Source organism: Neobacillus drentensis NBRC 102427 (assembly GCF_001591445.1).
Classification (GTDB): Bacteria; Bacillota; Bacilli; order Bacillales; family Cytobacillaceae; genus Neobacillus; species Neobacillus drentensis.
Genome location: NZ_BCUX01000036.1, coordinates 1 through 48,968, shown reverse-complemented (window position 1 = coordinate 48,968; position 48,968 = coordinate 1). Strand labels below are relative to the sequence as shown.

The window sequence follows — 48,968 nt, the reverse complement described above, 5'->3', positions numbered from 1 at the left end:
CTATTGACGTGCAAAAGGCAGGCACAGAATTAGTCATTTCTGCAACGGATAATTCTGGTAATGTAAGTGAACAAAATGCCGTAATGGTGAAAGATGCAACCTCCCCTACGAAACCAGTAGTTAGTACAGTAAGCGATAGAGATACTACCATTACAGGTGTAGCAGAACCTGGATCAAAAGTAGAAGTAAAGGCAAATGATTCATTAATCGGTACAGGGACAGCAGGGCAAGATGGCAAATATAAAGTGACGATTCGAGTTCAAAAAGCTGGAACAATATTAGCGATTATCGCAACAGATGCTGCTGGAAATGAAAGTGAAGCAGCCACAATAAAGGTTTTAGACAAAACAGAACCAGCAGTTTTAATAGTAAATACAGTTTCAGACAAGTCAAAGGAAGTAACCGGCAAGACTGAGGCGGGAGCGACTGTATCGATCATAATCGGCACAAAGATTTATGCAGCAAAAGCTGATACAAATGGGAACTTCAAAGTGATCATTCCAGCGCAAAAAGCAGGCACAAAGTTAATTGTAACGGCCAAGGATGCTGCTGGTAATAGTGTCGCAAAAAGTATCACAGTTCTTGATAAAACCGCACCAGTTGTTCCATCAGTTACAACTGTTACAGACCTAGTAAAAGTGGTAACTGGTAAAGCAGAAGCAGGAGCAATTGTTACTGTTACAATTGGAACGAAAAGGTATATTGCCAAAGCGGATTTGAAGGGTAACTTTAAGGTAACGATTCCTGTCCAAAAAGCAGGTACAAAGGTAGTTGTGACAGCGAAAGATGCAGCCGGAAATGTAAGTGTAGCTAAGAGCGTGACTGTCATTGACAAAACCGCCCCATTGGCACCAAAAGTTAAAACTGTAGTGAAAAGCACAACAAAAGAAGTTACAGGAACTGCCGAAGCCTACTCTACCATAACGATTAAAGTAGGTAAAAAAGTCATCGGCACAGCCAAAACAGATTCCAAAGGGAACTTCAAAGTGAAAATTAAATTCCAAAAGAAGAAAACGATTTTAAGCGTGACAGCAACCGATAAGGCAAAGAATGTTAGTAAGGCAGCGACAGTCAAAGTTAAATAATATTTTAAAAGGAAATCCTCTTCACTTTTTGTGAAGAGGATTTTTTATTGGAAGTTAATAACCTGACCCCAGCTAACGATACCGAATTTCAGTTTAATACCATTGCCTGTTACACATAAAAGTTATTCGAGGATTGATAGTCAGTTAAAATTGAAATATGGATTAACTCTGTGTTGGAATCCTTGGAGAACTTCCAGGACCGTTCCCGTGGAGTTTTCATCAAGCACTATTTAACAGCATCAAAGATCTAATATTGTAAAAATAGTTGTTTAATAAGGTGATAGTTATCAATTATAATAATATTGATATTTACGATTTCAGGAAAGGGGGTAAATTATTTACTCCTTCACCAGTGGGAGAAAAAACGATGAGACGAAGGAGCTTTTTGGTGTTTTTGACGGTTTTCTATGTTTTATTTACTAGCATAGGAGGGATTCAAGGTAATGCAAGTTCAGGGACAACTGTTCGTGGAATAATTAATCAGAATACAATATGGACTGTTGCAAGTTCTCCATATTCTCTATCAGGAGATATTCAAATAGCTAATGGTGTCAAATTAACGGTAGAACCTGGGGTAACTATTGAAGGTAATAATTTTCGTATTAGGGATTTCGGGGAATTTGAAGCAGTAGGTAATCCTGATTCAAAAATAATATTTAACAATGTAAATATCGAGCCAGGTGCGGGGGATTATAGTAAGCGGTTTCTAATCCATATTGAAAAAGCTGTCATTAATCAGGGGAGTTTGTATCGTCCTACTGGTGGTGCTATTTATGGAAGCTTAATATTAAAAGATACAAGGCTATCTAATTTATCTGATTTTTTATATCTTTGGTATCCGAAAAGTGATGTATATATTGAACAAAATGTATTTATTAATTCTGGTGGTATTAGTGTTGGTACAAGTGATAATGTTACGGTACATATTTTTAATAATGTATTCTACAATTATAAAAATTTTGCAATTGAAAATTGGGCAAGTTACGCACCTTCTGAAACAATTGTTTCATATAATTCGTTTATAAACCCTAAGGATAGTACAGGTTATGCTTTAGTTCTTCCTGCTAGTTACTCAAATTCTAAAATGACGGCTGCTAATAACTATTGGGGAACAACAGATGAAGCGTTAATAGAAAAAATGATATTTGATAAAAATGACGACCTTAGTTCTGGGGCATATGTCGGCTTTAAACCATTTTTACTAGACCCAGACCCAAATTCACCAGATATAACCGCACCAAACACACCAAGCGTAAATGAAGTAACGGATAAATCAACTAGTGTAACAGGAACAGCAGAAGCAGGTTCAACCATTACAGTAAAAGCAGGAACAAGTGTAGTAGGAACAGCAGTAACTCAGGATGATGGAATCTTCTCTGTCCCTATTGACTTACAAAAAGCAGAAACAACTTTATCGTTAACAGCAACAGATCATTCAGGAAATGTAAGTGAAGTGAAGGAAGTAACTGTAAATGATGCAACTGCGCCAACTGTGCAAACAGTCAATGAAGTGACGGACAAATCAACCCGTGTAACAGGAACAGCGGAAGCGGGTTCAACCATAACGGTTAAAGCAGGAACAAGTCTTGTAGGAACAGCAGTGACTCAGGATGATGGGACGTTCTCTATCCCTATTAACTTACAAAGAGCAGGAACAACTTTATCTGTAACAGCAAATGATCATGTTGGTAATGTCAGTGAAGCGAAGGAAGTCATCGTAAGGGATGTTACTCAACCTACCTTCCCTATAGTTAATAGTATTGATGAAAATTCAACTTATATCTACGGTTATGCAGAAGCAGGAGCTACGGTCACTGCTGTTGTGAATGGGGTGGAAATTGGATCAGCAGTTGTGAATTCGAATGGATTCTATCAATTTTACATTGACCAGCAGAATGCCTATACTGAAATACTCATTACTGCTGTTGATTTAAGCGGCAACGTAAGTGAACCTACCAGAGTCATAGTAAAAGATGTAACTGCCCCAGTGAAACCAGAAGTAAATGAAGTAACGGACAAAGAAACTTCAGTTACAGGACAAGCGGAAGCTGGATCAAAAGTAGAAGTGAAGGTAAATGATTCAGTAATCGGCTCTGGAACAGCAGGTGAAGATGGCCAATATAAAGTAACCATTTCCGCGCAAAAGGCAGGGACCGAGTTCGTTATTATTGCTACGGATAAGGCTGGTAATGTAAGTGAAATAACCACTACAGTGGTAAAAGATGTAACAGCCCCGGTGAAACCAAAAGTAAATGAAGTAACGGACAAAGATACTTCAGTTACAGGACAAGCAGAGGCTGGGTCAAAAGTAGAAGTGAAGGTAAATGATTCAGTAATCGGCTCTGGAACAGCAGGGGAAGATGGTCAATATAAAGTAACCATTTCCACGCAAAAGGCAGGCACGGAATTAGTCATTAATGCAACGGATAAGGCTGGTAATGTAAGTGATGCAGCGACAATAAAGGTTATAGACAAAACAGCTCCATCAGTTTTGACAGTAAATACAGTTTCAGATAAGACAAAGGAAGTAACCGGCAAGACGGAAGCGGGAGCGACTGTATCGATATTAACCGGCACAAAGATTTATGTAGCTATAGCTGATACAAATGGGAACTTCAAAGTGATTATTCCAGCACAAAAAGCAGGTACAAAGTTAATTGTATCTGCCAAGGATGCAGCGGGAAATGTGAGTATGGCGAAAAGTATCACAGTTATTGATAAAACGGCACCGGGGACTCCAACCGTATCCACTGTCTCAGACCTAAGAAAAGTAGTAGCTGGTAAAGCTGAAGTAGGAGCAATTGTTACGGTAACAATTGGAACGAAAAAGTACATCGCCAAAGCGGATTCTAGGGGCAACTATAAGGTAACGATTCCTGTCAAAAAAGCAGGTACAATGGTAATTGTGACAGCCAAAGATGCAGCAGGAAATGTAAGTGCAGCTAAGAGTGTGATTGTCATTGACAAGACTGCCCCATTGGCACCGAAAATCAAAACTACAGTGAAAAGCACCACAAAAGAAGTTACAGGAACTGCTGAAGCTTACGCTACCATAACAATTAAAGTCGGTAAAAAGGTTATCGGTACAGCTAAAACAGATTCCAAAGGGAAATTTAAAGTGAAAATTAAAGTCCAAAAGAAAAAAACAGTTTTAAGTGTGACAGCAACTGATAGGGGAAAGAATGTTAGTAAGGCAGCGACCGTCAAAGTGAAATAATTTAAAAAAAGATTAATCCCCTTCGCTCAATGTGAAGGGGATTTCTTTTGAGAAAGTCTCGAAATTAAAAAAGATTAATACCGGTGCCAGTGCGTTGGCTATGGTACCTGTCACCACCCGATATATGTCGAGATTTGTAGAATAAGAGACACCTTTAGGATCCTTGTTGCGTAATCGCGTGGTTTTATTTTACTGTTTTACCAAATAGCAAATATAGCCGTTTAAAAAAGCAAAGGGAAATGATACAATTTTACTAGAAAAATAACATTAATTGGGGGTTTTAAAAATGCAGTGGTATGTAAATGCAATGAAAAATTATGCTAAATTTGATGGAAGAGCCACTCGTCAAGAATACTGGATGTTCTATTTGTTTAATTTGCTATTTATGTTTGGAATTTTATTAATGGGAGGAATAACAGATTCTGATTTCTTTATGATTCTCTTAATTTTGTATTACTTGGCAATTATTATACCAACTATTTCCGTTACGGTTCGCAGATTGCACGACATTGGTAAGAGTGGAGCAGCCATATTCTATAACCTTATTCCTATAGCTGGTCCTATAATTCACCTAGTTCAAACGTGTACGGAAAGTCAGCAAGGCGATAACCAATATGGTCCAAACCCTAAAAGTTTGATTAGTAATAGTTCACAACCCCAATTCGCTGCCACAATAGAAACTATTTTTTGTGGTGATTGTGGACAGAAAACTCCTGTCGGAAATTTTTGTATGAAATGTGGAAAAGAGTTACATACTTGAATCTTGCATTTCTAACCCAGAATCCTAAAAAAGGGCATACTGGTAGTGTATTGGCTATGGTGCCTGTCACGCCCCGGATTTTGTCGAAGATTGATAGGTTTTTAGAATGGTGGAAAGTGATAGAATAGAGTTGCAGCTGAATATTGTTGGGGTGGTTGGTTGTTACGCTTCTTTCCGTTTCGGAAAGGAGGTGATCATCATGGAAACATTTCTTGAAATTCTACGAGAAGGTCTGAAGGGTATAATACGTGAAGTTAGCGCGTATTTCTTTTGGAAAAGTGTTCTAGAAAACAGGAAAACCACCCTACGCCGTTGCAAGCAAAAGGGTGGTTCACATAAAAAATATTCTGTAACAACCATCACCCAGACGGTAAAGGCTCTTCCCCCTATAGGAACATATTGATAATTAACACACCAGCAAGTCCGACAAGGGAGGCAATCGTTACCATTACTGACCATGTGCGAATGGTTTTACCTATGGTCAAGTTGAAGTATTCTTTATAAATCCAGAATCCGGCATCGTTCACGTGAGAGAAGGTCATACTTCCTGCACCGGTTGCTAGCACCATCAGTTCTGGGCTAACGTGTGCAGAGGCAACGAGTGGTGCGGCAATACCTGCTGCTGTTAATCCGGCAACGGTTGCTGAACCTAGGACTACCCGTAGGATCGCAGCGATTAACCAGGCGAGGATTAACGGCGACATGGTGGAACCTTCCATTAGATGGGCAACGTATTTATCAACATGACTGTCGATGAGTACTTGTTTGAATGCACCGCCAGCTCCAATGATTAAAAGAATCATGGCGATGCTGCTGATTGATTCTGTGATAGAGTTCATGATTTCTGGCATTTTTTTACCTCGATTTAAACCAAAGGTAAAGATTGCGACAATAACGGCGATTAATAGAGCAACACCAGGATTTCCTAAAAATTTAGCCGTTGGAATAAGCGATGATTCAGGCATCGTGATTTCCACAATGGCTTGGAAGGCAATTAGAATAACTGGAATAAGAGCAGTAAAGACACTAATACCAAATCCGGGCATTTCTTCTTCTGTAAACTGCTTAGGATTAAAAAGTCCTTTTGGAATTTTCACTTCCAACTCTTCTTTTTTAAACGTCTTTGTATATAATGGTCCACTGATAATGATCGCTGGAATGGCGATAAGAATTCCATATAATAATGTCTTACCTATATTGGCATCGTAAACACCGGCAACGGCTGTTGGTCCAGGGTGTGGAGGAACAAAGCCATGCATGGTGATCAATGCCGCAATAACTGGCATCCCAATATAAAGAATCGGTACACCTGCTGTTGCTGCGATCGTGAAGACTAACGGGATTAACACAACCACACCCGTTTCAAAGAATAGCGCAATCCCAACAATGAAGGCTGTTAGAACAGCCGCAAGCTGTACTCGTTTTTTTCCAAATGCGTTAACCAATGTGGTGGAGATTCGTTGGGCACCACCAGAATCGGCCATTAGTTTACCAAGCATACCCCCAAAACCAATAACCAGTACGAGATTGCCAAGGGTTCCGCCCAAACCGGTTGTGACGGATGTCATCGCTTCGATTGGGGTCATTCCCTCCAAAACTCCTACGATTAATCCAACAATAACCAGTGATATGAATGCGTTTACCTTGAAGACGACCATTAATAATAACAATAGGGCAACCCCTATACAAATATAAACGATTGGCATGTTTCTCCCTCTTTCCCCTTTGAACGTGTGGAATGCCAGAAAGGCATTCCAGTCTATCATATGGATTTATTTATTACTCAAAATTTCAACTACTGCTTTTAAATCACTTTTTGTTCCAACATTGCCTGGAAAAATAACATAGGACATGCCTGGATACTTACTTTCATCCCCGGTTCTCCAGACTGGAATTCCCGGTCTAATTTGTCCAGCAACGGTTGCTCTTCTTACCCTCAGTCCTTTTGTACCTACATCACTGGAGGTAATTCCACCTTTGGCGACAAGAAAATTTGGTTTTACCTGTAATCTCGTTACAATGCTTGTTACAGCATCCGAAATCGTAACGGACATTTTTAACTCTTCTTCTTTTTTATTCTCGCCAAGATCAAGCCGTTGTCTACTTGTATAAACGGCAACGGTTTTACCGGAGCGGATCAGTGATTCAGTTGTTTCTACCACGCGATCGCATTCTGCTTTGAATTGCTCTGGTTGTAAAACTAAATGACTATTAAACTCGATAAATTCAATGGAGGTTAATTCTTTTAATTTTTCCAGCTGTTCCGTCGTCTTTTTCACATGGGAGCCGATAATAACTAATCCGCCATTCCCTGTTTCTTCTATTATTAATTCTTCTCTTGTTAGCAGAGCTTTATCACTGACTCCGCCGATGACCTTTGGAAGGGCAGCTGCACTTCTAAAAAGGAAGTTCTTTCCGGCATTGATCGCTTGTACTAAGGCAGCCGTAAATACTTTAACATCGACTTCGTCGACTGCATTCACTACTACTTTATTAAAATCGTTTACCTGAAGAAGCTGTTCCGTGATGGCGCCAATCTCCATTGCCCGTAATTGTTCGAGCGTGATATATAATGTATTTTTAGCAAGAAATAAACCATTCGACTTTTCTTCAATCCATTCCCCTAAATGTGAACTAGAATAACCAAATGTCCGGTCTTTTGCAAATTCTGTTTCGCCTGCAGGCACAAGCTCATCACCAGTTTGAACATAGTGGATATTGTTAATGGTCAATCGACCGCCTTCTTTGAAAAAGGGCAAGATGACTTCACCATCTATTTTCGAATCAGAACCGGATTCGAGTGTATCCTTTAGAACGGTGGTTTCTAGTGGATAGTGTCCTCTAAGTGTGGAATCTCCACGGCTAATAATGAGGAATTCTCGATTTAATTTAGAAGCTACGGTTAAAATGTTAACGGCTATTTCGCGATGGGCCTTTTCCGTTTCTTCTGCTGTAAATCCTCGTGAATTCGTCAAGATAAAAAACATCGACTGTTCTTCAGTGAAGCCCTGCTCAATACTTTCGATAGACCAATCTGTGAAAACAGAAATATCATGGACGGTTTGGACACCTGTTGGGTCATCATCGAGAACGATTATTTTTTTGTTTAAACTCTTTAGTGCTTCTGTAACTAATTGATTGACTGCCTGATGGTCCACCTCAGGGATGGTTTCTAGGTAATCTGCGGATATTCTGTTTGTTTCAGTCATCATTTACGCCTTCTTTACTTCAACATTGGCAAGCTTTTCATAATAACGGACAATGCTGCCATGATCGTCTTTTATTTTTCCATCGACCTTTAATGCATGGAAAATTTCTAGCAACTGGCTTGATAGTGGAAGTGGTACGCCAATTTCATGGGCAGTGTCCATTACATTCGTAATATCCTTCATGTTTATGGCAATACTACCTCCAGCGACGAAGTTTCTGTCCAAAATCAATGGTACCTTAGCATCAAGTACAGCACTTCCGGCAAGTCCACCGCGGATCGCTTGGTACATTTTTTCAATATCAATCCCTGCTTTAGCTGCTAGAACCAGTGCCTCCGACATAGCAGCAATGTTAAGGTTTACAATAATTTGATTCGCAAGCTTGGCGGTAACGCCACAGCCATTGTCTCCAACTAAAGTAACGTCTTTACCCATGTCATAGAGTACTGATTTAACGCTTTCAAAAACTTCCTCCTTACCGCCAACCATAATCGCCAATGTGCCGTCTATTGCTTTCGGTTCTCCGCCGCTGACCGGTGCGTCTAACATGCCAACACCATTTTTAGCTGCTTCTGCTGCTAGTTCGCGAGAGACTTCAGGAGTGATCGAACTCATATCGATAATGACCGAACCTGCTTTGGCCCCTGCTAAGATTCCATTTTCACCTAATACGACTTCTTTCACATGTTTAGAGGCAGGTAACATGGTAATAATGACATCACTGTTTTCTGCTACTTCTTTGGCCGTATATGCAGCCACTGCTCCCGCTTCGATTACATGATTGACTGCTTCTTGATTAAGATCGGTGACCGTTAGTTTGTGGCCTGCTTTCATTAGGTTTAATACCATTGGTTTACCCATGATTCCTAGACCAATAAAGCCTACTTTCCGTTCCATATTAATTCCTCCTTGTTGTGTTGATCCCTATAAGTTAAGCGATGGAAAATGATGACTCATTCACCTGCAATCGCTTCCAAAATCTATTTACAAGATGATTGTACACAATTATGTAATATTTGTATACATTTTTTTAATTTATGTATACAAAAAATAAAAAGTACTGATGTCTTTTGTATTTTTTTAACATGAATTTTGGTAAGATAAGTGTAGGTTTGAAGAGATATTGAGGTGAACCATGTGTTAGAAAATAATCATTCTCGTCCTGCTTCCCATCAATCCTATGAAATCCTTCGTGATAGGATCTTGAATGGAGAACTTCCTGGTGGTTCAAAAATTGTTGAGGAAAAAATTGCTGCTGATTTAGGTGTCAGTAGAACACCGATCCGGGAGTCCATTCGAAAGTTGGAGCATGAGGGACTTATTGTAAATAAAAGAGTTGTGAAACCGTCCGAAAAGGACTTGCGAAATATGTTTCAAGTTCGAATGCTCCTTGAGGGCTATTCCGCTCAGTGTGCGGCGTCTTATTTAAAAGAGCATGATCTACAATCATTACATCAATGTGTAGAGATAGGAAGGACCGGAACGGTCGAGGAAATTATGGAAGCAAATGAGCGATTTCATGAAATTATTGTGCGAGCCAGTAATAACCCGGTCATGATTGATATTATTGATCGGATGTCATCGATTATTTTCCTGTTTCGAAAAACAGTAGTATTCTACAACCGTCCCCATCTAATCGACGAACACGAGCAAATATACCAAGCCATCAAAGCAAGAAATGGAGAAAAAGCAGATAGGCTAATGAAAACCCATCTACAAGCTGATTTGGAATTTTGCTTGCATTTGCTGGGCTGTTAAAAAAATTTTTGGGGGTCACTTTCGGTGCCTGTTACCGCCCATTATTGATTAATAATAAATAAATAAGTCAATAATCAGAAGGTGGAGCTCTCCCTAACTTAAGAGAAATATGTATTTGTATTTTTCGAATTGTCGGTGGTAGAGTCTTCATAAGAAAAAAGTATGTCCTTCCGTAGTTTGTTTGGTTTGGCGATTGAACAATACTACGATAGACATACTTTTTTATTTTTATTCATTTTAGGGATAGTGGAGTTTTGAATTTGCCAGAGATGGAATAGTGAGCGAACAGTGACTGATACTGTTCGCTTTTTCTTTTGTTTTCAGGTTATTTTAAGATAATTTTATTAGTTGTTTAAAAAAGGAAAAACATAATTCGAAAATAAAGGAATACAATGAAAACGATTGCAATAATAATTTTAATAGTTTAAATTGACTGAAAAATAAAATTATATTATTATTGTAATAACATTATATTTTCGAGTTACGAAAGATATATAAAATCATAGAAAGTGAAGGTAAATTTATGTCCCAAATGCTAGCTTTTGTTATTGTTGTTCTTATTTTATTAATCGGTGATTGGGTAGCTGTACGAACCAAAGCCTGGGTGCCGTCTATGTTTATCAGTGCGGTCCTTTTTCTGATAGGATATTGGACGTTTTTTCCAAAGGATATCGTTTCAATAGCAGGTGTTCCCCCGGTAGTCGCAACGATGTTGATGTACTTATTAATTACCAATATGGGAACATTGTTATCAATTAAGGAATTAAAGGCTCAATGGAAGACCATTCTCATTGCGATCTCTGGGATATTAGGGATAATTGTTTTATTGTTAGGGATTGGAACATTCATTTATGGTTTTGAAACCATGGTTGTCGCCATTCCTCCTTTAGTAGGTGGTGTTGTATCTGCCTTGATCATGTCAGAAGGTGCAAAGGAAGCCGGTTTAGCGACACTTTCCGTGTTTGCTATCGTTATCTATGTTATGCAGGGATTTGCAGGCTATCCGCTGACCTCAATCATGTTGAAAAAAGAAGGGAAGAGACTCCTTACTAAATATCGTAATGGAGAATTACAAGTAGAAGCGCAAGGAAATGCGGCTGCAGAAGTTGCTGCTTCAGTAGAAACAGCAGGGGTAGAGCTTAAATTATTTAAGAACATGCCTGAGAAATACAACACAGATTTCTTTAAGTTTTTTAGACTTGCTTTGGTAGCCCTTCTTGCCTACCTAGTATCAACCTTATTAGCACCAGTTGTTTCTGTTAGTCCATTTGTTCTTTGTTTATTGTTCGGGATTATCGCGAAAAGCATCGGTTTTCTGGAAAAGCAAGTATTACAAAAAGCAAATGGTTTCGGTTTTGCCATCATGGCTCTCATGCTGTTTATATTTGACGGGTTGAAACAAGCAACACCAAGTATGATGCTTGAAATCATTTATCCATTGATTGGTACAATTGTAATAGGTGTCATTGGGATGTACATCTTCTCCTTCATCGCAGGTAAAATCCTGAAAGTAAGTAAAGAAATGGCGTTTGCTGTTTCCTTAACAGCCTTATATGGATTCCCAGCAGACTACATCATCACGAACGAAGTAATTAAGTCGTTAACAAATGATGAAAAAGAAAAAGAAGTGCTAACAAGCCATATGCTGCCTCCTATGCTTGTTGGTGGTTTCATTACAGTTACGATCGTATCGGTTATTTTAGCAGGTATTTTTGTGAAATTCCTATAAAAAAGGGAGTTAATTTTTATGAACAGCCTTATCACACGAATTGAAGGACATATTGATACATTAAGTAAATTTACAGCCACACCTGGAAAAGGGACAACAAGACTTACTTATAGTAAAGAAGACAGATTGGCACGGGATTATATAAAAGAAAAAATGAAGGAATACGGATTACAGGTTCGTGAAGATGGTTTTGGCAATATCTTCGGCAAACTGGAAGGTACGTTAGAAGATGCCCCCAGCGTCCTGATAGGATCCCATTTTGATTCTGTCCCTAATGGAGGTTCCTATGACGGTCCTGCAGGTGTAATAGCAGGACTGGAGGTAGCTGCTCTTTTTGCCGAAAATCAATTAACACCCAAATATCCATTGGAAGTGATTGCGCTAATTGAAGAAGAGGGTGCAAGATTCAGCGGCGGGTTGATGGGCTCAAGAGGCATTACCGGTTTGCTAAGTGAGGAAGATTTCAAAAACCTAAGAGATAAAGATGGAATCTCCCCAGAAGAAGCGATGGTAAAAATAGGTTTGGATCCATCTCTCCCGAAAAAAAGAGATTTCCAAACCATAAAAGCATTTTTAGAATTGCATATTGAACAAGGACCTATTCTGGAAGAAAAAAATATTCCGCTTGGCGTGGTCGAAGCCATCGTTGGTTTAACTCAATTTGAAATAACAGTAGAAGGGCAGGCAGGACATGCTGGGACAACGCCGATGGAGCGACGCTCAGATGCATTAGTGACCGCTGCAAAAATGATTGCTCAATTTCCTACCCTCGCAATCGAGGAAGGGGACGGAACGGTAATGACAACGGGCCAATTACATGTATATCCAAACGGTGCCAATGTCATCCCGAAAACAACAGTCTTTACGGTTGATATCCGATCGAGCAAGGAAGAACATATCCAGACTGTAATTCGAAAAATGAAAGATTTAATAGAGTCATATAATGGAGACGGTATTCATATATCAGCTCGGCAGCAATTGTATATGCGGCCAAAAACGATGAATCAAGATATTCTAACTCTTTTGAAGCAAACAAGCAGTGCATTAGACCTACCATATTGCTCCATTAACAGTGGTGCAGGCCACGATGCCATGGTCTTATCCGATTTTACAGAGGTGGGGATGTTATTCATCCCAAGTAAAGATGGGCTTAGCCATTGTCCGGAAGAATGGTCAGATTCACGTCATCTAGCAAATGCCGTACAAGTTTTCTATGAAACGGCTAAGAAATTAACGGAGGCAGAAGAGAAATGATTAATGAAAAAATTAAAGCAGCGATTCAGAAATATAGCGAGGAATTAACGGCTATACGTAGAAAGCTTCATAGTGAGCCTGAACTATCCTGGGAGGAAGAAAACACCACTGTTTTCGTCTGTGAGTATCTCGAAAATTTAGGAATTCCGTATCGAAGAACAGTCCCTACTGGTGTTATTGCTACGATTGAAGGAGGGAAGCCAGGCAAAACGGTCGCTTTAAGAGGGGACATGGATGCCTTATCAGTAGAAGAACTAAATAAAGATCTGCCATATGCATCCAAAGAAGAAGGGAAAATGCATGCGTGTGGCCATGATTCTCACACGGCAATGCTGCTGATTGCAGCCAAGGCTTTAAATGAAAGTAAAGCCGATTTGCCTGGTAATGTTCGGTTATTGTTCCAGCCTGCTGAGGAAGTTGCAGAAGGTGCCAAAGCGATGGTGAAACAAGGGGCTGTTGACGGGGTTGATAATGTCTTCGGTATTCATATTTGGTCACAAATGCCAACGAATAAGGTTTCTTGTCCTGTAGGGCCATCTTTCGCATCAGCCGATTTATTTACCGTGACGTTCAAAGGAAGAGGCGGTCATGGTGCCATGCCTCATGATTGCATCGATACAGCGATTGTAGCCTCTTCTTTTGTTATGAATGTGCAAACAATCGTCTCAAGAACGGTTGATACTCAAAAACCTGCCGTTCTTACAGTGGGAAAAATGGTTGTCGGCACTCGTTTCAATATTATTGCGGAAAATGCCTTGATCGAAGGCACAGTCCGCTGCTTTGATCCTGAAACAAGGGACCATATTGAAACACAACTCCAGCATTATGCTGAACAAGTCGCAGCTATGTACGGTGCAACGGCAAAAGTGGAATACACTCGTGGCACCCAAGCCGTGAATAATGAGGAGTACAGTGCCAAACTAGTTCAAAAGGTTGCAGCTGAAGCATTTGGTGAAGAGGCTGTTTATTTTGAAAAGCCGACAATGGGCGGCGAGGATTTCAGTGAATATATGGCCGTCGTTCCTGGCAGTTTCGCGTTGGTGGGCAGCGGGAATCCCGAAAAAGATACTGAGTGGGCGCACCATCATGGCAAATTCAATATTGATGAGGACGCATTGGTTACTGGAGCTGAATTATATGCTCAATATGCTTGGGCCTATCTAAATGACTAGTGAAAGAGCTTTTAATTTACCTAGGGTAAAATAAACACAAAAGGATCATCCATGATGATCCTTTTTGTGTAAAAAAATGTAATTAAACCGGATAGACCGTTTTAAGATCAGCAAAAATGAGTAATTTACCTTCGTTCTCTAAGTAATCTACATTTCCCTCTGAAGAATAAAACCAAGTCTTTTGATTCGCTTCAGCATCAAATATATTTAGTTCATCGTGAAATTTTAATAAGATAGCAGCTGCGACCATGGGGACGGTTCTGGCGGTACTAACCTAATGAAGTATCATGAGAAGAACCGTCCTAGGGGCATAACTCTATAATTTGTTATTGAACCGATCATGAGTGATTCAATCCCAGACTAAACACCATGTCTATATTTTTCGAATGATACTTCTCAGAGAGTGCTTCGTCATAAAGTATGAAAAACTTATTCTCTAAAATTCCATAAAAATAGGCGAATGGATTTTTGATATGACGGTTAAATTTTCAAGTTATTTTAGTGAGAAAGTAGGGTTAAAAGACAAATCTCTCTCAACCTATGCAGAGGATTTTATGGATTTCGCTACTACCATAAATATTATTAATTCACCTATTAAATATTCTTATTCAATATAGCAAATAACTAATGGTAATAAAGTAAATTCAAAATAAGGGGAATAACACCGTGAAACGTTTGTTTAAGTTGAGTTCTACTTGGTTTCCTATTTGGTGTATTTTATTACTCATGTTGATTATGGTTGGTGTTTATATACCTGTCTTTGGTGGTACGAATCAAAATTTATCAGATGTTCCTTTAATTATTGTGAACGAAGATAAGGGCAAGGCGGGAGATGCTATTTTATTAAATCTGATTAAAACGCAAAATGGGAATTCCTTTAAATGGGATGTAGTGAAAACGAAGGAAAAAGCATTGAGTGATTTGAAAAATAATAAAGCATATGGTGCATTGGTGATTCCTGCTGACTATTCAAAACAGCTTTCCCAAGTACACGATTTACTTATATCCGGAAATGGAGTTGGAAAACCCGCAACATTAGACATTTTATTGAATGAAGGGGTCGGTCAATCAGCTTCACTGATTGCAAGCAATACATTACAAACGGTTGTTTCAGCCACTTCGATTGGGGTTAGTAGTCACTTTAAAAGTGAATTAAACCAAAAAGGGATTACGTTATCCCCTATGAATGCATTTTTATTAGATCGACCTGTACAATTCACCACGAAAAACGTACTGGGGCTGCCGGTCAAGTTAAATAAAGGTATGACTCCCTTCGTGATGAGCATCATTGCTTCTATAGCAGGGTTGGTGGGAGCCAATATGATTCGCGGGTACCTTATGAAGAGCAATGGGATTCTTAGAGAGAAAGGCTCCCCTTTACCTGAGTCGCAAATTCTTAAAGCCGCCTTGTTATTGGCGATCTTATTAGCGTTTTGTGGCTCCGTTATTTTGCAATTGTCGGTATTTGGATTTTTTGGCAGTGCACATGCTTCTAGCATTTGGTATATTTTCCTGTTTTCCTTTTTCTGTTGCTTAACCATGCTCTTCTTATTTAAAGCTGTTGCTTTATTATTTGGCGGCTGGGGAATCTTGGTGATGTTCCCAATTAATTTTATGGGGATTTTTTCAAGCGGCGGAGCCTTTCCGCTCTCGACCTTGCCACCGGTTCATCGCCTATTTAGTTTCATTTTACCTACTAGATATATGGTAGATGGTATGAGGGCGCTGCTATATTATCAAGGAAGAATGGAAGCAGGGCTAAGGGAAGCATTATGGGCCTTATCTATTTACTTTGTTATCTCATTGGCTATAATTATTGCCTTCATAAGCATTGAGCAAAAAAGAGAGAAGCAACATGTAGCTGCTAAAAAAGCGGAGAAAGTTGGACTAGTGGATAATGAACTTCATTATATGCAGCCTGCGGAACAGGGGAAACTTCATCCTTCGCATCAGGTAAAACAGGCTCCGAAGAACACTGCGAAAAATGATGAATATTTCAGGCAAGCATTAGGTAAGTTGGAAGAAGGCAGAGAAGAGGACTCTAAATATCTGAAGAAAATATATGAAATGATGAATGATGAAGACTTTCGGAATGCATTAAAATCATTGCGTGATAAAGATAATGATTTTTGAAGCCGATTTATGCAATTTCAGCTAGTTTTGATAATTTGGATTTTTAACCCCGAAAGGGGTGTTAGTACCTGATTTTGATAACCTTCTATATTCATTCTGTTAACTAGGTTTATTAGATGATACTCAAGTAAAAGGCCCCATATTAAATGGGGGGAAAATCTAATTCAGCTGCCTGCCTGGGTACCTTTTAAAAAAAGCATGGTTGGAGACAGCTATCGACATTCTTTTCAGGTATTTGAAGCGATAAATCCAGTCATAGGAGGTACTGAGGCGAGTTTTAATCAATCGTTTGTGTAGTGTGGAAATGTTGGAGAATTTAGCAAATGAAGGAGGTTCATAAGAAACCAGGGACTTTTTGTAGAAAAGTGGGGAATTTCCTGGAAAATATTCTTGCCGACCTCGACAATTTTCGTACTCAGTTTGTACGGGGAAAGCTTATAAATCAGTACTAGTAGCTGTTTTAACCAAACGTTTGAATAGTATAGCCTATATGGAATTTAGTCGAACGGCTGACGATTCGTGACAAAAGTGGCTTGGATGGTTTATTTCTCCTATTTTCATATCATTTTTCAACAATTTATTTATGTCTTAGGGAGTAAAGATTCATATTTATCAAGGAGTGCAGCCTTTCTAATCAAACGTTTGTTTAAAAGGGAAACATGAAGAAAATGGGCGAGGTTTGTCATTTCATCAATGATCAACGGGTCATGCTGGAGATTAAAATAGTCATATTAGTGAATTTGAAGTAGGTGTTCAATTTACTAGAGGGGCCGAAAATACAGGAAAAACCGCCCTATGCCGTCGCAAGCAAAAGGGTGGTTCACATAGAAAGTAAACTTTATTTTAATAGTAATTATTTTTTGATTGCATGATTAAACTTTTCCAATTGTTCCTGTAGGACTAAAATGTAATTCATCATTGCCATTCTTACTATAGAAGGGTAGTAACGGCTGTTAAGTTCTTGCTCACATTCTTCTAAATCCATCTTTTTAACTGCAATAATTTTATTCAATTCTTCTATGCTCATTGAAAATCACCCCTATTTATCAAATAAGTTATTATCAGGTTCGCCACTCTCCTAACCTATTTCTATATGATAAGGATGGACAAAATTTTAATAGTTTATACAACAATTCCATAACTATAATCTATCCATTTTAACCGTCTTCTCGGCGGTTTTTTGTGAACTATGCATCCATTCAGATTGAACAAGCTTACTCTATCATTCTGACGTTAAGATCAGTTTAAGATGACACAAAGAGATGCTCCTGCTGACCCGAGCAATACCATAGATTACTTCATAAAGTACTTCAAAGATTACTTCAGAGAAAAAAATAGTGGGTCATTTATTTAAATTGGGGGATCAGGTTAATCACCCAATCTGATTGATGGGGGAACAGGTTAAGCACCCGATCTGATAAATAGACGGAACAATTCCGCTTAAATAGTAAATAACATTAAAAACACTCCTTATAGGCGGAGAGATTCCGCCTATTGACTCAAAAAATGGAAAATTAGAGGATTTTGCGTTGCATAAGCGGAAAACCTCCGCTTATATCCCCTAAAATGAGCTTCATTCTATACTTAACCGGAAAATCTCCGCTTATTTTACTTTTCCTGGTTCCTCAATTGAGTTTTTGGTCGAAAACCTAGTCCATGATAAAGTTTAATTCTTCACGATCCAATTGCAGGTCCGCAACCGATGCGACGAAGACATCTTTCAATTTCTCATAGGTAGCAATTGCATCATCTTCGATTACTTTGTCTAGTACTGACTTTGAAACTTTTCCGCCAATCCAGCCACCCACTATTCCTCCAACAAGAGTACCCACGCTCCTCGACAATCATCGTATTTGTTGGTACGGTGGGTCCTTATATATCAGTACTTGTAGCTGTTTTAACCAAAGGTTTGAAAATCGTAATATATTACTATCATTTGCCAAAAGCATTCAAACTCATTTTTAGCATTTACAACATGTAAACCTATTTAAGGACAATCTATGAACATCCTTGTAATCTATAAGGGAAAACAGAAAATAGAGGACACGTGTCCTTTGGGCATACTAATTCTGGAGATATAATTTGATCAAGGAAAGGAGATGAAATATGGTGGATTTGATCGCAGCAATTGATACGGCGCCGCAGCCTCAAAAGGCATATTTGCAGCAATTGTTTCAACACATCCCCGTATCGAGTCGTTCCTGTCGTATGGTTGAAATGCAAGCGGATACAAAATTTATCGCTGCAAACGAACCGTGTAATGCTGTTTGGATTTTAATCGAAGGGCATGTGAGAGCAAGGGAAGAGCAAATTTCTGGTGATGTCTATGTGTTCACTGAATTCCAAGCGCCAGAGTTGTTTGGCGAAATGGAGGGATTAGCAGGAATCTCTTATTACAAAGTAACGTTAGTAACTGCTACAGACTGTAAATTCATCGTCATGCCGATGATTAGCTACTTAAATTGGATCCGGAATGATTCAGAGGCGCTGTTTTCACGAGTACATGCGATTATGAACTTCACTCTGAAGGAGTCGAAAAACGATCGTACCTATTTGTTTCTTGACGGGATCAATCGCCTCATGCTTAATCTGACACAGTATTATCAAAAGCATGCAAGAAGCAAAACATGCGTGATGCAAATCAAACGGCAACAAATTGCCGATGAAACGGGCTTTAGCACAAAAACAGTGAACCGCTCAATTAGAAAGCTTTCAGACAACGGGTTGGTTACACTAGATGGAAGGAAAATCATCATTTCCGAAAGTCAATACGAACAACTTTTAGCACTGATTGATAAAAAGATAAGTAATTAATCGCCAAAAAGGGAGTGGAAAGTATGAATCCAGTATTAGACATAATCACATCCAGAAAACTAACTTATGAACAAAAGATCATGTCACTTGCCCATACGGCAGAAGATACGGTGTCCGTTTTACCTATTCCAGAAAAAACGAAATACTATTTTGATAGTAACGCCATCGATGATCTTTATGAGGGTCATGCGCCTTATCGTCCACGGTACATTATGCCCGACTATGAGAAGTTTGTCAAAAATGGCAGTGAGTTTTTAAAGATTGAACCACCGCAGGATTTGGATGAATTATTGAATTCCTTGATGATTCTTTATAAGCATGTTCCGTCAATTACAGGGTTCCCCGTTTATCTCGGCAACATTGATAAACTCATTGAACCATTTTTGGATGTCCTTAGTGATGCGGAGGCAAAGAAAAAGCTTCGTCTATTTTTAAACTTCCTTGACCGCACGATTACCGACTCTTTCTGCCATGCGAATATCGGCCCGGAGCCCACGCGCGCAGGGAAATTGATTTTGGAGCTAGAAAAAGAACTACAGAATGCCGTTCCGAACTTTACATTGAAATATGATCCGGATATTACCCCTGACGAATTTGCGGAACTAGGAATTTACACGAGCTTATTCTGTGCCAATCCAGCACTATGCAATCATAAGGTGCACGCGGAAACCTATTCAACTGATTACGGGATTTCAAGCTGTTACAATATTTTACCGATTGGCGGCGGTGCGTATACACTTTCCCGTTTAACGCTGCCTGGACTTGCAAACGTTGCCACGTCAACCGAACAGTTCTTACATCAACTACTTCCTGATTGTCTCGAGGCATTAGGAAAATATATGAATGAACGCGTGAGTTTCTTGGTAGAACAATCTGGTTTCTTTGAAACGTCTTTCCTTGTGAAGGAAGGGCTGATTCATCCGGACAACTTTGTTGGGATGCTCGGAATTACTGGTTTGGCCGAGTGTACCAACATCCTAATGAGCGATCACGGAAAACGCTATGGACACGATATCGAGGCTGACGATCTAGCGGATGAAATTATGACGATTATTTCCGATTTTGCTTCACAGTTCCCTGCCAAGTATTCGAAAATCGCAAATGGGCGTTTTATGCTCCATGCGCAGGTCGGGATGGATTACGATCTAGGCATTACTTCAGGTGTGCGGATTCCTGTAGGGGATGAGCTGGAGAATATATACGACCACCTAAGACACAGCGCCCGATTCCATCGGGAAATTACTACTGGCTGCGGCGACATTTTTCCATTTGAAACCACTGGCCAGAATAATCCTAGTGCGATACTTGATATTGTAAAAGGCGCCTTTACATTAGGTTCAAAATATATTAGTTTTTACGAGCAGAATAGCGACTTGGTGCGGATTACCGGATATTTAGTAAAACGCAGTGAGATGGAAAAATACAGAAATGAACAGGTCGTTCTGCAAGGTACGACACACTTAGGTGCGCCAAACTACGACCATAACCGCCTTCAAAATCGAAAGGTGCGGGGGGTATGACAAGAGCTCCTATAAATAAGATTATCCCGTTAAGCCTTGTAGATGGGCCGGGGAATCGAACTTCGATCTTTTTGCAAGGCTGTAACCTGGCCTGTGCCTATTGCCATAACCCAGAGACTCAAGCTGTTTGCAATCATTGTGGTATTTGTGTAAGCGGTTGTCCTGCGGGGGCATTGTCGATTGTTGGCAACCGTGTAACCTGGGATTCCACAGCATGTATCCAGTGCGATCAATGTATTAATGTTTGTCCGACTTCGGCGTCACCTCGGGTGAGAAATATGACTCCAGAAGCAGTCTTTCAGGAGGTTCAAAAGAATATTCCCTTTATCCGAGGGATTACGGTATCGGGTGGTGAGTGCACCCTTTACCCTAATTTTATCAAGGAACTATTTGCTATTGCGAATGAACATGGACTCACATGCTTAATTGACAGCAATGGTACTACAGATTTCAGTCGTTTTCCCGAATTGATGGCGCTTAGCCAGGGTGTCATGCTGGATGTGAAAGCTTGGGATGAACAAACGTATCAAAAACTGACCAAGGGGCCAACAAATTCTGTCGTGAAGAAGAATCTTCAATTTCTTTCGGATTGTAATAAATTAGAAGAATGTCGAATTGTTTGCGTGCCGGGTGAGGTGGACGCAGAAGATGTCATCAGTGGCATTTCACAGATCATTGGTGAAAAAGTTAGGAAAGTGAAATTAAAGCTGATTAAGTTTAGGCGTTTCGGGGTAAAGGGGCGGCTGCAAAATACTCCCTCTCCAGATGACGCTTATATGCAGGAACTTTTGCAGTTAGCCATGGATTTAGGATTCGAACAGGCAGTCATCGTTTAATCAAATAAATGCCCCATGTTGATGGGGACTGCTGTTTATATCCCTATCAACGTTACGGAAATCAACGCAAAATTATTTTCATAATATTCTGTCATATTTATTTTTAAAAAATTGTTCATAAAAAATAGCATCAGCGCAGACCGCGCAGTGGGAGGAAGAAATGACTGTAAAATCAAGACTTAAAATCATGATGTTTCTTCAGTTTTTTATTTGGGGATGCTGGCTCGTTACGTTTGGCTCCTATATGATTAATACGTTGCAGTTTACCGGCACACAAGTTGGAGTCGTTTATGGCTCAGCAGGGATCGCTTCTCTTTTTATGCCAAGCCTTATTGGGATTATTGCGGATCGCTGGGTGAAGGCAAATAGATTATACGGAATTTGCCATTTCCTCGGTGCAATCGCTTTATTTGCAGCCGCACGAATTTCAGATCCTGGCCTTATGTTTTGGGTAATGCTTGTAAATTCAATGGTTTACATGCCGACGATTGCTTTATCTAATACTATTTCCTATTCATGCCTGGAAAGAGAAGGACTTGATACAACGAAGGACTTCCCATCGGTTCGTGTTTTTGGAACCATTAGTTTTATTCTGGCGATGTGGACCATTAGTTCCGGAGGACTTGAATTAAGTAACATGCAGCTATACATTGCTGCCGGGGCTGCGATCCTACTAGCACTTTATTCATTGTTTCTGCCCGACTGTCCAACTGCGAAGGTCCAAAAAGACAAGTCGCTTGTCAGTCTCTTGGGCCTAGATGCTTTCGTACTATTTAAACAAAAAAGAATGGTGATCTTTTTCATCTTTGCGATGTTATTAGGTGCCGCCCTGCAGATCAATATTTTATTTGGCGACCCATTTCTACATGACTTTGCGTTAAACCCTAGCTATAAGGATAGCCTGGTTGTTAAATTCCCAGCTATATTATTATCCATGGGACAAATTTCAGAAGTATTCTTTATTCTGGCCATTCCCTTTTTCTTACGTAAACTCGGGATTAAGAAGGTCATGCTGTTGAGTATGGCAGCATGGACATTGCGCTTCGGTCTCTTCGCTTTTGGAAACCCATCCAGCGGCGGTTTTATTTTACTGCTATTGTCCATGATTGTGTATGGTGCGGCATTTGACTTCTTTAATATTTCCGGATCAATTTTTGTCGAAAAAGAAGTCGACAGTCGTATTCGTGCCAGCGCACAAGGCTTATTCATGACAATGGTCAACGGAGTCGGTACCTATTTAGGAGCTGTGATTAGCGGAAAAATAGTCGATTTCTTCACGGTTGACGGCATAAAAGACTGGCAAAATATTTGGTTAGTGTTTGCTGCCTATACAGTCGTTCTCGGCATTATTTTTGCCGTAAGCTTCTCATACAAAATTGACCGTGATAAAATGGAAAATCTTAAAATAAGTGCATGATATCCAATCCCTTTTCCAGGCTAATTGCCTGGCTTTTTTTGCTTAAAACTTAAAGGAAGAGGATTGGTTGATATATTTGGGCTGTTTTCGTCAAAATGGTTAATCCCGGTGCCAGTGCGTTGCGATCTCAAAAGTAGATAAAATAAATTCGGATTTCAAGAAAGGAATCAGTAACTATCGTTCAGATAAGCTCCGATCTGATAAATAGACGGAACAATTCCGCTTAAATAGTAAATAACATTAAAAACACTCCTAATAGGCGGAGAGATTCCGCCTATTGACTCAAAAAAAGGAAAATTAGAGGATTTTGCCTTGCATAAGCGGAAAACCTCCCCCTATTTACCCCTAAACGAGCTTCATTCTGTATTTAACCGGAAAGTCTCCGCTTATTTACCTTTCGTTGGTTACTCCATTGAGGACAAGACTTCTTATTTAAAAGAAAGCAATGGGGACGGGACTGAACCTTTTTATCCGTACTCACCAAAAATACCCCCTGTCCTTTTTACATTCTTGTTTCTATATAAGAGGTAGAAGGAACGTTAGCCCATCGGAGGGCTGAAATCGTCTTAAGAGCGAATCAAGGTTCCTTTTCATAAAAGCTTAAAGGAGAGGTTCAGATGAGTAGGCTGTTGATTAAGGAAAATCCAGTCATGATTATTCCGAGTTTGGCGGTGAAGATTGGTTTGAATGAGGCTGTGGTGCTGCAGCAAATTCATTATTGGCTTGGAATTAGTAAGCATCAAATTGAGGGGAGAACCTGGGTGTATAACACGTATGAGGAGTGGCGGAAGCAGCTTCCCTTTTGGTCGGTCAGTACCATTAAGCGGACGATTCATTCATTAGAGATGAAGGGGTTGCTTCTGTCTGCTAATTTTAATCAGATGAAAATGGACAAGACGAAGTGGTACAGCATTGACTATGAAAAGCTGCAAGAGCATGAAGACAGCACCATTGAACGTCCTGCTAGTCCTACTCCGGACGCTGCAACGGGGGAAGTGGCGGAGGATACGAAGGAAATGGATGTCAGTCTATCCGTGAAAAAGATCATCCCATTTGATCAAATTATCCAATATTTAAATGAGAAGACTAGAAAGAACTTTAGATCCGGCTCGATTAAAACTAGGGAATTGATCCAGGCTAGATATAGAGAAGGATTTACGCTTGAGGATTTTAAAAGAGTCATTGATTTAAAGTCAGTAGAATGGCAGTCTGATCCGAATTGGAATAAGTTCCTGCGTCCGGAGACGCTATTTGGGACAAAATTTGAAGCCTATCTCAATCAGCAAGAAGGAAAGAAGAAACTGTCTGAGGAGGATTTTGATCTTGATGACTAAAAAAGAGATTTTCTCCCTAATGCAATTAATCGAGGTCTATTATGAACAGTTTAAGGTCACCCAAGAGAAATTAGATGGTTGGCATTCGGTGTTAAGTAAATATTCGTATGAAAAACTGTACGGGAATCTAATGGAGTTTGTCGTCCATTCACAACACCCTAGATAGAAGTATTTGATATAATAGAGATATGAAAAGTCTAATTCAATATAAAAGTAATAATAATATAGTATATTCATGCTTAAATGAATGGGGTCTGCCCCATATAATAATCGATAGATTGGAGTGATCGTAGTGGAAAAATCCAAACTTTGTTTTATCGGTGCAGGAGTTCATGCATCAGCAAACATTTACCCTTCTGCGATTGAAGCGGGAGCAACTATACAAGCAATTTCAACACGTAATATGGACCGTTCTAGGGCCGCCCTTCAACGGTTCGGGAGCAGTGGTACCCCTTACGATGATTATAAAAGGATGGTCAAAAATGAAGAATGTGATGGAGTTGTTGTGGTTGCGCAACCCGAAGACCATCCTTCCCTCGTCCTAGATTGTATCAAGGCTGGAAAAAATGTCTTTGTGGATAAGCCTCTTGGGATGAGTGCTGAGGAAGCAGCAGAAATCGCCGATGTTGCTGAAGAAGCGGGTGTAACAGTAATGGTTGGATTTATGAAGCGCTACGCTCCTTGTTATTCAAAATTAAAAGAGTTAATTTCAGGCGGTAAACTAGGTTCTGTGCGATCGTTTCAAGGGAAATTCGCAGTGGACAGCACGTCGTTTTGCAAAAATGAAGAACAATTTATGAAGTTAGTAGCCATCCATTTTATTGATCTTGTACGCTACTTATTTGGAGAAGTTGTCCTAGTAACAGGCTTTAAAAATAGTGACAATGAGTCTATTTCTCATAGTATTTCGTTAAAGTTTGAAAATGGCGTTGTCGGCAGCCTTTATTTGGCAGGGATGACAGCCTGGTCACGTGAAGGTGAAAATATGCTTGTCACGTTTGATCACGGATTTGCCATTGCTGATGAAGTAAATTCGCTTACCGTCCATGAATCTCAAACTTTCGCTGATCTGCCATGGAAATCTCTTAATGAGTCTGACACTGTGTATACACCTTCTGCCACGCCGATGTCTGGAACCCATAGAGATCTTTATTTACGAGGGTTCGTTGGGGAAATAAGTCATTTTATAGACTGTTGTAAAACTGGGGTAATCCCAACGTCAAATGCTCGTGATAATGTAAAAACAATGGCTCTTTGCGGCCAAATACTGTCTAATTTGTTGTAGAAACTCTTTGTGGAAAAGTCCAGGAGAGACGGTCATCACCCGGAATTTTGAGGGCAGTCCAGAGTTCATCTCCCGATCTGCCCTCAAAATTGCTGTTGCACCTCTATATTATCATTTATTTCCAATCTAACAACCTATCAATCTTCGACAAATTTCGGGTGGTGACAGGCACTATTAATCGTTCTTTGTCGTAAAATTAGGTACGAGCCAATGGATTAGCAATCCAGCAATGGTGGCGTAGGCGATACCATTATGAGCGTATCCAATTCCGATGATGAAGATGATTGCAACGATGACCAAATTTTTCATATTAGCCAGACTCACTTTTTCTTCAATGAGGTGACGAATCCCCATTGCGGCGATCATACCAAACAACAGGATACATATGCCGCCCATCACTGCAACTGGAATGGATTGGATAACAGCTCCAACTTTACCGAACAAGCCAAGAAGAATCGCAAGAACAGCTGCTCCTTGAATGATTCTACTGGAAAATTGGCGTGTGATGGCTAGAACCCCGAGGTTTTCAGCGTAAGTTGTTTGTGCAGGTCCGCCGATGAAGCCGGAGATTAAGGTTGCAATGCCATTCCCCCATAGGATTCTTGAAAATCCAGGATTTTTTGTCACCTCTTTTCCTGTAATCTCATTTAGTACAAACATATGTCCAAGGTCTTCGATGATGGTAACCAGAGCAATCGGCGCCATTCCGAGGATCACGACCCACGTGAATTCAGGCATGACGACATGTGGAAGAGCAAAAGTTGGTGCACTGACGATTGCTTCAAAATCAACAAATCCACGCACAGCGGCATAAGCATACCCTATTGCCAGACCAATTATGAGCGGCAAGAGGCGGATCACCTTTGTACCTGCAAGCGTAGCGAGGACGGCTGCAAGAAGGCTGACGATAGCGACATCCCAATGGGTCGAAGCCATGTTGGTCACCGCCGTGGTTGCCAGCGATAGACCGATTATACTTACAACCGGTCCTACGACAACTGCAGGAATTACTTTTCTGACTTTTTCAAAGCCGACAAACGAAATGATAATAGATACAATGGCATAAACAATGGAAACGCTGATAAGACCTGCAACCGCTTGACCTGGTGAATGTAACTTCCCCACATACAATGCTAGCGGAGCAATAAAGGCAAAGGATGAACCTAGATACGTAGGAACCTTTCCGCGTGTAATAAGATGGAAAATCAAGGTTCCTAAACCACTGGCAATAAGTGCACTTCCTGGATCAAGACCGGTTAGTGCTGGCACCAAAACTGTTGCACCAAACATTGCAAACAAATGCTGTAATGATAATGGTATCGCGCTTAAAAATTTTTTCAAACGTGTCCCCCCTTTAAATAGTTCCTACTTATGATATATTTCTACTATTTAATTTTAGAATAAAAATTCATTAGAATTAAATCCTGGTGCCTGTCACCACCCATTTTTTGTCGGTAACTACGACATTTATTGGGGAGTGACAGGCACTTTGCTTTTTGGATGATTCAATATTTGATAAGATTGAATTGGTTCTTATTACCTATTTTTATTAGATGGAATACCTATAATTTATCAATAGATAAGGAGGTTAGTAGTAATACGAGTTCAATAGTAGCAGTAATTTAGATCAATAATACATAATTTTATATCAATTAAAAAGGAGTAGGGAATTTGAAAATCGCAAAAAAATTAATGGTGGTAGTAATAGCTTTTTTATTGGTCTTTAATACAAGTAATTTAAACGGTACCTATAAAGCAGTATCAGCCGCAATCAATAATGACACTGAACCTGCTAATCTACAACAAAGTGAAAATCTATTTACTGCCGGAAGTCCTCTTATCTTTGAAGAAGGGAAAAGTTATGCTATAAAAAATCAAAGTTCACATATTGTTTATGTTGAATTTGAATCTTGGCAAATGAAATATGATTTTGTCAAATATAGCTCTGATGAGAAAATAATCCAATTTGAAAAAGATTATTCAGGGAATATTGGTTTAGGTGTTGGCGAATCGATTAGAATTACACCAAAAAATAACTTAAAAGGGTCTATTCCAAATTCTACTGAAAATGAAGTTTTTGTAAGTGAAGCTGAACCTGCACTTTATTTGTTTTCAATTGAGAAAAATAAACATTACGCTCTTACTAATATCGGTACTAAACCAGTACGTATAAAAAATGTTTTATCATGGGGTAAACCAGGAAATGTAGTTCAATATGATTCTGAGGGTAAAGTAAAGTGGTTTGATCGAGACTGGTCAGGAGATTTTGTCCTCGAACAAAACGAAAAAATTCAAATGAGTTCAAATAAAAATGAAGATTCTATCGGTTTTATTCCATATGAATATAAAGATTCGATTCAAATACAAGAATCGAATCCAGCTCTATATGAATTTACAATTGAGAAAAATAGACATTATGAGCTCACGAATAATGGAGAGGACCGCATTTTAATCAAGAATTTATTTTCATGGGGATTTGAAGGAGAAATCGTCGGATATGATTCTGAAGGTGGAATTAAATATTTTCAAAACAATAAAAGTGGTGAACTTTGGCTAGAAAAGGGTGATCGAGTTCGTATTAGTGGAAATATCGAACAAGACTCTCAACCCTTTATCCCTTTTGACCAAATGGATGATCTCTCCATTAAAGATTCAGACCAGGCATTGTATTATTACACAATTGAAAAAGGTAAAAACTATGAATTGAAAAATTCTAGCGAGACACCTATCCTAATAAAAAATACCTCCTCATGGGAAAATCGTGTGGAAATTATTGCCTATGATACAGAAGGAAAAGTGAAATTTCTTAATAATAACTGGTATGGCGAGTATTCGTTAAAAGCTGGGGAAAAAGTACGTATAAGTGCAAATCCAAATAGAAATATACAAGTTTACATTCCATTTAGTCAAAAAGATTTACTTCTCATACAAGAATCGGAGCCTGCACTTTACCATTTCACATTAGAAAAAAATAAGCATTATGAGATTAAAAATACAAGTAATTCTTCTATTCAAATTAAAAACTTATCTATTTGGGAAAAAAAGGGGGAGTTAGTTGAATATGATGCAGAAGGAAAAGTGAAATCCTTTCAAAAGTCATGGTGGGGTGATTTATCGTTAAATGTAGGGGAGAAAGTTCGAATCAGTGTAAATCCAGAACAAGCTCAAGAAGCATATATACCATATGAACAAAAAGAAATGTTTACACTAAATGAATCGGAGCCTGCACTTTACAATTTCACAATAGAAAAAAACAAGCAATATCAAATAAGAAATACAAGTAATTCATATATTCAAATTAAAAACGTCGCTACTTGGGATAAAAAGGGAGAAATAGTTGGATATGACCGAGAAGGCAAAGTGAGTTTCTTTGATAATGGGTGGTGGGGTGATTTATGGTTAAATGTCGGGGAGAAAGTTCGACTTAGTACAAATCCAGAACAAACCCAAGACGCATATTTACCATATGATCAGAAGGATTTCATTGAAATCACTGAATCAGACCCTGCACTCTACCATTTCACATTAGAAAAAAATAAGAATTACGAGATTAGAAATACAAGTAATTCCTCTATTCAAATGAAAAACGTAGCTACTTGGGACAAAAAGGGTGAGATCGTTGGATATGACCCAGAAGGCAAAGTGAGTTACTTTGATAAGGGATGGTGGGGCAATTTATGGTTAAATGGAGGGGAAAAAGTTCGACTCAGTGTAAATCCAGACCAGTCTCAAGATGCATATATTCCATATGAGCAAAAAGATCTGTTTACGCTGAAAGAATCAGACCCAGCCTTATATAAATATCCTCTTGAATCAGATGAAAATTATAAAATCATGAACTATTCTGGAGATGAAGTACGTATACGTACGAACAGTGATTATAACTTCAGATTCGATGTATTAAAATATGATGCGAATTCAAATTATCAATTGTGGGAAGACCACTATGGAGATGTCACTTTAAGAGACAAAGAGTACTTTTTTGCATCCTATCTTCCACAAGATCAAAACAAACTCGTTTTTTATTACCCATATGACCAGTTTCACAATGGAGTGATCATTCGAGAAAGTGATTCGGAGTTTGAAGATTATTTTGATATTTTACCCAAAATAAAAATGAATGTTTCTAAGATTCTATCGAAAACGGATAGTGAAATGGAAACGACAAAAATAGATGATTCACTTAAAAATTACAATTTTACGATAAAGAATAAAACAAAAAATACTCAAATCAATGACTTTTTCATCAAAGATAACTATATTGTCTTTGCCAAAAACAGTGTAGATGCATTTGATGAACTGAATATTAAGGTAGAAAGCAAAAATAATGATACGGAAAGTAAAGAATTTAACCTAACATTGGATGAATCTAGTAAAGGTGAGTCGAATCTATCGATTTTGCAGTTAGGCAAAATAAGAGTCAGTGAAATCAATCCCCAAAAGAACGTTCCAATGATTCGAACCCTTATTTTCAATGAACAGGGTAAAGTGATCGAAACAAAGTCTTCTAGTTCAGGAGAAACCATCCAATCGACGCCGTTACAAGAAGGTACATATACAGTTGTCCTATTAAAAGCCAATGGTGAATTGTGGCGGATGGATCAACTGAGCGAGTTTAAAGATCGTGAATTAGTGGAGGGGACGGACTATCTAATATCTCAAATTCAAGTGACCAATGGAAAAATTAGTACGATCAATCTGAATTCCATCCCAATATTAGATGAAGATCGAATTAGTTTTTTTGATCGAAAAAATACGATTTTTACGACAAATACTGAATCTGTTGTTCAAGGCGGCTTATTAGAAGTTCGTCTCCAGTACCGTTTCAAAAATAATTATAATGAAAAGAATATTAATTCGCTCTCATTAAAGGTTACCATCCCTAATGAATTAAATTTTATTGATAATAGTGTGATGGTAGATGGCGTAAAAGCGAATTATTCAGTCAGTCGTGGTCAAGATGAGATCACCGTACCGACTAAAAAAATGAGTGGGATACTCAAATTTTATGTCAGACCAACTGAAAGTAAAGCCGTCCAATTAAGAGCAATGGCTAATTTTGCATTCCAAAATAAAGATATTAGTGAGGTACTTGGTACGACTAATGTCAATGTAAATTATGTCACGATTAATGGACCAAAAGAAACAAATAGTAAGGAAATTACTGTTACTGGAATTGCTCCACCTAAAACAAAGCTCAGCATTTATGATGAAACGACGAAAATTGGCGAGACAATCGTTCCGGCTAGTGGAAAATGGTCAAAACAAGTGACATTAGCCAATGCTTACCTAGGTACGATACATTCTTTATTCGCTAAAACAACGGACCAAAATCCGGAGAAACAATCCAATCAAATTGAAGTCATCTATTTATACAAAGCACCAGCACTTAAATCCGCAACATTAATTCATAATGGAGCATCAAAAGATATTTCGAACGCTTTCTTAAAGGGTGAAAAACCAGTTGTTACGTTGAATCCTTCCAAACCATTTACGTTTAAGATCGTTATGTTAAATGGTGAAGCGATTGATAAAATGTATCTTTCAAGTAGTCGTAATCAAGAAAAGAAATTGTTGGAAGCCATTTATGATAAAACAACAGGCTCTTGGATCGCAGCTGGCTACTTTGATCCATCTAATTTAGGGTATGTTCCTGGTGCGTTAAATATCGAATATACCACCAAGAAAGAGAAAGTGGATTTAAATGGAACGATTGATTTTTCAAAAGAAGAATATGTAAATGCATTGCCTGATCCGTTCAAAAACGCGAAAGTTGAAGTAATTGAAAAAACAGATACGGTATCAAGGACAGTTATTGAGCTAGCCGATTCAGAAAAAACAAAAATTGAAACGGTTAATACTCAGACAGTCATACCAAATAACGTAACTAGGACCACGTTAATTAATGAAGGTTATACGAAAATTAATGAGGATACCTTTGCTTCTTTTAAAGTTTCGAATGATAAAATAATCGAAGATGTTTATGATTTTAAGAAGAATTTACGTAAAGAAATGTACATGAAAATGGCTGATAATTTTCCTTTAGCCAAACCAATTGCCACTTATTTTGGAATTGGTGAGAATTATTTTAATATTGGTGGAACGGTTATTGATAATGTTTTACTTAGAAATAAAATTTTAAACTCTAATTTATCAGCAGCAGAAAAAAAGGAACAGCTAACTCAATTAGATGCATTATCTACAATAAACGTGGCGTATAATAGTTTTCGAATTGTTGCAACCGTTCTGGAAGTTGCAGGATTAGCTAGTCCTCCAGGAATTTTAGTAGGAGTTGCTTTGTTTGCAGCGGATCAATTAATGGAAATCTTTTATAAAAATAGTATGAAGAGCTTAGAAGAAAATGGCTCGATGTTCGCATGGTTAATTGACCCAAGTGGTTTTGTGTATGAAGCATTACCTGAAAACCGTTTAAAAGGTGTTAGAGTAACCGTGTTTTATAAGGACCCTAAAACGGGTCAAGTGTTAAAATGGAATGCGGAAGAATTTGAACAGATGAATCCACTCATTACCAATGATCATGGTGAATATGCTTGGGATGTTCCGGAAGGTTTATGGCAAGTGAAATACGAACTTGAAAGATATGAAACAACGGTTAGTGAGTGGTTACCAGTTCCTCCACCTCAAACAACAGTAAATATTGGAATGGTCTCAAAAAAGAAGCCAGAAGTAAAAGTATTAAATATCTTTAAAGATAAAGCGGAAGTTGTTTTTGAAAAGTATATGGAAGTTGATTCAGTGAATCAGTCATCGATTGGTTTAAAGGATTCAAAGGGGATAAATATCATCTCTACAGTAGAAGCAGTAGACTCAAGAAAATCTGATTCAGGTAAGATGGTTGCGAAAAAGTTTATTATTCACTATATACCAAATACAACATTCGCTTTTAATGCTGAGTTCCAGTTAGAAGTGAAAAATTCGGTAAAAACATATGCGCAAGTTTCACCAGATCAGATGATCGTCGTTAAAACGAAATATACTGCATTACCACAGGATATCATTGCACAAGAAAATGTAGATATTACCTATGGTCAAACAACTAGGATACCCATTCATGTTTCTGATGTGACAAATGCATCCGGTTTAAAAATTCAGGTTGAATCAAAAATGAATGAACTTGTTGAACCTGTAGAAAGCACGGTTGAATTAGATTCAAAAGGTGAATCATTTGTTTCAGTAAAAGGGAATTTACCTGGGCAAACAAGATTACTATTAACTATCATTGGAACAGATGTGACAAAAGAAATAAATGTTAATGTGCTATCAGTCGGAACGGATGCACCGAATCATAAACCAACCATTTCAGCTTCAGATGTCATGATCAATGTAGGGGATCAACCTAATTGGCTGAAAGGTGTAACAGCTGATGACCAAGAAGATGGTAACCTTACTAGTAAAATAAAAATCACGCAAAACACTGTCAATACTGCCAAGCCAGGAATTTACAAAATTAGTTACTCTGTCAGTGATTTGAACGGCCTTACAGGCACAAAAGAGATAAAAGTGACTGTAAAGGAAGTACCAAATCACAAACCAACCATAACGGCCAAAGATCTAACCATATTTGTTGGGGACAAACCAAATTGGATGAAAAACGTTACAGCTTATGACCAAGAAGATGGAAGTCTAACTAGTAAAATAAAAATTACGCAAAACACTGTAAATACTAGCAAACCAGGAGTTTACAAAATTATTTACGCAATTAGTGATAAAAAGGGTCTAACCTCTACAAAAGAGATAAAAGTAACGGTTAAAAAAATTATTTATCCAAAGCTAATCGTAACCCCACTGGATGATAATGATCGTATAATCAATGGCCAAACGGATATAGGGGTTAAATTAAGTGCTCAAGTAGGAAAGAAAACGTTTTTCGCAACGATTGATAAAGCAGGGAAGTTTAAAATTGTAAATATTCCATTGCAAAAGGCTAATACAGTGGTTGTGATTACAGCAGTCGATAAGTTTAGCCACAAAACGATTAAAAAAATAAAAGTATTAGATAAAACACCACCTAAACTCCCAACACTTAATGGAGTCAGTACAAAAACGACTTTATTAAAAGGGAGAACTGAAGCTTATGGTAAAGTTTATCTAATGATTGGAAAACAAAAAATGACGCTAACTGCTAATTCAAAAGGCAATTTTAGCAAAAAAATTAGTAAACTTAAAAAAGGAACAAAGATAAGAATTTATGTGGTAGATCGTGCAGGAAACAAAAGTAAAGATTTATCTGTAAAAGTAAAATAAGACCATGGGGACGGTTCTGGTGGCACACAATCATCACAATAAGTCATGAGAAACGTCCCTGTAGCATTTGGTTTATCAATCGAGAAGGATAGATGGACAAAGAATGATTATTGCTATCAACATGATTTTCTTTGAAAAAACTGATGGACCATGGCATCTCTCGACATTCTTCTCGGGTATTTAGAAGGATAAATCTTGGAATGGACCGTGCTGAGGCAACTTTTAATCAAACGTTTAGTTAGTGGCGAAAATGTAAGTGAATGATAGAATTATGTAATTTCGAAAGAAACCCATCTGATATTGTAAAAGGATGGGTTATTTCCTGCGGAATTTTGTAGCGCAACTCGACAATTTTCATACTTGAACTACAAGGAAAGTTCATACATAGCAGAATCTACAGCTGTTTCAATCAAACGGTTGAATAGTATAGCCTTTATGGCATTTGGTCGAACGGCTGTCGATTCGTGAAAAAAGTGGTTTGGATGGGTTCTATCTTCTATTTTCCTATCATTTTTCAACAATTTATTTATGCCTCAGGGAAGACTGATTCATATTTATCAAGGAGTGCAGCCATTCTAATCAAACGTTTGATTGAAAGGGAAACATGAAGAAAATGGTCGAAGTTTGTCATTTCATCAATGATCAACTGGTAATGCTGGAGATTAAAATAGTCTTATTAGTAAATTTGTAGTAGATGTTCCATTACTAGGGGAGCATTAAATACAGGAAAACCACCCGATCTTATTACTACATATAGATGACTTAAGAAGAGAAAAGGAGGACTAATCATTTGTCCTCCTTCACTCCCTATTATCGCTCACAGGCAATAAGATCTTTATCACGGTCACGGCTCTTATTAGCATCGTAAAGTGCTTTTGAAACATAAGGCTTGTACTTTGTTTTTCCACCTTTGTTTTTAACCTTTGATGTACGAGCCACTCCGCCTTTAAAGTCCTTATTCAAAGCAGTACAGTTTTTGTAAGTTTTAATCTTAACTTTTGCTTCTGCAGAATCAGTAAAACTGAAAGATAAACCGATAACCAATCCCAAAGATAGTATAATAGTAATTAACTTTTTCAAATTTGTCACACTCCTAAAATTGAAATCTAATTTCCATAATAGGGTATTACTGGGTAATTATCAATATGAATATCAGTATTATATTTAATGAGTTGAGTGAATCAAGGCGAACCCTCCCCGGATTAACCCCGAATTTCAGACAACTTCTCCCTTATTCTTTCATCTTCTAGTTTTTACACAAAAGATGGAGTTTGAAATTAACATTTCGGACAGAAGCGTCATTTTATTAAATCTTCAATTCCCTAAAACGAGTACAGGGGAACAGAAGGAAGAATTCATGGAGTCTTGGATTTGTTTGCTTTCTGAACGAGAATTAGATGTAATAAGGACTTGGGAACACCTAAACTTTACAACTTGTTGGGATTTATGTCCGAGATAGAAGAGTATGATTCCCCAGCAAGGGAATCAGTCGTGAGATATCTGAGTACTATTGACACAGGAGTAACTCGCAGCACTAAAAGGAAAAAGAAAAAAAGCCCATCGACAACAAGGGCATGACAGAGGGAAGCTAACGCACCATTCAGACAGGTCTAATGATTTCAATGGTCATCGTGTCCAAATCAAAAAGTCATTCGGACATCAATGAGCGAATTTAAGTGTTTTATGGGCGAATATTGGGTTTTAATGGGCGAATTCTGGACTTTAATGAGCGAATCTCATGATTCAATGTGTTGTCTTAGTTTGTTTTATTACCAATATAGGTAGTTATTCACGAATTCCAGTATGGTTCTTACTGTTTTTTAAGTCATCTTGCACGCTTTTGTCCCAAAGTTTGACTCCTGAATTGTAGGAGGCCCTGCCAATAAGATGGCCTGCAACAGGCGTAGTCAAGAAAAAGAAAACAATTCCTAGTAATATTCTTGAATTAAAATGATGATTGATAAAATAAAAATATAGAAACGTTCCGAGCAAAATCGACATGATCCCAAGCGCTGATGCTTTAGATGCTGCATGGTTCCTCGTATAAACATCTGGAAGCCTGATGACTCCCAAAGCAGCAACAAGGTTTAGAAATGCTCCAATCATAATGAACAAAATAACAATCAGTTTAACGATCTCGATCATTTTCAATCACTTCTCCCTTCTCTAGGAATTTAGAAAAGGCGACCGTTCCAATGAAGGCGAGAATGCCAATTAGTAAAATAACCTCAAGAAAAGCATTTGTATCAAGTACAATGGATATGAGTGCAGTCAGGGCCACTAAATTAATCCCAAGTGCATCAAGTGCAATCACTCGATCAGGAATGGTTGGACCTTTAATTGCTCTGTAAATAAACCCTAGCATGGCGAGTGCGATACATAAAATCGCAATCAAGATCGCTGAATGAAACATTATCGTCCCACCTCCATGATTGCTTTTTCAAACGTATTTTTTATTGAATCAATCGATTCCTTTTTCGTATTAATATCCATTGCATGAACATACAGGATTTTGTTATCTGGTGATAAGTCAATGACTAATGTTCCAGGTGTTAAGGTAATTAGATTGGCAAGAGTTGTTATTTCCCAATCCTTTTCCAGAGTAGTAGGATAGGCAAATATACCTGGGTTCAGATCAAGCTTTGGTTTTAATACAGTTTTTACAACGGCGATATTTGATCGAATCAGTTCTCTTATAAAAATATAAATAAGATTAAACACGGCCATCACATTTAAAAGATAAAACCGTGAATGGAAAAATCTCCGGAAAGCAAAGATAATGAGAAGGCCGAAAAGGTATCCTTTCAGAAAGGCAACAGGTTCAAATGTTACCGTTAGTAACATCCACATAAAACCTAGGAACACGTTTAATAATAGTTGAAATGCCATTCTCATCTCTCCTTTAAGACTGCTTCAATGTATATTTCTGGATTTACCAATGTTTCAGTAGCCTGTGAGATATAAGGAAAAACCAGTTCAGACCCTACTCCATATAAGACAGAAATGATCACAAGAGCCACTGGTGCAATCATTAACGTTCTTACTGGAACCTTCTCTTCTCCTTCATAAGCACGAGGTGCTCCCCAAAATCCATTGATAAAGATTTTCATGATTGAAAATAGGATCAAAAGACTAGACATTAATACAATGGCGGCTCCCCCATATTGCTCTGCTTCAAATCCACCCTTAATAATTAAAAGCTTACCGACAAATCCACTTAGAGGGGGAATCCCCGCAAGCGCCAGTGCGCTTACGAAAAAGGTCCAGGCCAATCCTGGATAGCGTTTTATCAGGCCGCTAATATCCTTTAAGTTACTTGTTCCAGTTATGGCTATCATCACACCTACCAATAGAAATAACGCTGCTTTAATAAGCATATCATGAATTAAATAAAACACCGATCCTGTAAGAGCATCGGGTGTCATCGTAGAAACACCGAAAAGAATCGCTCCCACCGCAATAATGATGTTGTAGATAACAATTTTTTTGATATCCGAATAGGCGATTGCACCAATTACACCGAATATAATGCTCAAAATAGCTAAAATGGCGAGAATCTGGTGGGTATAGCCAGTATCATGATAAAAGAATAAAGTGTACGTTCTCATGATGGAGTAGACCCCTACCTTTGTCAGTAATGCACCGAAAAGAGCCATTACAGGAACAGGCGGTGCATAATAAGAACCTGGCAGCCAGAAGAATAAAGGGAAAATCGCACCTTTTACTCCAAAGACAATGAGAAATAGAATCGCGATGACTGTAATAATTCCTGGCTGTCCCACTTCACTAATTCGCTCAGATATATGCGCCATATTAAGCGTTCCAACCACTGAGTAAAGGTAAGCGACTGTTATCACAAATAAAGCGGATGAAATGACATTCACAAGAAGATATTTGATCGTTTCCCGCAGTTGTATTTTTGTTCCTCCAAGCACCATTAGTGCGTAGGAAGCCATCAACATGACTTCAAAAAAGACAAAGAGGTTGAAAATATCCCCTGTTGTAAACGCACCATTTACTCCAACTATTAAGAAGCTAAAGCAAGGATAATAGTAAAATTTTTCTCGTTCTTCTCCAATGCTTCGGAATGAAAAAAGGAGACAGGCAAATGCAACAATGCTTGTTGTTAATACAAGCAAGGCAGATAGCATATCAGATACAAGTGTGATTCCAAAAGGAGCATCCCAGCTGGAAACGTTAAGTGTTTGAATACCATTCGTTTTAACCTTTTGTACCAGCATGGTAGAAACAATAATCGTTATAAATGATAGGATCCCTGCCATCCATCTTTGCCATTTAATCTGTTTTGGAAAGAAGATGAGAAGGACTCCGGTCATTAACGGGATTAGTATCGGTAATAGTAAAAAATTAATCATTTCCTTTATTTCCTCTCATTTTATCCATATTATCTGTACCAAGTTCCTGATAAGCACGATAGGCTAAAACAAGGAAAAAGGCTGTAACACCAAAACTAATAACAATAGCCGTTAATATTAATGCTTGAGGAATTGGATCCGTATAAGAGCTTGCATTTTCTCCGAGGAGCGGAACAGCTCCCCTTTTTAAACTGCCCATTGTTAGAATGAGTAAATGTGCACCATGACTTAATAATCCCGTTCCAACAATAATGCGGAGTAAGCTCTTTGAAAGCATTAAATAAGTTGCACACATAAATAAAATTCCTATGACCAAGGCCATTAATATTTCCATTATTCATCTCCTCCAATTGTTTGAATAATGGTCATCGTTACACCCACAACGACTAAGAAAACGCCAAGATCAAATAATGTAGCTGTGTGAAGTGATAAGTCACCAAGAATCGGTAAATCGATATGAGTAAAAACATGTGTAAGAAACGGAACATTAAAAAGTAGCGATCCTGCTCCTGTTCCGATGGAAAAAAGCAGGCCGATAGCAATCATATAGATATAATTGAATGGTAAAAAGTTTTGCAATGTTTTTAGGTCAAAGGCTAATAACAGTAAAACAATCGCTCCAGATGTCAATAATCCGCCTACGAATCCTCCGCCTGGTGTATAATGACCCGCAAAGAAGATATAAACTGCGAAAAGAAGAATGATAAACACCACAACCTTCGTTGTTGTTTGTAAAATAAGGTCATTGGTTTTCATTTTTCTTTCCTCCTTCCAGACGTAACTTGATCATTCCGAAGATTCCAAGTGCTGCGATGGCAAGAACAGTGATTTCAAACATCGTATCAAAACCACGGAAATCAACAAGGATGACATTCACCATGTTTTTTCCAGCTGCTTTTTCATAGGTGTTATCAACATAGTATTGGGCGATAGAATCAAATAGCTTATTACTATGTGCTGACATTGCAATCATTGTTACAATCGCTCCAACTCCAACGGAAATAACCGCATTTGCGATTCTAAATCTCATTCGCTCTTCTCTCTTTTTAAACTTTGGCAAGTGATAGAAGCAAAGTAGGAATAAGGCAACAGAGATTGTTTCAATAACCAGCTGTGTTAAGGCTAAATCGGGCGCCCTGAATAAAACAAAGAATATTGAAACCGTGTATCCTACAGCACCTAATAAGATGATCGAGGTTAATCTTGATTTGGCAAAAATAATACTAATCGCACCAATCGATATAACCAGAGCAAGGATAGCCTCAGACAGATGAATGCTTGATAAATTATTTGTTTTAACGGTAAAGGCATCTTTTACAAATAAAGTAGTTGCTAAAATGATGATAAAAAATGCAAATAAATAGAGGAGATAGGTCCTTGAAAAGCCTGTCAAGTATCTGTTGGTCATCGTACGAGAAGCTCTTTGCGAAACATCTAAAATACTATTATACAGACGGTTTAACGAGAACTTCTCTGGAAAAAGCCTGTACACCCTTCTCCATTTTGGCAAAGCTTTATAAAGCAAAATTCCTATCACAATGACTCCCAGTGTCATAAATAATTCAGTTGTAAAACCATGCCAGAATGATATATGTACATCAACTTTAAAATTAGGCATGATAGCCGCCACAGCTGGTGCAATAATCGTATTTGATAGGAGGTTGGGAAAAAAACCGATAATAATGACGAGAGAAGCCAAAATAGTAGGTGGAATTAACATTCCTATTGGGGCCTCATGTGGTTTTTTCGCTAATTTCTCTGACTGAAACTTTCCTGTGAATGTTTTAAAGACGAGGAGCATGCTATAGACAAAAGTGAATATACTTGCTACCCAAGCAATGATAGGGAACAGAACTCCCCATGTTTCCAGATTGAAAATACCGATTTCAAGTACACGCACCATGGCGGTGAAAAACATTTCTTTACTTAAAAAACCGTTAAATGGTGGAAGACCAGCCATTGAAAAGGTTCCAATAATGGCAATGGTAAAGGTAATAGGCATAAAGTACATTAACCCACCAAGCTTGCGAATATCTCGAGTTCCAGTTTCGTGATCGACAATCCCAGCTACCATGAAAAGGCTGCCTTTAAAAGTTGCGTGATTGATTAGATGGAATACTGCAGCTACTGTAGCAACAGTAAAATAACTATTATTACTAGAATCAAAATGGAATGCCGCTCCACCGATACCAAGTAGAGACATAATCATTCCGAGCTGACTAACCGTAGAATAGGCAAGGATACCTTTCAAGTCTGTTTGTTTAACAGCTGAGAATGCTCCCCAAAATAACGTCACAATCCCGAAACCGGCTACTAGCCATACCCATAGGCCATTTTCAGCAAATATTGGACTCATTCTAGCAACTAAGTAGATCCCGGCTTTAACCATTGTCGCTGAGTGAAGGTAAGCACTGACTGGAGTTGGAGCTTCCATTGCATCAGGTAACCAAATATGAAATGGAAATTGAGCCGATTTTGTAAATGCCCCGAGTAAGATGCACAGCATAGCTGGGATAAAGAATGGATTTGTCAAAATTTCATTCGATTGTTGAATGATCTCAGATATACTGAAAGTACCAGTCATTAAATAGAGGAGAATGATCCCTCCAAGCATCGAAAGCCCGCCGAAAACCGTAATAAGCATCGATTTTTGAGCCCCGTATCGGGACTTTTCTCTGTCATACCAATATCCAATTAGTAGGAAAGAGGAAAAACTAGTTAGTTCCCAAAATGTATACAGGACAATCAAATTATCAGAAAGAACAACACCAAGCATGGCCCCCATAAAAAGTAACAAGTATACATAAAAGGTGTTTAATTGTTCTTTATCCTTCGATAAATAATAGATGGAATAGAAAACAACTAAAGAACCAATACCTGTAATTAAAAGAGCAAATAACAGCCCTAATCCATCGACTTTAAAAGTGAAGTCAATACCTAGGGTAGGAATCCAAGCGAAGGATTTGATCACAGTCTGTTGAATAGAGGTACGAGGAATATAAGATAAAAAATAAATAAATAAAAGCATTGGCAATGGAAGAACAAACCAACCTGCATGTACTTTCCTGAGAAGCTTATACAAAATTGGTACCAAGATGGCTAGTAAGAATGGTGAAATGATAGCTAGATGAAGCAAAGACAAAACAAGCCCCCCTTAAATAACATGTGATCCGTGTAATTGAAAACAGATGGTAAAGTAATTAACTATTTATAAATTAAGGTTTTCCCTGACCTTATTAAATAATGTAGAAACATGGAAAAGATCAACTAAAACCCCCTTTTTGTTGAACCATCCTGTATAAAAATTTGTTGATTACACAAATTATTTATAGGATGGTGTTGTGTTAATGAAAGTGAAGATTTATGTAACCATTTCTATCTTCGTCTTACTATTCTCCAGTGGTTGTCTATTAAATCAAAAAGAAAAAAGAGATTTTTATATACCAGTACTTGATGTAGAAACATTAGAAATACTTCAGATTACTAATGAGCTAGAAGCAGAGCTTCTACAGAAAATTAGGGCATTTCAGCCTAGAGAATATGTCAGAGTTGAAAGAAACTTATAAAAAATTATTTATGTATCCAGGGATTTTTATTATCTGTTTAAATGGAAAAAACAAAAAGAGCCTGTCAACAAAGGGCATAGTTATCCCTTGGTGACAGACTCCTCCAAAAAAATCAATATTTTATTATTTATATTTTATCATATCCATAGGCATAAAAGTAATTATATTTGAACCTTCAGACATCAATGAGCGAATTTAAGTGTTTTATGGGCGAATTCTGGACTTTAATGAGCGAATCTCATGATTCAATGAGCGAATCTAAATACCGATACGACAATCTTTTAGAAATGAATGTATTTAAAAGAATGATGTTTTGTATTAAAAATAGGTAATCATTTTAAAGGTCCACCAGTATTTAAAAAACCCCAGAGCGGAACAGGCGCTGGAGTTCGGGAAAATAGGAATGGATATGTAGATTAGGAAAAAGAAAGCTCCCATTATTGCTGGGAGTTTACTTCACTTACAAGAGCTTCATCAAAGTTATTCTTGATGAAGGTTTCTTCGTCTGATTTGCTCATAATTCCATAAGATTTACCGATCGTCCCGCCTTGGTAAGTCCAGAAATAGTTATGGTCCTCATCTACTTCAGAAAAGATGCCCTTTTTCCATTTGTCTAAAATGGCTAGCAAATCATCTTTTTGATCGAACCTACTGTTCTCCACAATATTATACACTTGATTAATCGTGTCGGGAATCATAGGAATGGCTCCCCATTTTTCTTTCGCTTTCACTTTTTGATGTGTCATCTTGTGCATCACTTCAATAACTGCTTCTTGTGAACTACTGTCATCAATTCCAATATCATATTGAACTCCGCCAATTTTGGCTGTCTGTTGCTTGTCTACAACCTTTTTCTTTTTATTGGCGGTATCTTGAACAGCTTGCGCTTCTACTTTCTCTGTTTTTTTTACAGATTGAGCTCCATTGTTGATGAATTCAAATCCTCCGTATTGTACGCCTATTAAAACAGCCAAAATAATACCAGTTACGATTAATACTATTTTCACTTTATTCCCCCTCGTTTGTAATGGATAGCTCTAATTTAACAAAAGATTCGGAATTCATCTAGCATATTTAAAATACATAATCTCTTCAAAGAAGACAGATATCGATGTTTTGTCTGAATTTCTGCCAACGTTTTACACTTTCTGAAGGGGTAGAAAAAATCAATCGTTAAAAATAAAAAACCTCGGTTATAGAGAGAAAAAAGATACCAACCATCTACAGATTGTAGCTGATTAGTATCTTTTTCGCATAAAAGGGACGTATCACTGGTCCCGAACCGTCCCTGTGAAGTTTCCTGTTTTATTTTGGAGTAGTTTGTTAAATAGTGTACTTAGGCTAACAGGGCAGATTAGTTCGATAAATTTTACATTATATAGAAAGTTAACGTGATAAAATTTAGTAAAGTACGAATCAATTTCAATTAATAAATATGGGGGCTATTTCGATTGAAACTAAAATACAAGGGTTTAATAGGTGGCATTTTTGGAGGAATGGTGGCTTTTGTAATACTAACTGTAAGTAAATTTTCCACAAATTATTTTATTAACCATATAAATATAAATATTACCCCCAAAGATAAGTCTTTACTAACTCTATTATTTTTTGCCCATATTGCTTTAGGGGCTATCTTTATTGGTGCAACAGTTTTAATATGGGAACGCTTTTTTCAAAGGAAATACAAGAAAGATTAGTAACTGAGACTTTAATCTCTCTAAGGACACAATACACTGACACTAAACCGAGGATAATGTCTTCACTAAAAATAACAACCACTAACAAGAAAAAATGTCTCGAACTACCTTTTTTATGTGACACACAAATCACTCCATCAGAAAACAAGATGTATTTAGTATTTGCTAAACATTTAAATAGTATATTAAGGGTATAGGTTTTAAACTTTGAGAATAAAAATGAACGATTACATACAATCCCTTTCATTAGATTAGCAGATTGAACAAACACCCCTTTGATTTGGATATCAGAGGGGGATCCATACTTACTAAATGGAAAAACTGCGGAAATTCCCCCAACTCTCTTGTCGAGCAAATTGAGGGTAGGCGGACATGAAATTAACTATTATAGAAGCATGATCTAGATTTGGGTATGCGTCGAATAAAAAACGATCGCCGTATCGAACAGCTGATAATGCCAGCGGTAATTCACGCCTAAAAATTTCAGTGCGTTTTGCTGATACAGATTGGTTAAGTTGTCCTTGATCTATATATAGATAAACACAGTAATAGAAGGAATTTCCGTTTGTTTTCCATTCACCTAATACCTCATCCCTCAAAGGATTGATTTTATCCCAAGCAAATTGTTTTCCAATGGTTAAAAATAGTTCACCAGTTAAATCAGAATGAGTTAGTGTGTAACTTCTTGGAATAATAGGTTCCGTAGCAGTAACACTATCCATGTATTCAATAGATAGTTTTTCTGGAATGAAATTGGTCAAGCGATCAACTCCAATCTGCTTTTTTTATCATTATGCTTATTAGAATTTATTCATTCGTTATCTCTAACTAAAATTTACTATTTCCTTTTCGTTTCAATAAGATATGATATGGTCATTCGAAAACAAAGATCGGGTGATTTACTAAGTTCGGCTTCAATAAAATAGAATTCATATACCTGGAATATTATTATTCTATAATACTCTTTCGAAGTGGACTGTCATTTCTTATAATGAGGTATAGAATGAGAGCGTTTGAGTACTTAAGTAAAGGAGGGGGAAGATGTTCAATTTAGCTCCATTGATGCTTGAGAAGGTTGGAATTATCGTCATTGTTGCTTTTTTGCTTTCGCAGATGCGATCTTTTCGCCAAGTTATTCAAAACAAGCACAGTCCAAATGAGAAAGTTATGCTGATTTTACTTTTTGGGACCTTTGGCATTATTAGTAATTATACGGGAATTGAAGTCTATCATCATACAATTGGAAGGCCTGAGTGGCTTTCTGGAATGGACCAGGAGAGTGCACTGGCAAATACAAGAGTCATGGGGATTGTCATTGGAGGTTTACTAGGGGGACCAGCTGTTGGGATTGGTGCTGGGCTCATTGCAGGAATCCACCGTTATACCCTTGGAGGCTTCACTGCCCTTTCATGTGCCCTTTCTACCATTCTAGCTGGGATCGTGGCTGGATACTTTGGGGAAAAACGAAAACAAAAGGGGAAACAAATTTCGCCCGGATTTGCGGTCATTATCGGAATGGCTTTAGAAACGGTTCAGATGTTAATCATTCTTGTTGCCGCAAAACCATTTAACGATGCATGGGAACTCGTTCAACTTATTAGCTTGCCGATGATTTTCGGCAATGGTTTAGGAACCTCGCTGTTTATGCTCATTATTCAAATTATTAAACGTGACGAAGAACGTGCCCGTGCTAATCAAACCAATCAAGCCTTTCTTATTGCGGATCAAACCTTACCATTCTTTCGTCAAGGCCTAAACATCCATTCATGCAAGGAAATTTCGGAAATTATGTTAAGACTGACGGATGCAGATGCAGTTGCCATCACAAGTGACCAACAAGTTTTGGCCCATGTCGGTGTGGCTTCTGATCACCACATTCCCATGTCAAAACCTGAGACCGGGTTGACGATAAAAGCGCTTTTAGACGGTAAGATTGCCATTGCAAGATCGAAGGAGGAAATCTCCTGTATTCATAGTCAATGTCCATTAGAAGCTGCGATTGTTCTACCGTTAAAGGTAAAAAACAAAATTTTAGGTACCTTAAAAATGTACTATTCGGAGCCAGATAAACTGGATAAGGTGCAGCAGGAATTGGCGGAAGGGCTGGCCAATCTATTTTCGACACAGCTGGAGCTTGCTGAGGCAGAAAGACAGACGAAGCTATTAAAGGATGCCGAAATTAAAGCCTTGCAAGCGCAGATTCATCCGCACTTTTTATTTAATAGTATGAATACCATCTCAGCCCTTTGCCGGACAGATGCAGATAAAGCCCGTAAATTATTATTGGAGCTCAGCTCGTTTTTTCGTGGAAACCTTCAAGGAGCCAGGCAGATGCTCATCCCTCTTGAAAAAGAATTAACAAATGTTAGGGCCTATCTATCATTAGAACAGACACGTTTTCCTAACAAATACAATATAGATTTTCAAATAGAGCCAGAGCTCGAAAAGGTACTGATTCCTCCGTTTATCTTGCAGCCTTTAGTTGAAAATGCTATTCACTATGGTTTTCCTCGTAGTAAATCTCAAGGGCAAATTACGATAACCATTTTTTCGGAAAATAATCATTTGCAAATTATTGTAGCCGATAATGGAAAAGGAATATCCGATGACCAGATCGAATTGCTCGGTAAGCAAGTGGTCCATTCTAAAAAAGGAAATGGCACAGCGATATTTAATATAAGTGAACGTCTAAAAGGAATTTACAATGGTCAAGCCAGCTTCACTTTAAAAAGTAAAGTGGATCATGGTGCGATCATTACCATTACCATTCCGCTTGATAGTAAAGGAGTTTTTGATCAAGATGTTGAAGGCCTATATATTGGATGATGAACCATTAGCGAGAGATGAATTAAAATACCTGCTTATTGGCAGTGGGCAAGTGGAAATCCTAGGCGAAGGTGATTGTATCGAGGATGCCGTCGCTGATATTACAGAGCTAAAACCAGACCTTGTTTTCTTGGATATTGAATTAGCTGAAGATAATGGCTTGAGCTTAGCAAGGCAATTAGAAACGCTGGAGGAGACGCCTGCTATTGTCTTCGCTACTGCCTATGATGAGTATGCTTTAGAGGCATTTGAATTAGATGCCGTCGATTATATTTTAAAACCCTTTGATGAAGAACGAATTCTAAAAACCTTGGAAAAAATCAAGAAAATGAAAAATATTGGAAATAAAAATATCCCGATCGCGTCCTCTATAAAACACAACAGTAATGGGAAAATAGCAGTCCTTGCGGATGAACGGATTATTTTACTAACTGTGGCAGACATCCTTTATTTTGAAGCAAGTGAAGGTAAGTGCAACATCATAACAAACAATCAAGCATACAAAGTGGCTGATGCCCTCGTTGTTTTAGAGAAAAAGTTAAATAAGGCAAAATTTTTACGTGTTCATCGTAGTTTTATCGTTAACTTAGATCATATTATTGAAATAGAACCATGGTTTAATTCTACCTATAATTTACAAATGGTGGATGGCTCGAAAGTTCCGGTTAGTCGGACCTATGTAAAGGAATTAAAACAGTTGCTAGGTTTTTGAATATTTTGCATTTCATTTATTCATTTGTGCATTTCACCCTTCGATTTGTGCATTCTATCCTGAAAATGAAGTAAATGCGCTTTCATTTTGTAAAATAGATGACGTAGAAACAAAAGTGGAGGGGGAATAGATAAAAATGAATGCGATTACAATTGTTATTGCTTCAATATGTATCCTTTTAATAGTTTATCGATTATATGGTACTTTCATGGCAGCAAAGGTTTTAAAGCTTAATGATTCAAAACCGACTCCTGCTCAGAAATTTGAGGATGGACGAGACTATGTCCCAACGAACAAATGGGTAGTATTTGGTCACCATTTTGCAGCGATTGCAGCAGCAGGTCCGTTAGTGGGTCCGATTCTAGCAGCACAATTTGGTTATTTACCAGGATTGATTTGGCTCTTGATTGGTGCCGTGATTGGTGGAGCAGTTCACGATATGGTCGTTCTGTTTGCATCGATGCGTAGAGATGGAAAATCTTTATCAGAAGTGGCAAAGGAAGAACTTGGACCTGTGGCAGGATTTTGTACAGGCTTAGCGATGTTATTCATTATCACCATTACTATGGCAGGCTTGTCCATGGTTGTTCTTGGCGCACTTGAAAGAAACCCATGGGGAACATTTGCGGTTGGAATCACGATTCCGATTGCAATGGGCGTTGGGTTATATCATAAAAAGACCGGAAACTTAAAACTTGCAACGATCGTTGGCTTCGCATTAATCATGGTGGCGATCATCTTAGGACCAAATATTCAAGGGACATGGTTTGGCGATATGTTAACCCTTGAAAAAAGCACATTAGCACTTATTCTTCCAATCTATGCTTTTTTTGCAGCGGCATTACCCGTTTGGTTATTGCTGGCACCACGCGATTATTTAAGTACGTTTATGAAAATTGGTGTATTTGCTGCGTTAATTATCGGGGTATTCATTGTAAATCCAGAAGTTCAATTCCCGGCATTTACCGAATTCCTTAATGGCGGGGGTCCTGTTGTAGCGGGTCCAGTTTGGCCATTTATTTCGATTACAATTGCTTGTGGAGCCATTTCCGGCTTTCACGCCTTCGTAGGCTCTGGTACAACACCGAAGATGATTAATCGTTGGAGCGATGTGAAAGGTGTTGCCTTTGGCGCAATGCTTGTTGAATGTTTAGTAGCAATTATGGCATTAATTGCCGCTGTATCGTTACAACCAGGCGATTATTTTGCGATCAATTCAACACCGGAGAAATTTGCCACGCTAGGAATGGAAACGGTACATCTAGATGAACTTAGTAAAGAAGTTGGAATGGACCTTGAAGGAAGAACCGGTGGAGCCGTTACACTTGCGGTTGGGATGACGTACATCTTCGCTGCAGTTCCATTTTTTGCAAAATTAGCTTCCTTTTTCTATCAATTTGTCATTCTATTTGAGGCAGTGTTTATCTTAACGGCGATTGACTCAGGAACGCGGGTTGCTCGTTACCTTATTCAAGATTTCCTAGGTGACTTCATTAAACCGTTAAAACGGACAGATTCACTCGGAGCCAATATTTTTGCTAGTGCGTTGGCCTGCTTCGTTTGGGGATATCTGCTGTTCTCGGGTGATATTAGCTCCGTCTGGGCGCTATTCGGTGTATCCAACCAATTGATGGCGTCTATCGGTCTCATCATTGGTGCGACAGTCGTGCTCAAGATCGCGGAAAAACGTTGGTACATGCTGACCTGCTTAGTCCCGCTTGCTTACTTGTTTGCAACGGTCATGGTAGCAGGATATTGGATGGTGAAAAACGTTTACTTAAATGCAGCTAACCCTGGTTATAACGTCTTAAATGGTATCCTTTCCATTGTCATGCTGATCCTTGGTATCGTCATCATGGTTACTTCCATTATTAAATGGATTAAGCTATGGAAGATTCCACAAAATGTTTTGGTGGAACAATCTGAAAAAGAAGTTGCCTAAAAAACAGCACCCATTCACTTGAATGGGTGCTGTTTTTTAGGCTGTGTTAAATCTAAATGTT

At 38.3% G+C, this 48,968-nt stretch carries 39 protein-coding genes; 22 read left to right on the top strand and 17 right to left on the bottom strand.

The features are described from left to right. The 4 genes from BDR01S_RS17140 to BDR01S_RS17125 form a co-directional block, all read left to right on the top strand. Nucleotides 1-1,085: Ig-like domain-containing protein (locus tag BDR01S_RS17140; RefSeq protein ID WP_235846596.1), on the top strand; the 1,085-nt coding region annotated here is incomplete at its 5' end. A 352-nt stretch (nucleotides 1,086-1,437) separates the two neighbouring features. Further along, complete coding sequence (locus BDR01S_RS17135) at nucleotides 1,438-4,302, top strand: Ig-like domain-containing protein (protein ID WP_218007880.1); 2,865 nt, start codon at nucleotides 1,438-1,440, stop codon at nucleotides 4,300-4,302. Nucleotides 4,303-4,588: 286 nt separating this feature from the next. Further along, nucleotides 4,589-5,062: a DUF805 domain-containing protein gene (locus tag BDR01S_RS17130; RefSeq protein WP_066248321.1), complete on the top strand. Its 474-nt coding sequence runs from the start codon at nucleotides 4,589-4,591 to the stop codon at nucleotides 5,060-5,062. A gap of 199 nt (nucleotides 5,063-5,261) precedes the next feature. Further along, nucleotides 5,262-5,465, top strand: a complete 204-nt coding sequence (locus BDR01S_RS17125; protein ID WP_066248319.1) for a hypothetical protein — start codon at nucleotides 5,262-5,264, stop codon at nucleotides 5,463-5,465. Here the strand turns inward: BDR01S_RS17125 and BDR01S_RS17120 are convergent. From BDR01S_RS17120 to garR, 3 genes are all read right to left on the bottom strand, one after another. After that, the gene (locus tag BDR01S_RS17120) at nucleotides 5,449-6,768 is read right to left on the bottom strand and encodes a gluconate:H+ symporter (protein WP_066248316.1); all 1,320 of its coding nucleotides are present in this window, start codon (nucleotides 6,766-6,768) and stop codon (nucleotides 5,449-5,451) included. The two genes, BDR01S_RS17125 and BDR01S_RS17120, sit on opposite strands and share 17 nt — an antisense overlap. A 66-nt stretch (nucleotides 6,769-6,834) precedes the next feature. Then, nucleotides 6,835-8,271, bottom strand: coding sequence for a four-carbon acid sugar kinase family protein (locus BDR01S_RS17115; protein ID WP_418303019.1), 1,437 nt, complete (start codon nucleotides 8,269-8,271; stop codon nucleotides 6,835-6,837). Nucleotides 8,272-8,274: 3 nt separating this feature from the next. Then, entirely contained in the window at nucleotides 8,275-9,168 is an 894-nt protein-coding gene (garR, locus tag BDR01S_RS17110) for a 2-hydroxy-3-oxopropionate reductase (protein WP_066248312.1), read from the bottom strand. A gap of 240 nt (nucleotides 9,169-9,408) precedes the next feature. On the opposite strand from garR, the gene BDR01S_RS17105 reads away from it, so the two are divergent. The 4 genes from BDR01S_RS17105 (at nucleotide 9,409) to BDR01S_RS17090 (ending at nucleotide 14,184) form a co-directional block, all read left to right on the top strand. Continuing rightward, nucleotides 9,409-10,029 carry a GntR family transcriptional regulator gene (locus tag BDR01S_RS17105; protein ID WP_066259503.1) on the top strand — a complete coding sequence of 207 codons (621 nt, stop codon included), beginning with the start codon at nucleotides 9,409-9,411 and terminating at the stop codon, nucleotides 10,027-10,029. Between the two features lie 523 nt (nucleotides 10,030-10,552). After that, the gene (locus BDR01S_RS17100; protein ID WP_066248310.1) at nucleotides 10,553-11,758 is read left to right on the top strand and encodes a hypothetical protein; all 1,206 of its coding nucleotides are present in this window, start codon (nucleotides 10,553-10,555) and stop codon (nucleotides 11,756-11,758) included. Nucleotides 11,759-11,776: 18 nt separating this feature from the next. Next, nucleotides 11,777-13,012 (top strand): Zn-dependent hydrolase, encoded by a 1,236-nt coding sequence (locus BDR01S_RS17095; RefSeq protein WP_066248308.1) that lies wholly within the window; start codon nucleotides 11,777-11,779, stop codon nucleotides 13,010-13,012. Then, nucleotides 13,009-14,184, top strand: coding sequence for an amidohydrolase (locus BDR01S_RS17090; protein ID WP_066248305.1), 1,176 nt, complete (start codon nucleotides 13,009-13,011; stop codon nucleotides 14,182-14,184). The genes BDR01S_RS17095 and BDR01S_RS17090 overlap by 4 nt, the downstream gene beginning before the upstream one ends. An 82-nt stretch (nucleotides 14,185-14,266) precedes the next feature. Here BDR01S_RS17090 and BDR01S_RS25845 read toward each other — a convergent pair whose 3' ends face one another. Continuing rightward, complete coding sequence (locus BDR01S_RS25845) at nucleotides 14,267-14,434, bottom strand: hypothetical protein (RefSeq protein WP_157412929.1); 168 nt, start codon at nucleotides 14,432-14,434, stop codon at nucleotides 14,267-14,269. 416 nt (nucleotides 14,435-14,850) lie between these two features. Here BDR01S_RS25845 and BDR01S_RS17085 point away from each other — a divergent pair, with 416 nt between their 5' ends. Next, a complete protein-coding gene (locus BDR01S_RS17085) occupies nucleotides 14,851-16,317 on the top strand; it encodes a YhgE/Pip domain-containing protein (RefSeq protein ID WP_066248304.1) in 1,467 nt (488 codons plus the stop codon). 853 nt (nucleotides 16,318-17,170) lie between these two features. Here the strand turns inward: BDR01S_RS17085 and BDR01S_RS25440 are convergent. Both BDR01S_RS25440 and BDR01S_RS25435 read right to left on the bottom strand, forming a co-directional pair. After that, nucleotides 17,171-17,344 (bottom strand): hypothetical protein, encoded by a 174-nt coding sequence (locus BDR01S_RS25440; protein ID WP_157406203.1) that lies wholly within the window; start codon nucleotides 17,342-17,344, stop codon nucleotides 17,171-17,173. 622 nt (nucleotides 17,345-17,966) lie between these two features. Further along, nucleotides 17,967-18,161 carry a hypothetical protein gene (locus tag BDR01S_RS25435; RefSeq protein WP_169801456.1) on the bottom strand — a complete coding sequence of 65 codons (195 nt, stop codon included), beginning with the start codon at nucleotides 18,159-18,161 and terminating at the stop codon, nucleotides 17,967-17,969. Between the two features lie 262 nt (nucleotides 18,162-18,423). On the opposite strand from BDR01S_RS25435, the gene BDR01S_RS17080 reads away from it, so the two are divergent. The 7 genes from BDR01S_RS17080 (at nucleotide 18,424) to BDR01S_RS17055 (ending at nucleotide 25,523) form a co-directional block, all read left to right on the top strand. After that, nucleotides 18,424-19,131, top strand: coding sequence for a Crp/Fnr family transcriptional regulator (locus BDR01S_RS17080; RefSeq protein WP_066248300.1), 708 nt, complete (start codon nucleotides 18,424-18,426; stop codon nucleotides 19,129-19,131). Nucleotides 19,132-19,154: 23 nt separating this feature from the next. Further along, nucleotides 19,155-20,651, top strand: coding sequence for a YjjI family glycine radical enzyme (locus BDR01S_RS17075; protein WP_066248299.1), 1,497 nt, complete (start codon nucleotides 19,155-19,157; stop codon nucleotides 20,649-20,651). Then, nucleotides 20,648-21,487: a YjjW family glycine radical enzyme activase gene (locus BDR01S_RS17070; protein ID WP_066248297.1), complete on the top strand. Its 840-nt coding sequence runs from the start codon at nucleotides 20,648-20,650 to the stop codon at nucleotides 21,485-21,487. The genes BDR01S_RS17075 and BDR01S_RS17070 overlap by 4 nt, the downstream gene beginning before the upstream one ends. Nucleotides 21,488-21,647: 160 nt before the next feature. After that, entirely contained in the window at nucleotides 21,648-22,904 is a 1,257-nt protein-coding gene (locus tag BDR01S_RS17065; protein ID WP_066248294.1) for a nucleoside permease, read from the top strand. A gap of 617 nt (nucleotides 22,905-23,521) precedes the next feature. Beyond that, nucleotides 23,522-24,238 carry a conserved phage C-terminal domain-containing protein gene (locus BDR01S_RS17060; RefSeq protein ID WP_066248291.1) on the top strand — a complete coding sequence of 239 codons (717 nt, stop codon included), beginning with the start codon at nucleotides 23,522-23,524 and terminating at the stop codon, nucleotides 24,236-24,238. After that, nucleotides 24,231-24,404, top strand: coding sequence for a replicative helicase loader/inhibitor (locus BDR01S_RS25430; RefSeq protein WP_235846595.1), 174 nt, complete (start codon nucleotides 24,231-24,233; stop codon nucleotides 24,402-24,404). The genes BDR01S_RS17060 and BDR01S_RS25430 overlap by 8 nt, the downstream gene beginning before the upstream one ends. Before the next feature lie 126 nt (nucleotides 24,405-24,530). Next, nucleotides 24,531-25,523 (top strand): Gfo/Idh/MocA family protein, encoded by a 993-nt coding sequence (locus BDR01S_RS17055; RefSeq protein WP_066248289.1) that lies wholly within the window; start codon nucleotides 24,531-24,533, stop codon nucleotides 25,521-25,523. A 174-nt stretch (nucleotides 25,524-25,697) separates the two neighbouring features. Here the strand turns inward: BDR01S_RS17055 and BDR01S_RS17050 are convergent, their stop codons facing one another. Continuing rightward, the gene (locus BDR01S_RS17050; RefSeq protein WP_082797471.1) at nucleotides 25,698-26,864 is read right to left on the bottom strand and encodes a uracil-xanthine permease family protein; all 1,167 of its coding nucleotides are present in this window, start codon (nucleotides 26,862-26,864) and stop codon (nucleotides 25,698-25,700) included. 330 nt (nucleotides 26,865-27,194) lie between these two features. On the opposite strand from BDR01S_RS17050, the gene BDR01S_RS17045 reads away from it, so the two are divergent. After that, nucleotides 27,195-33,788, top strand: a complete 6,594-nt coding sequence (locus BDR01S_RS17045; protein ID WP_066248287.1) for an immunoglobulin-like domain-containing protein — start codon at nucleotides 27,195-27,197, stop codon at nucleotides 33,786-33,788. 810 nt (nucleotides 33,789-34,598) lie between these two features. On the opposite strand, the gene BDR01S_RS17040 is transcribed toward BDR01S_RS17045, so the two are convergent. The 8 genes from BDR01S_RS17040 to BDR01S_RS17005 form a co-directional block, all read right to left on the bottom strand. Then, complete coding sequence (locus BDR01S_RS17040) at nucleotides 34,599-34,868, bottom strand: excalibur calcium-binding domain-containing protein (protein WP_066248283.1); 270 nt, start codon at nucleotides 34,866-34,868, stop codon at nucleotides 34,599-34,601. Nucleotides 34,869-35,573: 705 nt separating this feature from the next. Beyond that, nucleotides 35,574-35,933 (bottom strand): monovalent cation/H(+) antiporter subunit G, encoded by a 360-nt coding sequence (gene mnhG, locus BDR01S_RS17035; RefSeq protein WP_066248280.1) that lies wholly within the window; start codon nucleotides 35,931-35,933, stop codon nucleotides 35,574-35,576. Continuing rightward, entirely contained in the window at nucleotides 35,917-36,153 is a 237-nt protein-coding gene (locus BDR01S_RS17030) for a Na(+)/H(+) antiporter subunit F1 (RefSeq protein ID WP_418303034.1), read from the bottom strand. The genes mnhG and BDR01S_RS17030 overlap by 17 nt, the downstream gene beginning before the upstream one ends. A 47-nt stretch (nucleotides 36,154-36,200) precedes the next feature. After that, nucleotides 36,201-36,677, bottom strand: coding sequence for a Na+/H+ antiporter subunit E (locus BDR01S_RS17025; protein ID WP_066248275.1), 477 nt, complete (start codon nucleotides 36,675-36,677; stop codon nucleotides 36,201-36,203). Between the two features lie 2 nt (nucleotides 36,678-36,679). Next, on the bottom strand, nucleotides 36,680-38,164 hold the full coding sequence (locus tag BDR01S_RS17020; RefSeq protein ID WP_066248274.1) for a Na+/H+ antiporter subunit D: 1,485 nt from the start codon (nucleotides 38,162-38,164) through the stop codon (nucleotides 36,680-36,682). Continuing rightward, the gene (locus BDR01S_RS17015) at nucleotides 38,157-38,498 is read right to left on the bottom strand and encodes a Na(+)/H(+) antiporter subunit C (protein WP_066248270.1); all 342 of its coding nucleotides are present in this window, start codon (nucleotides 38,496-38,498) and stop codon (nucleotides 38,157-38,159) included. Before BDR01S_RS17015 ends, BDR01S_RS17020 begins: the two co-directional genes overlap by 8 nt. Continuing rightward, on the bottom strand, nucleotides 38,498-38,920 hold the full coding sequence (locus BDR01S_RS17010; RefSeq protein ID WP_066248267.1) for a Na(+)/H(+) antiporter subunit B: 423 nt from the start codon (nucleotides 38,918-38,920) through the stop codon (nucleotides 38,498-38,500). The genes BDR01S_RS17015 and BDR01S_RS17010 overlap by 1 nt, the downstream gene beginning before the upstream one ends. Continuing rightward, nucleotides 38,907-41,306, bottom strand: a complete 2,400-nt coding sequence (locus BDR01S_RS17005; protein ID WP_066248264.1) for a Na+/H+ antiporter subunit A — start codon at nucleotides 41,304-41,306, stop codon at nucleotides 38,907-38,909. The genes BDR01S_RS17010 and BDR01S_RS17005 overlap by 14 nt, the downstream gene beginning before the upstream one ends. Nucleotides 41,307-41,511: 205 nt before the next feature. On the opposite strand from BDR01S_RS17005, the gene BDR01S_RS17000 reads away from it, so the two are divergent. Then, nucleotides 41,512-41,730, top strand: a complete 219-nt coding sequence (locus BDR01S_RS17000) for a hypothetical protein (protein ID WP_066248261.1) — start codon at nucleotides 41,512-41,514, stop codon at nucleotides 41,728-41,730. Between the two features lie 437 nt (nucleotides 41,731-42,167). Here the strand turns inward: BDR01S_RS17000 and BDR01S_RS16995 are convergent, their stop codons facing one another. Continuing rightward, nucleotides 42,168-42,737, bottom strand: a complete 570-nt coding sequence (locus tag BDR01S_RS16995; protein WP_066248258.1) for a DUF6241 domain-containing protein — start codon at nucleotides 42,735-42,737, stop codon at nucleotides 42,168-42,170. A gap of 444 nt (nucleotides 42,738-43,181) precedes the next feature. Here BDR01S_RS16995 and BDR01S_RS16990 point away from each other — a divergent pair, with 444 nt between their 5' ends. Continuing rightward, nucleotides 43,182-43,427, top strand: a complete 246-nt coding sequence (locus BDR01S_RS16990; RefSeq protein ID WP_066248255.1) for a hypothetical protein — start codon at nucleotides 43,182-43,184, stop codon at nucleotides 43,425-43,427. A gap of 308 nt (nucleotides 43,428-43,735) precedes the next feature. On the opposite strand, the gene BDR01S_RS16985 is transcribed toward BDR01S_RS16990, so the two are convergent. Then, nucleotides 43,736-44,188: a staygreen family protein gene (locus BDR01S_RS16985; protein WP_082797470.1), complete on the bottom strand. Its 453-nt coding sequence runs from the start codon at nucleotides 44,186-44,188 to the stop codon at nucleotides 43,736-43,738. Nucleotides 44,189-44,468: 280 nt separating this feature from the next. Here BDR01S_RS16985 and BDR01S_RS16980 point away from each other — a divergent pair, with 280 nt between their 5' ends. From BDR01S_RS16980 to BDR01S_RS16970, 3 genes are all read left to right on the top strand, one after another. After that, nucleotides 44,469-46,253 (top strand): sensor histidine kinase, encoded by a 1,785-nt coding sequence (locus BDR01S_RS16980; protein ID WP_066248252.1) that lies wholly within the window; start codon nucleotides 44,469-44,471, stop codon nucleotides 46,251-46,253. Continuing rightward, nucleotides 46,228-46,965: a LytR/AlgR family response regulator transcription factor gene (locus BDR01S_RS16975; protein WP_066248249.1), complete on the top strand. Its 738-nt coding sequence runs from the start codon at nucleotides 46,228-46,230 to the stop codon at nucleotides 46,963-46,965. The genes BDR01S_RS16980 and BDR01S_RS16975 overlap by 26 nt, the downstream gene beginning before the upstream one ends. A 136-nt stretch (nucleotides 46,966-47,101) precedes the next feature. Continuing rightward, nucleotides 47,102-48,907 (top strand): carbon starvation CstA family protein, encoded by a 1,806-nt coding sequence (locus BDR01S_RS16970; RefSeq protein ID WP_066248244.1) that lies wholly within the window; start codon nucleotides 47,102-47,104, stop codon nucleotides 48,905-48,907. Nucleotides 48,908-48,968: the final 61 nt, after the last annotated feature.

Excerpts from the sequence above, each read along its gene's own strand:
- BDR01S_RS17130 (WP_066248321.1), top strand. The coding sequence starts at position 4,589 with ATGCAGTGGTATGTAAATGCAATGAAAAATTATGCTAAATTTGATGGA.
- BDR01S_RS17125 (WP_066248319.1), top strand. The coding sequence starts at position 5,262 with ATGGAAACATTTCTTGAAATTCTACGAGAAGGTCTGAAGGGTATAATA.
- BDR01S_RS17120 (WP_066248316.1), bottom strand. The coding sequence starts at position 6,768 with ATGCCAATCGTTTATATTTGTATAGGGGTTGCCCTATTGTTATTATTA.
- BDR01S_RS17115 (WP_418303019.1), bottom strand. The coding sequence starts at position 8,271 with ATGACTGAAACAAACAGAATATCCGCAGATTACCTAGAAACCATCCCT.
- garR (WP_066248312.1), bottom strand. The coding sequence starts at position 9,168 with ATGGAACGGAAAGTAGGCTTTATTGGTCTAGGAATCATGGGTAAACCA.
- BDR01S_RS17100 (WP_066248310.1), top strand. The coding sequence starts at position 10,553 with ATGTCCCAAATGCTAGCTTTTGTTATTGTTGTTCTTATTTTATTAATC.
- BDR01S_RS17095 (WP_066248308.1), top strand. The coding sequence starts at position 11,777 with ATGAACAGCCTTATCACACGAATTGAAGGACATATTGATACATTAAGT.
- BDR01S_RS17090 (WP_066248305.1), top strand. The coding sequence starts at position 13,009 with ATGATTAATGAAAAAATTAAAGCAGCGATTCAGAAATATAGCGAGGAA.
- BDR01S_RS25845 (WP_157412929.1), bottom strand. The coding sequence starts at position 14,434 with ATGGTCGCAGCTGCTATCTTATTAAAATTTCACGATGAACTAAATATA.
- BDR01S_RS25440 (WP_157406203.1), bottom strand. The coding sequence starts at position 17,344 with ATGAGCATAGAAGAATTGAATAAAATTATTGCAGTTAAAAAGATGGAT.
- BDR01S_RS17080 (WP_066248300.1), top strand. The coding sequence starts at position 18,424 with ATGGTGGATTTGATCGCAGCAATTGATACGGCGCCGCAGCCTCAAAAG.
- BDR01S_RS17075 (WP_066248299.1), top strand. The coding sequence starts at position 19,155 with ATGAATCCAGTATTAGACATAATCACATCCAGAAAACTAACTTATGAA.
- BDR01S_RS17070 (WP_066248297.1), top strand. The coding sequence starts at position 20,648 with ATGACAAGAGCTCCTATAAATAAGATTATCCCGTTAAGCCTTGTAGAT.
- BDR01S_RS17065 (WP_066248294.1), top strand. The coding sequence starts at position 21,648 with ATGACTGTAAAATCAAGACTTAAAATCATGATGTTTCTTCAGTTTTTT.
- BDR01S_RS17060 (WP_066248291.1), top strand. The coding sequence starts at position 23,522 with ATGAGTAGGCTGTTGATTAAGGAAAATCCAGTCATGATTATTCCGAGT.
- BDR01S_RS25430 (WP_235846595.1), top strand. The coding sequence starts at position 24,231 with ATGACTAAAAAAGAGATTTTCTCCCTAATGCAATTAATCGAGGTCTAT.
- mnhG (WP_066248280.1), bottom strand. The coding sequence starts at position 35,933 with ATGATCGAGATCGTTAAACTGATTGTTATTTTGTTCATTATGATTGGA.
- BDR01S_RS17030 (WP_418303034.1), bottom strand. The coding sequence starts at position 36,153 with ATGCTAGGGTTTATTTACAGAGCAATTAAAGGTCCAACCATTCCTGAT.
- BDR01S_RS17025 (WP_066248275.1), bottom strand. The coding sequence starts at position 36,677 with ATGGCATTTCAACTATTATTAAACGTGTTCCTAGGTTTTATGTGGATG.
- BDR01S_RS17020 (WP_066248274.1), bottom strand. The coding sequence starts at position 38,164 with ATGATTAATTTTTTACTATTACCGATACTAATCCCGTTAATGACCGGA.
- BDR01S_RS17015 (WP_066248270.1), bottom strand. The coding sequence starts at position 38,498 with ATGGAAATATTAATGGCCTTGGTCATAGGAATTTTATTTATGTGTGCA.
- BDR01S_RS17010 (WP_066248267.1), bottom strand. The coding sequence starts at position 38,920 with ATGAAAACCAATGACCTTATTTTACAAACAACAACGAAGGTTGTGGTG.
- BDR01S_RS17000 (WP_066248261.1), top strand. The coding sequence starts at position 41,512 with ATGAAAGTGAAGATTTATGTAACCATTTCTATCTTCGTCTTACTATTC.
- BDR01S_RS16980 (WP_066248252.1), top strand. The coding sequence starts at position 44,469 with ATGTTCAATTTAGCTCCATTGATGCTTGAGAAGGTTGGAATTATCGTC.
- BDR01S_RS16975 (WP_066248249.1), top strand. The coding sequence starts at position 46,228 with ATGTTGAAGGCCTATATATTGGATGATGAACCATTAGCGAGAGATGAA.
- BDR01S_RS16970 (WP_066248244.1), top strand. The coding sequence starts at position 47,102 with ATGAATGCGATTACAATTGTTATTGCTTCAATATGTATCCTTTTAATA.